Here is a 57671-nt window from a genome sequence, read left to right on the forward strand (position 1 = left end):
TTTCGTTGCTCTTTTTTTGTCTCTGTTTTAAAGGTCATCCTCTCTGTATGGAGCTCATACTTAGACCTTTCAATATACAATGTCGGATAACACTTATCCTTTCCATCTCTACCGTAAGAGTACATTCTCAGGTTACGGGATGGTACAGTAAGGGAGATAAGTTCATAAAAAAAGAGCTGCTTTATGAAAGCAGCTCTTCATATACTTAGTAAAGTGTTCTGATTAAATCAGTCCTTTCTTGTTTAATAACTCTGCAATCTGAACAGCATTCGTTGCAGCTCCTTTTCTAAGGTTATCTGCCACAACCCACATATTCAATGTCTTGTCCTGTGATTCATCACGACGTATACGGCCTACGAAGACTTCATCACGACCATGTGCATCCTTTGGCATCGGATATGCCAGATTAGCCGGGTCATCCACTACAATTACACCACTTTGTGCTTCCAGTACAGATCTGATATCTTTTAGATCAAACTCATTTTCAAATTCAATGTTAAGAGATTCAGAGTGTCCTCCCATTACCGGTATACGAACCGTAGTCGCTGTCACTTTGATAGAATCATCCTGCATGATCTTATTTGTCTCCTTGATCATCTTCATTTCCTCTTTTGTATATCCATTGTCCTGGAATACATCAATATGAGGAATTACATTCAAATCGATTTGATAAGGATACGCTTTTTCTCCCTCTATACCAGCACGCTCATCGTTAAGCTGCTGAACCGCCTTAACTCCCGTACCCGTCACAGACTGATAAGTAGATACCACTACACGTTTGATTTTGTACTTGTCATGTAAAGGCTTCAAGGCCACTACCATCTGGATAGTAGAACAATTAGGATTTGCTATAATTTTGTCCTCTGCAGTCAATACATCTCCGTTTACTTCCGGAACGACAAGTTTCTTTGTAGGATCCATGCGCCATGCGGATGAATTGTCAATAACAGTAATACCTGCCTCTGCAAACAAAGGAGCAAATTCTGTAGAAGTACTGCCTCCGGCTGAAAAAAGAGCAACATCAGGTTTCAGTGCAATAGCTTCTGTTGCGGTTACAACCGCGTACTTCTTACCCTTAAACTCAATTTCCTTACCCTTGCTCTTCTCTGAAGCAACTGGAATCAAGGTGGTCACCGGGAAATTACGCTCTGCCAAAACTGTCAACATCTCTGACCCAACAAGGCCTGTTGCGCCAACTACTGCAACTTTCATAATAATCTGTTGTTTTTTAAATTGTTATAAATTTTATTAATCTTTACTTAACTTGCATGTTAATGTAGAATGCCAAACATACAAATTAAAGAGACGTCAAACCAGAGATATTTTAAAATTTATAAATTTTATACACCAATATTGACAATTTATATAAATTATGAGCATATTAATAGAAAAAAGACAACTTTTAGGCTACTGGTTAGCAGGCCTGCTCTACCTTATCCATCTACAGACATCCTCCTATGCGCAGAGCCGACTTTCTCCCTCTGACACAACGGGAGCACTATTCCTGGATCAGTTTCAGGCCAGCCACCTCCGTCAATGGCAGCCTACCACAGATTATATCGTAGAAAGTAATATTTTACAAATCAGTCCGCAATCCTCTTCTCCTGCACATCTTTATAGCAGTACAATACCCAAGGCTGGCATGCAATATGAAATCGGATTTACCACTACAATGCCGCTTACTTCAGCGAATTATTTCCGCTTCTATCTTTCCGTTAATAAACCTTCAGCTTCTCTTGCGCATCAAGGTTACCACCTTCAGGTGGACGGCACAGCAGATCAGCATGTCTATAAACTTTATCGTCAAAACGGGACTTCAAGAATCATTATTTTCCAAAGCATTTCTCTTCCGAATGAAAAAGAACACTTATCTGCTCAGGTAATGATAACCCGGGATCAGAACGGGATTTGGCGTATTGCAGTGAAAGAGTATGAGCAAAAATCATTTCGTTCTCTCCTCAATACGACTGGCCAGCCTCAGGTAAAAGACATGGTCTACAACCTCCAGCCAGATTTTGGTCTCGCAGCTTATTTTACACCAATCCGTCGTTCTTCACTTCGCTTCCACTATATCCTGCTCAAAGCCTACGCATCAACCGATCAATTATCTGTTAAAAGATCAGCCATCCTTAATCCTAATACGATATCACTTCTGTTCTCCGCTCCTTTGGATACCATATTCATGTCCCAACATCCCAATTACTCCTTTAGTCCTTTGAAAGAAATCAGGGATGTGACTACTCAGGATTCAATTGTATATCTCCATCTCAAGAATTCTTTAGAAAAGGAAACTTTTCAGATTAATATTAACAAAGGTGCTCTCTTCACAGGACGGCAAATAACATTGGATACTACGATACTACTTTCACATATTCCTGCTTATCAGGTAAAGCAACACGATATTATCATTAATGAAATACTCTTTAATCCGAAACCTGGCGGGGTTGATTTTGTTGAGATCTATAACAACAGTAAAGAAGACATCAATCTTCAAGGCTGGAAGATAGGAAAATATACCATTTCAGACTCTGCCCATTCCTTTCCATCCGGCCATTATAGGTTGCTAACTACAAATAGCATAATTGTAAAACAACATTATCCTGCTGCAGACCTGAATAATTTCATGCAGTTACGCGCACTACCGGCATATAATAATATATCAGGAGTAGTTATACTCCGGAAGAACGATCTGACGGTAGATAGTCTGTATTATACCGAAAATATGCACAGCCCGTTTATAACAGATAAAAAAGGAATTTCATTGGAACGGCAACACTACAAAGAAGACACAAATACTCCCGGAAACTTCCGTTCTGCCGCAACATCAGCAGAAGGAGCAACTCCCGGATATCAAAACAGCAGATACAGTGATAAAATTTTCAAAAAAAATAATTTTTTTTTGAGCTCCCGTACCTTTTCTCCTGATGGAGATTCATTTGAAGATTTACTCCTCATCAACTATGAAATACAAGTCGAAAATGCCATGATCAGCCTTAGTATAGTAAACGACAGAGGCCACATGATCAATCGATTGATTCGGAATAAAAGTATAGGTTCATCGGGACAGATTACCTGGGATGGCCGGACAGAAAACGGTTCCCCGGCACCTCCGGGAATTTACTTGTATATAGTTGAATTATATGACAATCAGGGCTTCAACAGGACATTCAGAGGGAGTTTTGTCTTAGCCTCGCCTGCATCCCACTATTGACAAAGGTTACAAAATGAGTATCTTTGTTTCGATGAAAGAGCGCGTAATTATTATAGGTGCAAACGGTCAGATCGGAACCGAATTAGCATTTGCCTTAAGACAAAAATTTGGATATGAAAATGTCATCACATCAGACATTCGTGAACCAAAATCCTTAGCCGAAAATGAGATTTTTGAAATCATTAACGTATTAGACAAAGAAGCTTTAAAAGCGCTTTTTGATAAATATAAACCTACTCAGATTTATCACCTTGCAGCCATGTTATCTGCTACCGGTGAACAATACCCGCAAAAAGCATGGGACCTCAACATGAATGGTTTACTTCATGTACTGGACTTATCGCTGGAGTTTAAAGTAAAACGCGTATTCTGGCCGAGTTCAATCGCTGTATTCGGGCCCCATTCTCCAAAGCAGGATACTCCGCAATACTGCACAATGGATCCAAACAGTATCTATGGCATCAGTAAACTGGCAGGAGAGCGCCTGTGTGAATATTACCACGCAAAATATGGTTTGGACGTAAGAAGTATACGTTATCCGGGTATTATTTCCTGGAAAACAGAACCGGGAGGAGGAACTACAGATTATGCCGTACACATCTTTTTTGAAGCACTCAGGAATGGTACATACGAATGCTTTCTTTCCGAAAACACAGCGTTGCCAATGCTCTATATGGATGACGCAATAAGGGGCACGCTCGAATTGATGGAAGCTCCGGAAGAACAGTTAACGATCCGGTCAAGCTATAATCTTGCAGGTATCAGCTTCACACCGAAGATGATTGCTGAAGAAATTAAAAAAATTCTTCCTAATTTTACCATCACTTATTCGGACAATGATCCCCGTCAGGCTATTGCAGACTCCTGGCCTGCAAGTATTGATGACTCATATGCCCAAAAAGATTGGGAATGGAAACCGAAATTCGATTTAACCGAAATGACGGCGGACATGATCCAAAACCTTAAAAACAAATAACAGACAAAATGGGAAGAGCTTTTGAATTCAGAAAAGAGCGCAAATTTAAACGCTGGGCAAAAATGGCTGTCCAATTTACACGTTTAGGAAAAGAAATCGCTATCGCAGTAAAAGAAGGTGGACCTCACCCCGAAACCAACTCTCGCCTGCGTACAGCAATCCAGAACGGTAAAGCCGTAAACATGCCTAAAGACCGTATCGAAGCGGCAATAAAACGTGCCTCAGAGAAGGATGCGAAAGGTTATGAAGAATATGTATACGAAGGATATGGCCCACACGGTGTGCCTATTCTTATCGAAACAGCAACTGATAACACCAACAGAACGGTAGCTAATATCCGCAGTTATTTTACAAAAGCGGGAGGAACATTAGGCAAGACAGGTTCTTTAGATTTTATTTTCAACAGAAAATCAATCTTCAGATTTGATGCTCAGGAAAATCTGGATGTAGAAGAATTAGAACTGGAACTTATCGACGGAGGTCTGGAAGAGCTATATGTAGAAGCTGATGAAGAAGGAAACGATGTTGTCGTAGTACAAACTTCATTTGAAGATTTTGGAAATATGCAACGTCTTTTAGAAGAAAAAGGCATAGAAGTGAAATCAGCAAAATTAGAACGCATTGCGCTATCCCATTCCAGCATTTCTGAGGAAGAAGCAGCTGATGTTCTTAAACTTATCGATAAAATTGAAGAAGATGACGATGTACAGGCTGTATATCACAATATGGACTAATACAATACGTGTTATTTCTTATAAAATGAAAAAAGAGAGCTTCCGCTCTCTTTTTTCATTTTGGTAAATTCGGTACATTTGTAAAAACGGGAACATATGACCTTTGAAGAATTTTTTGTAAAAAAGAACATTGATTTGAGTGCATTACAGCATTCAAACTCGGCTCTTTATGATGAATTCAAAAAGCATTATATGTTAATGGGAGAGAAGAGCTTTGATCATACAAAGAAATTCTGGTTTAATCGTCTTCGTAAGGATTATAAACTTGCAGAACAGGAGATAAGTCCTGCAGTCGTCAAAAAGACAGAAACACAGGTCGCCTCTTCGGCATCTGCGGGCATTGCATCTAAACCAGCAGGGTTCAGACCAAAATTCAAGTCTGCAGCTCCACCAGTTGCTGATAATAACCCTACTGCAGAATCAACATCAGCAGAAGCCCGTCCGGCAACAGGATTTACACCTCGATTTAAAAGTAATAGCACTCCGGCGGATGCAGAGCAAAAAGAAAGCTCAGCTCCTCAACCAGCACCTTCGAACGCACCTGCAGGATTTAAACCTCGTTTTAAACCGGGAGTTACGAACAGTAAAACAGATCCGGAAGAATCCCCTTCTTCCGAAAACGACAACACACAAGAGACTGCTAATAAACCTGCAGGATTTAAGCCTCGGTTTAAGGCCGGAATTACAGCCTCTAAAAAAGAGGACGAAATTACACTGACAGAATCCACAGCTATAGAAAACAAGGAAACTACAGAAACACCTGCTGTTACCGCAAAAGACACGAAAGAAGCTCCTCAGACTCCCGCTAAACCTTTGGGATTCAGACCCAAATTCAAAGCTGGGGTGAAAACTGTCAAAAAAGAACAAGAGGAACAAACTTCACAAGAAGAATCCGCAGCTATAAACAAGGAAACTATAGAAATATCTTCTGCTGCAACTGCAGAAGACAACAAAGAAGCTCCCCAGACTCCCGCTAAACCTTTGGGATTCAGACCCAAATTCAAAGCTGGGGTGACAACTGTCAAAAAAGAACAAGAGGAACAAACTTCACAAGAAGAATCCGCAACTATAAACAAGGAAACTATAGAAATACCTTCTTCTGCAACTGCAGAAGACAACAAAGAAGCTCCTCAGACTCCCGTTAAACCTTTGGGATTCAGACCCAAATTCAAAGCTGGGGTGACAACTGTCAAAAAAGAACAAGAGGAACAAAATCCACAGACAGAATCCACAGCTATAGAAAACAAGGAAACTATAGAAATACCTTCTTCTGCAACTGCAGAAGACAACAAAGAAGCTCCCCAGACTCCCGCTAAACCTTTGGGATTCAGACCCAAATTCAAAGCTGGGGTGACAACTGTCAAAAAAGAACAAGAGGAACAAACTTCACAAGAAGAATCCGCAACTATAAACAAGGAAACTATAGAAATACCTTCTTCTGCAACTGCAGAAGACAACAAAGAAGCTCCTCAGACTCCCGTTAAACCTTTGGGATTCAGACCCAAATTCAAAGCTGGGGTGACAACTGTCAAAAAAGAACAAGAGGAACAAAATCCACAGACAGAATCCACAGCTATAGAAATACCTTCTTCTGCAACTGCAGAAGACAACAAAGAAGCTCCTCAGGCTCCCGCTAAACCTTTGGGATTCAGACCCAAATTCAAAGCTGGGGTAACAAAGATTCAGAAAAATGATGACAACCAAAGATCTGAAGACTAAATTTTTAGCGAAAAAATTTAGAATGCGAAGAAAAGCCTTAACTTTATAACAATAATCAGCTATAAATATGTTAAAAGAAGAAAGACAAGCCTACATTATACACCAAATCAATCTTCACAATAAAGTTCTATCTTCGGATCTCAGTGTCCAGCTTAATGTTTCGGAAGATACTATCCGCCGGGATCTTAATGAGCTTGCTGAAAACGGACAGGTATTAAAGGTGTATGGTGGAGCACTCTCCAAGTCATTTCAATTCCCGTTTCAGGATGGAAATGTATATGCTAAAGAGTCTAAAAAAGAAATTGCCAGAAAATCAATATCACTCATCCAAAACGGTATGACGGTATTGGTCGGCGGTGGTACGACAGTTATAGAACTGGCACGGATCATCCCTGAAGACATACAATGTACCTTTTTCACTATCAGTCCTCTTGTCGCACTGGAACTGGCCGAAAAGGAAAATATAGAGGTAATTTCTATAGGAGGTAAACTTTCCCGTAATACGAACATTGTAACCGGAGCGCAGGTAATTAATGAACTTTCTGAAATCAAAGTAGACCTTTGCATATTGGGGACAAACAGTCTTTCTATTGATGACGGGATTACAGATTCAGACTGGGAAGTTGTACAGATCAAACGCGCGATGATCAAATGCTCGCATAAAGTAGCTATATTAAGTATTGCGGAAAAACTGAACTCTAACCAGAAAATGAAGGTGGCTCCATTAAGAGACGTTTCATTCTTAGTAACAGATTTGACACCTGACCACCCATCTTTAAAGGAGTTCGCTAAAACGATAAAAGTAATTTAAAATAGCGTATCAAAGAGTTAGATGGAATCGCTGCGGGAGGAAAATAACAATACCAGAGAAGAACCTTCTTTAAAACAAAAAACTGCTAAAGGTCTCCTTTGGGGAGGGATGAGCAATCTTATCCAACAGCTTCTGGGTGCATTTTTTGGTGTTTATGTAAGTCGCATCCTTACTCCGGAGGATTATGGCGCTGTAGCTGTACTCCTCATTTTCCCGGTTTTGGCTTCCACATTACAAGAGAGTGGTTTTGTAAGTGCTATTACAAATCAAAAGCAGGTAGAACATAAAGATTACAATGCAGTCTTTTGGTTTAGCGGATTTATCGGATTATCCTTATATATTATCCTTTTCTTTTGTGCTCCGCTTATCGCTTATTTCTATGATATGCCGGAATTAACACCGCTTGCACGCTATTTATTCCTCAGTTTTTTAATATCCAGTATGGGTACGGCACACAATGCTTACCTTTTCAGAAATCTGAAAGTCAAACAGCGTGCAATCGGAACAACTATTGCCCTCATTATTTCCGGAATCACAGGAGTCGTGATGGCTTACAACGGCAAGGCATATTGGGGAATTGCCACCCAAACCGTACTTTATGTATTGGTCAATACGACTTTTCTATGGATATTCTCTTCTTTCAGACCAACTTTTCATTTTGATTTCAGCCCCATAAAGAAGATGTTCGCATTCAGCAGCAAAGTGCTGATTACCAACCTTTTTTTACAATTCAACACCAATATTATTACCACCATTTTAGGGAAATTCTATACCAAAAGTGACGCCGGAGCTTTTAATCAGGCAAATAAATGGAATATTATGGGCCAATCTGTCCTGTTGGGTATGTCACGTAGTGTCGCTCAACCCATTCTGACAAGTGTGCACGAAGAAGAAGAGAGGCAGCTAAGAGTTTTCCGGAAGATTCTGAGCTTTACAGCTTTTATGACCTTCCCGCTTATATTTGGTCTGTCCTCTGTGGCAAAAGAATTTATTGAGATCTTTCTTACAAACAAATGGCAGAATAGTGCCTACTTTTTAGAATTGCTGTGTATAGGCGGAGCTTTTGTTCCCCTGGCTGACATTTATGCTAATCTGGCTCTAAGTAAAGGAAAATCAAACATTTACATGTGGAATGTTATTGCATTAAGTCTGACACAGCTCGTACTGTTCTTATTGGTATATCCATACGGTATTTCCAGCATGATCCTGGTGTATGTCATTACAAATATCCTTTGGCTATTTGTATGGCATTATTTTGTTTCTAACCAGATCGGGCTCAAATGGAAGTATCTGTTTTCTGATGTATTTTTATTTGCAGCGATTGCATCGGTCGCAATAGCCGGGACCTATCTTATCACTATGGATCTGACACTCCACCTGTACATTCATTTTATCCTGAAAATAGTCCTTACAGCTCTATTATATACAACACTTGTCTGGTTTATTCGTCCGCAACTGGTTAAAGAATGTATTACATTTCTTAAACTTGATAAATTTTTCAAAAGCAAAACAGCATGAAAATTTTAGCAATCATTGTTACTTATAATTTTGAAAAATGGATAGACAAATGCCTGCCAAGTCTGATCCGTTCGGATGAGCCTGTTGACATACTGGTGATAGATAATCTTTCCCAGGATCAGACCATAAATCGCATCCGTCAGGAATATCCAAGTGTACGTCTTATCGCCAATGATCAGAATCTGGGATTTGGAAAAGCAAATAATATCGGACTCACTATTGCCATTGAAGAACATTATGATTATGTCTTTTTGATCAATCAGGATGCCTGGATCACTCCGCCTTCCATCGGTAATATGATACAACATATTGAGCAGGATCTCCCGGAAGGTATTATTTCTCCTGTTCACCTGACTGGTGAGGGAAATGAACTCGACTATGGATTTGCAACTTATATCGGGAATAGAGATTTGGAAAAGGTAAAGCAGGATGAAACAACCCGGATTGTCGAATTTATAAATGCAGCTTTCTGGTTTATTCCGGTTTCCATTCTCCGTAAAGTAGGCGGCATCTCTCCTCTTTTCTATCATTATGGAGAAGATAAGGACTATGCAAACAGACTTAAATTCCACCATTGTAAATTCGGATATACCTCATCTGCCATCGGCTTTCATGACAGAGCCTTTCGCAAGCCTTCATTTGCTGCAACAGAACGTGCAGAATACGTATATTTTCTTTCTGAATATGCTAATATCAATTATACGTTTGGCAAAGCCTTCGGAAAAAGCATTCTGGCAGCAAAACTCAAAAGTATTAAAGCCTTTTTCAAAGGAGATCTGAAATTATGCTGGGCTTATTATAAAATGATTTTTAAGCTTTTGGCAAAAACATCAGAAGTAACTCAGGTACGCAAGCAAACAAAGAATCCGGGAAGAAATTTTATTTAATCTTTTATCTTTGTTGAACCTTTGGCAATCTTTATGGAAAAAAAACTGGCTCCTGTTGTTCTTTTTGTTTACAATCGTCCTCTCCATACGGAACAGACATTAGCTGCTCTGGAAAAAAATCTTCTGGCATCTGAGTCTGATCTTTTCATCTATGCAGATGGCGCCAGGAATAAGGAAGCTGAAACTCAGGTGGCTGCAGTCAGTAAAATCATACACAGAGTCTGGCCATTCCGTTCTGTCACTATTATACAACGGAATAGAAACTGGGGATTAGCGCCAAATGTTATTGACGGTGTAACCACTATTATTCGTAAATACGGTAAAGTCATCGTTCTGGAAGATGATCTCAAAACCGCTCCAAATGCACTTCAATATTTTAATGATGCCCTGAATCAGTATGAGTCCGAACCACAGGTAATGTCTGTGAGCGGATACAACTATCCGTTGAAAGAAGCTGATACACTCCCCGAAACCTTCTTTTTCAGAGTTACGAACAGTTGGGGATGGGCAACCTGGGACAGAGCCTGGAAACATTTTAATCCGGATATAGAAAGCATGGTTCAACAACTGAACCAGGAACAGATTTATCAATTCAGTATAGAAGGAAAAGAAAATTTCTGGAGACAGGTACAGCAGTTCAGAAAAGGTAAAATAAATTCCTGGGCTATCCGCTGGTATCTCTCTGTTTTTCTGCAAAAGGGCTTAACTTTGTATCCCCGTCATTCCTACATTCAGAATATAGGTACAGATGGTTCCGGAACGCATTCCGATGCAGAACAGACGTATAAGGTTCGGCTCAATGAGGAAAAAACAACATCTTTCCCGGAAAAAATTGAAGAAAATGCAGTTGCTTATGAACACATCAAAGATTTCTACGCACATCGGAAAGGATCGCTGTTCCAGCGCGGAATTCGCTTTGCAAAAAAAAGAATCAACAAATTAAACAAATAATCACGTGGCGCATCCTAAAATATCAATCATAACTATTGTGTATAACAATGTCCGGGACATCCGATATACATTAGATTCTGTGGCCACTCAAAGCTATAATAATATTGAGTATATTGTTATTGACGGTTTGTCAACGGACGGAACTTTAGCTGTTATCGATCAATACAAGTCTCATATACATGTCTTGAAATCTGAAAAAGATAAAGGGATATATGATGCCATGAACAAAGGGCTGGCTCTTGCGACCGGAGATTATGTTCTTTTCCTAAATTCGGGAGATGAACTCTTCTCGCCCTCTACATTGAGCGATATTTTTGAAAATTGCGAAATGGCCGATATCTATTATGGTGAAACAAAACTCGTAGATGAGGATCGCCGTATCCTGGGCGATCGCAGACATCGCATTCCGGAGCATTTTGACTGGAAAAGTTTCAGATATGGTATGAATGTATGCCACCAGGCGATCTATATAAAAAGAGAGCTTACAGAGCCTTATGATACCTCCTACCAGCTCAGTGCAGATATAGACTGGGTAATCCGCGCAGCAAAGAAAGCCAGGACAACAGTCAACACGCATCATTATGTTGCTAAATATCTTGTGGGTGGTATGTCGCAAAAAAGGCATAAACAAAGTCTGAAAGAACGTTATGCTATCTTCAAAAAACATTACGGCACTATACCCAATATATTTCATCATGCAGTTATCGCTGCCCGTCTTCTACTATACCGTATAAAAAACGGAAAAACTCAAGATTAATGTTCAATCCCGAAATTTTAACTGAACTGGCCAATACACCCATGCCTTATGGTAAATATAAAGGTGTGCTTCTGTGCAGGCTTCCCGAATCTTATATCGTCTGGTACCGGCAAAAAGGTTTTCCCAAAGGAAAACTGGGCAATCAACTTGCTACCCTCTATGAGATCAAACTCAATGGTCTGGAATATCTGCTGGCTCCCCTGATAAAAAAGTGATGAGAATCAAAATGGAGGATATTTTATTTTCCTTATCTTTGTCCCATTAATTTAATTAGCATTAAACGCCGTTTGCAGCGGTATCAATGAATAGTATGACATATCAAACATTGCTGTATTATTGCTACAGCCCTATCGAGAACGCAGAACAATTTGCTGCAGATCACTTAGAATTTTGTAATTCCCTTGGCCTTGTCGGCCGTATTATTGTTGCAGACGAAGGTCTGAACGGTACAATTTCCGGAACAGAAGAAGCCTGTAAAGCCTATATGGAAGCCATCTATGCAGATGGACGGTTCAATAAGACGGAGTTTAAGATCGATGTGGTCGATGAGCCTTCTTTTATCAAAATGCACTGCCGTTATAAAGAAGAGATCGTACACTCGGGACTACGTGATCCAAAAGAAATAGATCCCAATCGTCAGACAGGAATTCATCTGGAACCTAAGGATTTCTTGGAAATGAAAGATCAGGAGGACGTCATCATATTAGATGTACGCTCTAATTACGAACACAGTGTAGGACGTTTCAAAAATGCCATTACATTGGATATCGAAAACTTCCGTGAATTTCCCGAAAAAATCAAGGAATTAGAGAAATACAAAGACAAAAAGATCCTTACATACTGTACAGGTGGTATCAAATGTGAAAAAGCATCTGCACTACTTCTGAAAGAAGGATTTGAAGATGTATATCAACTTCACGGAGGAATTATCAAATACGGAAAAGAAGCCGGAGGAAAGGATTTTGAAGGAAAGTGCTATGTATTTGACAACCGTCTTACTGTAGATGTCAATGAAGTAAATCCGACAATCGTCTCGACCTGTAAAAACTGTGGCAAGACGACTCCAAAAATGATCAACTGCGCTAATCCCGAATGTAATGAACATTTCACACAATGTGATGAATGTGGTTGGGAACTGGAAGGATGTTGCTCAGCGGAATGTAAGGAGCACCCAAGGAAACGCCCTTATGACGGAACAGGATATTATGTAAAAGTACCGCAACCTGTCAATCTGGAAAAAATCAGCAAACGGAAACACAAAAACTTTCCACCGAAGACAACGGAAGCATAAGATAATCAGTATATACCAAAAAGGGTCATTTCGTAATGAAATGACCCTTTTTTAATATTCCGGATGGACGGGTTCTACCTCCAGGCCTTATACTGATTGATCAACCCGTTTGTAGAAGAATCGTGAGAACTGATTTCTTCATTACCCTTCAGTTCAGGTAAGATCTGATTTGCTAATTGTTTACCCAATTCTACTCCCCACTGATCAAATGAAAAGATATTCCAGATAATCCCCTGAACAAATATCTTGTGTTCATAGAGAGCGATCAGCGTTCCAAGAGAACGGGGTGTAATCTCTTTCAGCAGAATAGAATTGCTTGGACGATTACCTTCAAATACTTTAAAGCTCTTTAAACGCTCAATATCTTCCGGAGATCTTCCCGCCTTTTCAAACTCAGCAACGACTACTTCCTCAGACTTGCCGTTCATCAATGCTTCCGTTTGCGCGAAGAAGTTGGATAAGAGCAGTTGATGATGGTTGCCGATCTTATTGTGACTAACTGCCGGAGCAATAAAATCACAAGGAATCAGTTTAGTTCCCTGATGAATCAACTGATAGAATGCATGCTGACCATTCGTTCCCGGTTCTCCCCAGATAATAGGCCCCGTCTGATAATCTATACGATTGCCGTTTCTATCTACATATTTACCGTTGCTCTCCATATCTCCCTGTTGAAAATAGGCCGCAAAGCGGTGCAGATATTGATCATACGGAAGAATTGCATGGCTTTCAGCATCAAAAAAATTATTGTACCATATTCCTAACACAGCCAGCAACACCGGAATATTTTCCTCAAACGGAGCTGTTTGAAAATGCTCATCAGCGATATAAGCACCTTTCAGTAATTCCTTAAAATTGTTAAAGCCAAGAGCCAGAGAAATAGACAGTCCGATTGCCGACCATAAAGAATAACGTCCGCCGACCCAATCCCAGAATTCAAACATATTACGTGTATCAATTCCAAAGGCAGATACAGCTTCAGCATTGGTGCTCAAAGCCGCAAAATGCTTGGCAATATCCGATTCTTTGGCTCCGCTGTTCAGGAACCATTCCCGTGCAGACCCGGCATTTGCCATAGTCTCCTGTGTCGTAAATGTTTTGGAAGCAATCAGAAACAAAGTCGTTTCGGGGTTAAGGCCCTTCAGAGTTTCAACAATATGCGTACCGTCTACATTAGATACAAAATGTACATTGAGATGTGTTTTATAGGCTTTCAGTGCCTCTGTTACCATTACCGGTCCGAGATCCGATCCACCGATACCTATATTCACGACATCTGTGATCACTTTGCCCGTAAATCCTTTCCACGATCCGGAAAGAATTTCATTTGTAAAGGATTCCATATGATCCAATACAGCATTTATCTGAGGCATCACGTCTTTGCCGTCAACCATTACAGGCTTACCGCTCTGATTTCTCAATGCTGTATGTAATACCTCACGCCCTTCCGTTTCATTTATCTTTTCTCCGGAAAACATGGCCTTGATAGCCACATCCAACTGACATTCTTTAGCCATTTGAATCAATAAAGCTATTGTTTCTTCATTGATCCTGTTTTTAGAATAATCAACTAAGATATCTTCCAGCTGAACAGAAAATTTCTCAAATCGCTGAGGGTCTTTCTGAAAAAGTTCTTTAAGGCTCTCCTGATTAATAGTGATATAATGATCTGTCAGATATTTATATGCATTTGTCTGCGTAAAATCTATTCTTGGTAACATAACTTTTGTATTTATTCAAAGATAATAAATTCCCTCTCCCGATCAGGTGAAATACAAACATATTTCCCTTTCTCAAAGCCCGCTGAAAAACGAAAAAGACAAGGTTTAGGAAAGTTAAAAGGCCAGAAAGATGAGAAAGTACTTTTAAATCTTTACTTTTGATACATGACCAAAGAACATATTCAAGACTTGAGGGATCGTGTAACATCCCTGAGGAGGCATCTTTGACATTGATGTCAAGAAAGAAGAGATCAATCAGGAACAGGAACTGACACTTGCACCCACTTTTTGGGATGATTCCAAAGCTGCCGAAAAAATACTTCACGCTATCAAAACAAAAAAAGTATGGACTGAACATTTTGATCAGGTCGCATCAGCGGTAGAAGATACAGTAGTTATGTACGAGTTTTTCCAAAGCGGCGACGCAACGGAACAGGAACTCGAAAGTCAATATCAAACGGCTTTACAGGACATTGAGGAGCTTGAATTTAAAAACATGCTCAGTGCTGAAGAAGATCAGCTTGATGCGATCTTACAGATCACAGCAGGAGCCGGCGGAACAGAGAGTTGTGACTGGGCCGCAATGCTTATGCGGATGTATATTATGTGGGGAGAAAAGCATGGTTGTAAAGTGACGGAGCAGGACTCTCAGGAAGGGGATGTCGCAGGGATTAAGACTGTTACACTACAGTTTTCTGGAAACTTCGCCTATGGTTATCTGAAAGGCGAAAATGGAGTACATCGTCTGGTACGTATCTCTCCCTTTGACTCCAATGCCAAACGACATACCTCATTTGCATCGGTGTATGTATACCCGCTGATCGATGATAATATCGAAATCGATGTTAAAGATTCCGAAATCGAATGGGATACATTCCGCTCCGGGGGAGCAGGTGGACAGAACGTAAATAAAGTGGAGACCGCTGTACGTTTGCACCATAAACCGACCGGTATTATTATCAAGAACCAGGAAACCCGCTCGCAGCTACAAAATAAAGAGAATGCACTACGCCTTTTAAAGTCACAGCTATACGAGATAGAGATGCGTAAGCGTCAGGAAGCTACTGCAGTTATTGAAGGATCAAAGAAAAAGATTGAATGGGGTTCGCAGATCCGAAATTACGTCCTGCACCCTTACAAACTTGTTAAAGACCTGAGAACGAGCGTAGAAACATCAAATACACAAGCCGTATTGGATGGGGATATTGATATGTTCCTGAAAGCTTATCTGATGGAATTCGGAGGGTAAGTATAAAGCATATAAAACAAAAGAACAGGGATAATTCCCTGTTCTTTTGTTTTATATAGTCTTCTCTCTCTAAAAAGAGTTCTTCCACATCATACTCTCTACAGGACGTACCGTTTTACTATTATACTTGGCATTACCTTTAGTATTATATAAGGTCTCAATATCACCCTCAACTGCAAAATAGATCAGCTGTCCGATAGGCATACCCGGATACACCCGAACGGGCTGTGCTACAGAGATCTCAAGTGTCCATGTATTACAGAAACCCACATCGCCCTTTCCTGCCGTTGCATGGATATCAATTCCCAGACGTCCTGTACTGGATTTTCCTTCCAAAAAAGGAACATGCTTATGTGTCTCCGTATATTCCAGTGTTACACCCAGATACAAGGTATTAGGCTCTAACACATATCCTTCAGCCGGGATCTCAAAATGTGTGATCTGGTTATGTTGCTTTGCGTCCAGCACACGATCCTTATATGTTGCCAGATATTTGCCCAGATGCACATCATATGAATTGGTCCCCAGGCAAGTGCGGTCAAATGGTTCGATGACGATCGTTCCGGCATCAATTTCTTCCAGTATTCTTTTGTCCGATAAAATCATGTTTTGTAAAAATAGACTGACCGGGATAACCCCCACATTGTCAGCCTCCAAAAATACAGTTTTGCCTCAAAATTATGACCATATATTCCGAATTTTATTTAGCCCGTATACTTTATACTGTCTGTAGCCCTAAACATTGTGACAGATCTGTTTGATTTTAGTCAGGGTCTGCGTAACTTGCAGTATAATCAACGATCATACTGTACTGAGATGGCTTTAGCATACCTCCGCGAATTAGATGAACATACTAAACTTGCTATCTGGAAGATAGAAGAGTCTGCTGAAGAATTGTTAGCAAAACTTCAACTGGATACCCGTGAGAGAGCGCTTCTGGATTCTTTCGGTAAAGGCAAACGAAGTCTTCACTGGATGACAACACGTGTTCTGCTACGCTATCTCCTGCAAACAGATCAGTATATTGACTGTCCGTCAGATGAAAACGGAAAACCATATCTGACAAATTTCCCCTACAAAATATCCCTTACCCATTCCTATGATTATGCTGCAGTGCTGATAAGTGCTAAAGGAGAAGTAGGAATTGATCTGGAAATTGTAAAAGATAAAGTCATCAGAATCAAACACAAGTTTCTGAAACCGGAAGAACTTGCTTTCATACAGGGAGAACAAAGCACAGAGCAGTTGTACGCCTGCTGGTGTGCAAAGGAAGCCATATATAAATTACAGGGTAATAAGGGCGTTTCTTTCTTGAATAACATGACTATACTCCCTTTCGAATATCAGGCACAAGGCGTTTTAAAACTACAATTAGAAGTCAATCAGATCCGCAAGACATATAACGTGTATTATGAAAAATTCGGGGAGTATATGCTCGGATATGCTATTGAATAAATTAAGACAGTATACGATACTAAAATTTTGGCTTGCGTTTTTCTACAAAAGCAGATACCCCCTCAGTGAAATCAGGTTGGCCAAAACATTTTCCAAACTCAGCCACTTCCACTTCATAACCATTCTCCTCTTTAGAAATACTGGCATTGATGGCTCTTATAGCGGCTTTGACAGATGTCTTGGATCTTGAAAAAATATGCCCCAATATCTCTTCCGCCTTAGAAAGAAGATCCTCCACTTCCGTAACGTGATTGATCATGCCCCATGATAAAGCCTCTTCTGAGGTAATCATATTGCCAGACAATATCATTTCCATAGCTTTCCCCCGTCCTACAAGATCAGTTAAACGTTGTGTCCCCCCATATCCCGGTATTAACCCCAGAGAAACCTCCGGAAGGCCCAATTTGGCTGATACAGCAGCGACACGCATATGGCAGGCTAGTGCCAGTTCCAGTCCTCCGCCCAATGCGAAACCGTTAATAGCTGCTATGACCGGTTTGTCAAAATTATAAATCCGATCCATCACCCCATGTCCTGAAGTCGCTAATAGCCGGCCTTCTTTTTCATCTAACGATTGAAACTCTTTAATATCTGCTCCTGCAATGAAAGCCTTTGATCCTGCTCCTGTGACAATCACACCCCAGATATCCTGATCCGCAGCAATATCATCTAATACGGTACTCAACTCCTCAAATGTTTTTGTATTGAGTGCATTCAACTGCTGCTCACGGCTGAAAGTAATGTAGCAGATATGACTTTGTTTTTTTACTAAAAGATTTTCAAGTGTATTCATCTCATTAAAAATTAAAGTGTACTGTTAAACGAACTTTTTCTCTCCGGACATTATCATACTCCCGGTAAGAAAGTCTTTTGACATATTCAACGGTAAAAAATCTAAGAACATTCTCTACCCCGACTGTTGCTTCCATATATGGTGTCTGATCAATCGTGCGCGTTACGATTCTTCCGTCATCATCTTTATCAAAATAAACAACTTCATTACTGATGTACGGGTTATTGCGCGGAGAAAGGTCACCATAAAACATTCGTAGCCGCCACAACTCTCTCCACCTCAATTTTTTTATAAGTGGGATCTTATTCAGTAAAAATCCCTGCAAACGATGGTCTATTGCAAACTTCACATACCGGTCTGCTGCAAACTCCATACTATTCATCATAAAATAGTCCACTGTGTGCCTGTCCTGTTCAATCTGGACATTCGGTATCTCTAATAAAGGATAAGGTAATGCTCCCCAGATTTTACCTACGCCTAGTGTAAGATCTGCAGTGCCCAGTTGATTCAGAAAAAGTCGTTTGGATGCTGCCAGCCGCAATGCACTATAATTGTACTCTCCGCCGAGAAAACCTTTTATCCCTTGATTATACTGAAGGGTAAATACAGGATATTTATCAATAATAGGAGTTCGGGTAAGATTTCTATAATAAAAGTTTTCATTAGGTGCCCATCTCAGCTGCAGATCCACATCATTCGTCACTATACGTGGCAGTGTCTCACCTGCATGAATGCCTGTTTTGTTAAACACAAGTGTACCTGCAGTTTCCCGTTTGAAATAAGTAAATCCGGTACTTATACTGATATGGTTTCCGAATTCCCAGACATGATTTAGTTTGTAGGCATCATTGAATAAGAATTTCTCCGGTTTAGTCCCGCTAAAGGAAGCAAAGAAACTGTCTCCTTTCTTAAAACCAATCCCACGTCCTGGTTCCATGACATCATGCTGTACAGTTCCCTCAAGGTAGTGAGCCGGGAAAGTCGTCACAGACTTATTATTGAGCGAGAATGCGGATCTCAGGTAATACTTCATTTGCTGGTCTTTGACACCATACGCCAGATAACCTTCCATATACACTTTTTCTGAAAGTTGTCCGGTAGTCCTTCCCCCAAACCGTATACGGTTTCCTTCCACTTCGTTAAAACTATAGGTATATTCAAGAGGTCCGAATTCTACAGGACCTGCATTATGAAAACCCTGCGCCAGTAAATAGCCTATAGCCATCAGGCGCTTGAAGCTTTTCATATTATTGAGGGAGTCAGTATTAGAATACACCGTCTGCTCGATCTTATTGAGCGGAATAGGCCGCTGTCGCTCCAAAATAGCTGTATCCTGACTGGCTGAAGCTAACATTTCGGTAGGAGCTCCCTCAAATACTTTAGCCGGGATCTGGGTTTTAAAATCCCATTTCGAATTAAAAGCAACTCTGCGACCAAATAAAGCGTCATCTTTCCGGCCTCCGAAAAGAATCAGCAGGTCTGACTTCCGAAGGAACATAAATCCATCTGCATTAGGATCATAATGCAAGCTGATCAGAATATCGTTTATCCAGTTGAGATTCGCTTCCTTGCCCACTGTGAGTTCAGCCTGTCTTACAGCATAGCGGCCATCTGTCGTGACCTGTAATGTACCACTGAACAGCAGGTCCTGTTTGTTCTTGGGTTCAAATGCCAGCTCCACAAATGTCCCGTCAACAGTCTGTATAGTATCCTGTATATAAAACCTGTAAAACAACTTTGCTTCGTCTGCAATCGGACTCAGAAACAGTTTATTGATAATAAAAATACTGGGATCATAGATATCAACCGGACGGAACTGATAATTGAGATATTGTTGAATATTGGCATTATTGATATACCGGGGATCAAATTCTGTCTTCTTGTGAGACTTGATAAGCTTTTTATATTTTGAAGGATCTGTCTGTGAGTAGACATCCGAAAGATTCTCTTCCATATACATCGGCAAAAGCGCTTTCCCCTTTATAGATGCAGTATCCAGGTTCTTAAAAATAAATTTTAACTTACCCATCCGCTTCTCCATCGCTTTTCGCGGATCTACAAGTCCGAACTGAACTTTTTCGTACTCTTCAAACTGCACCTGATTCAGCGAACGAAGCCGGTTATCTTTTTTATGCTTTATGACGAGATCAATTAACTCCAAAGCCGGGTCATCCTTTTTTGATTTAGATCTTTTCGAGATGGTCACCATCTCCAACATATTATCGGCGTAATCTAACTCGACACTAAGCTGCTGCAAAGAATCCTGAGTAAGAGGCAAATTAACAGCTGTATAACCCATTGCCCTGAATTGGATAGAAGTCTGATTTTTGTTGGCAAGAATAGCAAAATTACCCGAAGTATCGGTAGAAGTACCCAGATTTCCCGGAGCTAATACGATAGTCGCACGAGGAATTCCATGTCCTGTGTTCCTGTCCACAACCCTTCCTTTGATCGTCAGTTGACCAAGAGCAGGACAAGTCATCAGTAGTAGGAATCCAACAAGTAAAATATAATCGAGTTTCTTATTGTATATCATTCTTAAATCCTGCACCCGTATAAATATACAATTTGTAAACTGAGAATAAAACTTATAACAAAAAAATGCATGGTAAATCTACCATGCATTTCATTTTTTTCTATTTATAACAATCAGATAAGCTTTATCAAACAATCAGGATAAATACCGATCAGGACTGTTATCAAAACTGCGATAAGGAAGACAAAAGAATAATTAACAGGAATATTCACTTTTGAAGAATCCTGCTCACTCTCTCTGAAATACATAGCCACCACCACTCGCAGATAATAAAATACACCTATCACCGCATTTACTGCTGCAAGAATCAACAATACAATATGGTAATTGTTCATCGCTATAGTGAACATCATAAATTTACCGATAAAACCTGCTGTCAATGGAATACCCGCCAGTGAAAGCATGGCCACTGTCACGACCAGCGCAAGCCAGGGATTACGCTTTGCAAGACCGTTGAATGCGGAGAAGTTATCCGAACCAACCTCTCGTTTTACAAGGATCAATGCACCGAAAGCAATAACGGATGCTAATGAGTAAGCTGTTGCATATGCCAAAATCGCGCTCGCTGATTGATTTCCAATCGAGATAACAGCAAATAACATATAACCTGCATGCGCTATACTGGAATACGCAAGCATACGTTTAAAAGAGTGCTGCATCAAAGCTGAAATATTACCAATAAACAGTGTTATAATCGCAATCGTAAGTAAAATTGGTGTCCAGTACTCATTTAGCGGAACGAAAGCCGAACTGAAAAGACGTAACATACCGGCAAAAGAAGCTGCCTTGACGACAGTACTCATATAGCTGGTAATCAAAATAGGTGCTCCGTCATAGACATCAGGTGTCCAGAAATGGAATGGAGCAGCCCCTACCTTAAAACATAATCCTACAATCAGAAATAGAATTCCGGCATAGAATAACGGAGAAATATCATGCGGATGAGCAATCACATATCCTTTAATTACTTCCAGATCAAAAGATCCTGACGCTCCATAAATCAGGGCAATACCAAACAGCAAAAATCCGGTTGAGAATGCACCCATAAGGAAATATTTCAAAGAAGCTTCATTCGAAGCAAAATCCTGCTTTCTGATACCGACAAGAATATATAATGCGACCGACATAATCTCTATACCGATAAAAAGCATAGCAAAATTATGATAGGAATTGACTAATATAGCTCCAGTCAGTGAGAACAGAATTAAAGCATAATATTCTGCAACATGCTCACTGATAGACCAAAAATATTCTTTGGAAAGTAACAGTACTAATGCCGTAATGAGAATAGAAAGTACAGAAAAACCTATAGCGAAGTGATCGAATATGATCATACCGCTGTAAAGCGGTTCGGCAACTTTGTTCCAATCCAGTATTAGAAAAACCAATGCACCGGCCAATCCCAGCAGTGTAACAGGCAATAAGGCATTTTTAGCCTTATACAGTCCCATGTATAACACTAATATTCCTAATAAAGACAGCGTAATAATCGCACCCATAAATAAATCGTTCTAATATTTTGTCGCTATAATTCTAAAATTTCACTTGCTGAAGCAATTGTTGTACAGAAGCTTCTGACAAGCCCAATAAACCATTTGGAGTCACACCGATATAAATAATGGCTATCACAACAATACTCAACAATACTATTTCATGCCCGTTGATATCCGTAACATGACTATTTTGTTCCTTCAAGGGGCCCAACATAGATTTTTGATAAAGACGCAGCATGTATACCGCCCCTAAAATCAGTGTCAGACCGGCAAATACAGCATACCAGAACCCGTATTTATAGACCCCCATCAACAATAAAAATTCTCCTACAAAACCATTTGTTAATGGCAGCCCTACAGCCCCCATTACAATGATCAGGAAGAATATGGCCAGATTCGGCATACGCTTGGCTAATCCCCCAAGATCAGCCAGAGATCTGGTTCCGGTCTTACTGGCTATAATATCCAACACATAGAATAGCCCGATAACAGATATACCGTGATTGATCATCTGTATCATCGCTCCCTGTAATCCTTGCAGATTCCATGCAAACACCCCTGCACTGATCAGCCCCACGTGTGCGATAGAAGAATACGCAATCAGGCGTTTTATATCTTTTTGCTGAATAGCAATAATAGAAGCATATACAATTCCGATAACCGCTAATATCATAGCAATATGGCCATATTCGGCGACACCCTCCGGTGCAATCGGAATCAACCAGCGGATCAAACCATAAATACCCATTTTTAACATAATACCCGCCAGTAACATCGTACCTGCAGTCGGTGCATTGGTATAAGTATTAGGTTGCCATGTATGAAACGGAAACAAAGGAATCTTAATGGCAAAAGCGAGAAAGAATGCCCAGAAAATCCAGCGCTGTACAGATCCGGTCAGATCAAGTGCAGCAAAAGAACTCCATTCAAAATCCTTATTGACAGTCTGTTGTTGCAAATAGATGATCGCAACCAACATAAAAATACTTCCGAGGAAAGTATAAACAAAAAACTTAAGATTGACACGTATACGGTCACCTTCGCCCCAAAGTGCACAGATAAAGTAAATCGGAATCAATGCAATCTCCCATCCTACATAAAATGTAAAAGCATCTAATGCAGTGAATACCAATACCAGACCGGCTTGCATAAAAGCGACCAAAGCATAAAGATTACCCTTGTACGTTTTAGAGAACGTTGATAATACGATCAAAGGCATAAGTGCATTTGTCAGTAAAACCAGAGGCAAACTAATTCCATCCAGTCCGATATGAAAATGTATCCCTAAACTCTCAATCCAGCTATAGTTTTGTTCAAACTGAACACTGGCATCAGGGACAAACTGACACAAAAAAGGAATCGTGAAAGCTAATTGCAGTAAAGACAAAGTCAATGCAATGATCTTAGCAGGTTGCGAATTCTTCACAAATGCCAGAACACCAGCACTAATCAGTGGTAATAAAAGTAGTATAAAAAGGTTAGTCATCTATACAATTATTTTCATTAAACGCTTAAAATTCCATATACAAACAATACAACCACAGCAACGACCATCATGAAGATATAGAATCCAACATGACCATTCTGCAGTTGACGGATTCCTTTTCCTGAAGAGACAAACAAATTGCCGATACCGTTAACGATACCATCTATACCCGAACGATCTATTACTTTATATAAGAATCTTGAAAATGCATTAAGAGGTTTTACAATAACACTATCGTAAAGCTCATCTACATACAGCTTGTGATAAGATAATTTATGCAGTCCGCTATCTTCCAAAGCATCAGATTTTGGTACATATCCTCTTTTTACATATCGTCCGTATGCCACTACAGCCATAATCACTGCCGCTAAAGCAGATACAGCCATTAAAATATATTCCGTCTGATGATCAATATGGAAAGTTCCTTTGATGGATTGGCTGTCTGCAAATACAGGAGCCAGGAAGTTAGCAAGCTTATGTCCTCCACCCAAAGCCTCAGGAATATTCATCAGTCCACCCACTGCTGCCAGAACTGCCAATATAATTAAGGGGAGAGTCATGGAAACAGGCGACTCGTGAAGATGATGCTTTTGCTCTTCTGTTCCACGGAATGTACCAAAGAATGTAAGATACAACAGTCTGAACATATAAAAGGCAGTACAAAGGGCGGCAATAAATCCTATTGTCCACAACAGTTTATTCTCGGCAAAGGCAAAGGCCAGTATCTCATCCTTAGAGAAGAATCCTGATAAAGGAGGAATACCTGCTATCGCAATCGTACCAATGAGCATGGTAAAATAAGTCACAGGTAACTTCTTACGAAGTCCTCCCATCTTACGCATATCCTGCTCATCACTCATCGCATGAATGACAGATCCTGCTCCGAGAAATAATAGTGCTTTAAAAAATGCATGCGTCAGAACATGGAAGAAAGCACCTGTAAAAGCACCTACACCCAAACCTAAAAACATATAACCCAGCTGGGAAACAGTTGAATAGGCCAGTACTTTCTTAATATCATTCTGAGTCAGTGCAATAAACGCCGCCAATAAAGCCGTTGCCACACCAATGATGGCAATAATCTGCATCGTTACCGGTGAAAGCGTAAACATAATGTTAGATCTTGCTATCATATAAATACCCGCAGTAACCATAGTTGCGGCATGGATAAGTGCCGATACAGGAGTTGGTCCTGCCATGGCATCAGGCAGCCACGTAAACAATGGGATTTGTGCAGATTTACCGGTGGCAGCTATAAATAATAAGATCGTGATGACAAGCAAAGAGGTGTCACCCATAGCCAGTTCTTTTGCTTTAGGAAATACGGAAGCAAACTCTAATGACCCGAAGGCATAAAAGATAAAGAAAACAGCTAAAAGAAAACCAAGATCCCCTATCCGGTTCATTACAAATGCTTTTTTTGCTGCTGATGCATAGGAGTCATTAGTATACCAGAATCCGATCAGCAAATAGGAGCATAGACCTACACCTTCCCAGCCAATAAACATGACTAAATAGTTAGAGCCTAAGACCAATAGCAACATAAAGAAGATAAACAGATTGAGATAAGCGAAAAACTTACCAAAGCCCTTATCCTTATGCATATATCCGATAGAATATACATGTATCAGAAAGCCTATTCCTGTAACGATCAGCAACATAATAGAACTCAGAGGATCCACTAAGAAAGATAGGGAAATACTTAAATTGCCAACTTTAATCCAATTGAAGATTTCTTGTGTAAATACGGCTGCGTCTCCGGCAACTCTGGCCTCATATACGGTCGAGAATATTCCGCAACTGATCAGGAAAGACGCCAGCACTACTCCGCTTCCAATAACTCCGATAAGAGACTTGGGAAGGATATGCTGACCGATTCCATTGATTAAAAAACCAATTAACGGTAAGAGAGGGATCAACCAAATTAATTCAATCATACTTATAATACCTTAATCTTCTAAATGTTACCAACGCAATCGACTTAACGATTCAATATCAACTGATTTGGTATTTCGATATACCATAATAATAATCGCAAGACCGACAGCCACTTCTGCCGCAGCCAGTGCCATAATGAAAAATACAAATACCTGTCCGCTGGGGTCTCCGTGATGAGAAGAAAATGCGGCCAGCAACAGATTGACAGCATTCAGCATCAGCTCAATAGACATCATGATAATGATGACATTGCGTCTGATCAAAACACCAATCACTCCGATTGCAAAAATGATACTGCAAAAAATCAGATAATGATTTAATGGTACCCCTTGTATATGTTGAACAATATTATCCATTTACTTTCTTAGTATCTTTTTTAGCCAGTAAAACTGCTCCTACCATTGCCGTTAGCAACAGAATAGAAGAAATTTCAAAAGGCAGTAAAAATTTATCAAACAGAACCTCTCCTAATTGCTTCACCAGTCCGATAGACGGTTGGGCGACTACATCACCATTGTCAATTTCAATGATCCGTAAAGATCCGAGAACCACGACCAGTAGACACATTCCTGCTACTGCGCCCATAACCTTCACCACTCCGGACCGCATGGGTTCGGATTCCTTATTGAGATTGAGGAGCATCAGGACAAACAGAAAGAGTACCATGATCGCCCCCATATAGACAATGAAATTGACTACAGCCAGAAACTGGGCATTCAACAGAATGTAATGTACTGTAAAGGTGAAAAACGTAATAACCAAATACAGAACACTATGTACAGGATTCTTTGTGAAAATGGTCATTAACGCAAAGAAAATAGACAAAAAAGCTACAAAATAAAATATCGTCATCTGCTAATTAGGTTATACTCTTTTGCTGAAGCTGAGTTATATCAAACTTAGGTTCTACCAATTTATCTTTTCCATATATAAAATCCTTGCGCAGGTAGGAAGCCGTTACGTGAGGACCATCCAGATAGATGGCCTCTTTAGGGCAGGCTTCTTCACACAATCCGCAAAAGATACAGCGCAACATATTGATCTCATATACTGCTGCATATTTTTCTTCCCGGTACAGATTCTCTTCACCTTTTTGACGCTCGGCGGCAGTCATTGTAATCGCTTCCGCAGGACATGAAAGTGCACAAAGTCCGCATGCTGTACAGCGCTCTCTTCCCTGCTCGTCACGTTTCAGTGAGTGCTGTCCCCTAAAATTCTTAGAATAAGGCCGGATTTGTTCCGGATACTTAACCGTCGGAATTTTTTTGAAAAAATGTCGTAAAGTAATGGCAAGTCCCTTGGCGATGGCAGGCAAATACATGCGCTCCCAAATGTTCATGGGCTTTTGCTCCAGTACTTTCTTTCTATTTGATAATGATTGCATCCTGATTCTAGTTTAAATAATCCCTACACACTCCTAAAAATACGTGTCCTTGACTATCGTAATAATACCGGTCAACACAATATTGGCAATAGCTAACGGAATCAAAATTTTCCAGCCCAGTTTCATCAACTGATCATAGCGGAAGCGCGGAAGTGTCCAGCGAATCCACATAAAGAAAAAGATAAAGCCAAATATTTTAAGAAAAAATACGATAACTCCAATAATAGTAATCCAGTTTTGGGATAATCCCAGATCATTCATAAATGGAAAGTTATACCCTCCGAAGTACAGAGCTGCCATCAATGCAGACGACACAAACATATTGATATACTCCGAGAACATATACAGCCCAAGTTTCATAGAGGAGTATTCTGTATGATATCCACCCACAAGTTCTGTTTCACACTCAGGTAAATCAAACGGCACACGATTACATTCTGCAAAAGCACAAACCATAAACAGTAAGAATCCCAGAGGTTGTACCCAGATATTCCAATTTACAAAACCTGTTTGCTGCGCAACAATAGTACCGATAGACAGCGTTTGTGTCACCATCAGTAAAGCGATCAGGGATAATCCCATAGCAATCTCATAGCTGATACTCTGCGATGCTGCGCGTATAGCTCCCATCAGGGAAAATTTATTATTTGAGGCCCATCCTCCCAGCATAATACCGTATACTCCTAAGGCAACAACTCCGAAAATATAAAGCACACCGACATTGATATCTGCAACCTGAAGAGAGATGGTACGTTCTCCTATTGTGAGCGTCTGTCCCCAGGGAATAATAGCCGAACTTATACAAGCGGTAATAATAGCAATAGTAGGCCCCAGAATAAAAAGAGCTTTATGTGCACCTGCCGGAATTATTTCTTCTTTGAAAAAGAACTTCCCACCATCACACAAAGGCTGCAATAGTCCGAATATACCTGCACGATCCGGCCCGTACCGATCCTGCATAAATCCCGCAATCTTCCGCTCTGCCAGCGTAGAATACATCGCAATGACAAGTGTCACTACGAAAATAATGACGACTAAAACGGACTTCTCTATAATGAAAGCTGTTTCCATGCTTATATTTTATACTATTTTAGTTTTTCAGTTCTTGCTAATTGTTCTTCATTTGCCTCCTGCAGTTCCAGATCCGGCTTAATAACCGGTGGCGGATTAAACTCAGGATAATGATTTGCACCGATTACCGAATCTTTATCAACCGGTGTTGGTTCTTCCAGTATCCAGTCATCCGTATGCTTTTTATCAAAACGGCAGGTGTTACAGATAAACTCTTCCACTTCACCAAACTCATCTTTACGAGCCGTTACACGCAGTACTTCCGTACCTCTGTTCCATAAGGTCACCTTACCTGAACAGGTCGGGCAGTCACGATGTGCATCTACCGGTTTTGTAAACCACACACGGTTTTTAAAACGGAAAGTCTTATCTGTCAATGCTCCCACCGGGCATACATCTATGACATTTCCCGAAAAGTCATTGTCTACAGCTTTAGCAATATAGGTGGAAATCTCAGCATGATCTCCTCTGTTAAGAATACCATGCACACGATTATTCGTAATCTGATCTGCTGTAAATACACATCTGTAGCACAGAATGCAACGATTCATGTGTAGTTGGATCTTATCTCCGATATCTATACGTTCAAAAGTCCGGCGATCAAATTCATAACGGGTTCCTTCGCTGCCATGTTCATAGCCCAGATCCTGAAGTTTACATTCTCCCGCCTGATCACATACAGGACAATCCAAAGGATGATTGATCAACAACATTTCGACCACACCTTTTCTTGCTTCCACTACTTCAGGAGAAGTGATATTCAGCACTTCCATTCCATCCATAACTGTTGTACGACAAGAAGCCACCAGTTTAGGCATAGGACGAGGATCTTTCTCGGATCCTTTACTTACTTTTACCAAACATGTACGGCATTTACCGCCACTTCCTTCTAACTTGGAATAATAGCACATTGCCGGAGGAACAATATCGCCTCCTATCTGACGGGCAGCATTCAAAATAGTTGTTCCAGGAGCTACTTCTACAGGAATTCCATCTATGCTAACCTTGAATTTAACGTCTTCTGCCATTTTCTACTTTCCTTTAATATTTTAAACAACCGGTGTTAACGGATCTGCATAATGTGCTAAGCCGTAATTTCGGCTTGTCGCTTCACCGGCGCTGGTAATATGCCACTCAAATTCATCCCTGAAATGTCTGATCGCTGCTGCCACAGGCCATGCAGCGGCATCTCCTAACGGACAGATTGTATTTCCTTCAATCTTCCGCTGTACATCCCATAACAGATCAATATCTGCCATAGATCCCTTACCTATTTCTATTTTATGAAGGATCTTTTCCATCCAGCCGGTTCCTTCACGACATGGCGAACACTGTCCGCAACTTTCGTGATGATAAAAACGGGTAAAGTTCCAGGTATTGCGTACAATACATTGATCTTCATCAAAAGCAATAAAACCTCCTGACCCCAACATCGTACCTGTTGCAAAACCTCCGTCAGCCAATGATTCATAGCTCATCAGCCGGCTTTCTCCATTAATAGTTTTAGTAATAAGGTTTGCCGGTAAAATCGGAACAGAAGAACCTCCTGCCACCACGGCCTTCAATCGTTTACCGTTGGCGATACCACCACAATATTCATCGGAATAAATAAATTCCTCAACAGGCAATCCCAATTCGATCTCATATACTCCCGGTTTGGCTACATTACCTCCCGCAGAGATCAGTTTTGTTCCGGTACTGCGGTCTATTCCGATTTTTGCATACTCCTCTCCGCCATCATTGATGATAGGAACAGTCGCTGCAATAGACTCGACATTATTAACTACAGTAGGGCATCCGTATAAACCTGCTACCGCCGGAAACGGAGGTTTAATACGTGGATTTCCCCTTTTACCCTCAAGGGATTCCAAAAGAGCAGTCTCTTCTCCACAGATATAAGCACCACCACCCGGTTGTACATAAATCTCCAGATCATATCCCGTACCCAAAATATTCTTTCCCAGAAATCCCGCATGCTTTGCTTCAGCAATAGCCTTTTCCAGAATGCGGATCTGAGGCATCATTTCTCCTCTGACATAGATATAAGAAGTATTGGCTCCCAATGCATAGCTGGATACGATCATGCCTTCAACAAGTGCGTGAGGTATATGTGTCATCAGGAAACGATCTTTAAATGTTCCTGGTTCAGATTCGTCACCATTGCAGACCAGATAGCGGGGTACGCCTTCCGGTTTTGCCAGAAAACTCCATTTCATACCCGTAGGGAATCCTGCTCCGCCACGACCACGAAGTCCGGATTTCTTGACCTCTTCTACTACATCATCCGGAGACATCGATTTCAATGCCTTTTCAACAGCACGATATCCGCCCTGCTGCCGGTATACTTCGAATGTATGGATACCGGGAACATTTATATGTGTTAGTAATAACTTACGAGCCATCTCCTAGGTAATTAATTTTTTTCTTTCAATTCGTTTATGAGCTTATCCACGCTTTCCTCGGTCAGATTCTCATAGAATGTATAATCCGGACCAATCTGTAACACAGGACCAAACCCGCAGGCAGCAACACATTCCACTCCTCTCCATGAAAAAAGTCCGTCAGGAGTGACCTCTCCTTCTTTTACCCCTAAGCGGTTTTCAATATGCGTCATGATTTTCTCCGCTCCCACAAGACAACAAGGTCCTGTACGACATACCTCAAGAACATATTTTCCTTTAGGCTCCAGAAAATACATAGTATAGAACGTGGCCACTTCGTATACTTCAATAGGTTGTATATCCAGATAATGTGCTACCTTATCCATTGCATCCACACTCAGCCAGCCAAATTCAGCCTGAACCAAATGTAAAACAGGTAATAATGCAGATTTCTGTTTACCTTCCGGATAACGGGACACCACTTCTCCGAACTTTTGCAAAAGTTCAGCAGAAAATTCTACGGGCTGACTTTCTTTAACACTAAGCATCTAACTCTCCTGCGATTACGTTTAAACTACTCATATTAATAATAGCGTCCGAAATTAACATACCGCTACTCATAGGAGCAAACATCTGATAATTTACAAACGACGGTCTTCTGAAATGTAAACGATATGGTGTACGGCCTCCGTCATGAATCAGATAAAATCCTAATTCACCGTTCGCACCTTCTACAGCGTGATAAACTTCTGCTTTCGGAGTCTCCCATTCACCCATCACTATTTTAAAGTGATAGATCAAAGCTTCCATATTCGTATATACCTGTTCTTTTGGAGGAAGATAGAATTCCGGAACATCGGCATGGAACACATCAGCAGGTTCTCTTGCTATTTTCTCCAGAGCCTGTTCGATGATACGCATAGATTGCCGCATTTCAGCATTACGCACCATAAAACGGTCGTACACATCCCCCGTAGTTCCTACAGGCACTTCAAAATCAAACTCTTCATAAGAGCAATATGGCTCCTGGGCACGCACATCATAATCGATACCTGTAGCCCGAAGAATCGGACCCGACCAACTATAACTCAAAGCCTGCTCTGGTGTGACAGCCGCCACTCCGGAAGTACGCTCTATAAATATTCTGTTGCGAACAAACATTTCCTCAAACTCTGTCAGAACCGGAGGAAAGCGTTCTAAAAATTCTCTTATCTTTAAAAAGGCGACATCATTAAAATCTCTTTCAAAACCGCCGATACGCCCGATATTGGTCGTCAGTCTCGCCCCGCAAATCTCTTCGAAGATCTCATATATAAACTCACGCTCCTGCATCACATACAAAAAGCCGGAAAAAGCTCCTGTATCAACACCAAGGATACCGTTACATATAATATGATCTGCAATCCGCGCCAGTTCCATGACGATGACACGCATATACTGCACACGTTTGGGAATCTCTATATTCAGCAGTTTTTCAACTGTCATGTGCCATCCCATATTATTAATAGGAGATGAACAATAATTCAACCGGTCAGTGAGAGGTGTAATTTGGTAGAATGGACGATGCTCTGCAATTTTTTCAAAAGCTCTGTGTATATAACCGATAGTAGAGACACCACTAACGATGCGTTCACCATCTATCTGCACTACATTCTGGAACACACCGTGTGTCGCCGGGTGAGTAGGGCCTATATTCAGGGTTATCAGTTCATCTTGCGGATCGTTATCGGAATAAACGGGGCTATTGGGGGTTATCTTGGTTATAAAATCGCTCATCTCAAATATTTAGTTATCGGCCAAAATAAAAATCCTTCTTATCTACTCTGTTCGGATCTTCCAGTGGATACTCTTTTCGCATCGGAAAGACCGTCATTTCATCCACATTCAAAATTCTTCTGAGATCAGGATGTCCTTCAAACTGGATTCCGAAGAAATCATATGTCTCACGCTCCATCCAGTTAGCTCCGTTCCAGAGTACAGTTGCGGACGGAATAGCAGGGTGCTGTCCGTCAATAAAGACTTTGATACGGATACGTACATTATGAACCAGACTATGCACATGGTAAACTACGGCAAAAGCTTCTTCCTGATTAGGATAATGTACCGCCGTAATATCCGTCAGATAAATAAACTGCAGGATAGTATCATCTTTTATAAAAGCCAGCACATCTATGATATCTGCTTTTGAGGTCTCAATGGTCAAAAGACCGTAAGACTCGGACGCATTTTTGACTTTAGCTCCGAAATGCTCTTGCAGACGCTCCCACAGTTGTATATTAGTAAGTTTATCCATTATCAGTTGCTATTCCGTACTTTTCTAACAATGCTTTATATTCAGGTGTATTTCTTCTGTTGAGAGATTCATTCTTCACAATCTCCTGAAGGCGTAGTACGCCATCTAAAATAGCTTCGGGTCTTGGAGGACAGCCGGGAACATACACATCTACCGGGATGATCTCATCGATTCCCTGCAATACGGAATATGTATCGAAGATTCCGCCACTGGAAGCACATGCTCCGACAGCGATCACCCAACGCGGCTCAGCCATTTGTACATATACCTGCTTAAGCACAGGAGCCATCTTTTTAGCAATGGTCCCCATTACTAATAACATATCGGCCTGTCTGGGTGAAAAACTCGGTCTTTCTGCCCCGAAACGTGCCAGATCATAAGTAGATCCCATAGTCGCCATAAACTCAATACCACAGCAAGAAGTAGCAAAAGGTAATGGCCATAACGAATTAGCACGTGCCAAACCGATGGCTTTATCTAAAGTTGTCGCAAAGAATCCTGACCCTTCTACTCCCGGAGGAGCTTCAGCCAACTTGACATTACTCATAATAGTAGTTCTTATTGTTTATATTGACTCGCTTATAAAAATGATTACTTCCTAAAGGTACTGTAAAATATAATTTATTGTAAATCAAAAAATTATTTAGAATTATTCTAATCCCAGTCCAATGCCTTCTTTTTAATAATGTAAATAAAGCCTAAAAGTAATAGTCCCATAAAGACAAACATCTCTATCAAACCTTGCATACCAAACGATCTGAAATTAACCGCCCATGGGTACATAAAGATCACTTCTATATCAAAAATGACAAATAGAATAGCCACCAGAAAGTATTTAATGGAAAAAGGCTGACGGGCATTTCCCTTTACTTCGACTCCGGATTCGAAGGAAGAAAGTTTATTCTCGGTCCTGACTTTGGGACCTATCATATGGGTAATGATGATCGTTCCTACACCAAAACTCACTGCCACAAGCAGTTGTATCAATATAGGTAAATAGTCGACGGGTGCACTGGCTAGGTTTACTGTTTCCATGTGTACATTTTTTGGTTATTTATGTTTTAAAATTAGCATTTTATAAGCTAAAATCCAAGATAATAAAAAAGGTGGCCGAAAAATCGACCACCTTTTATGTATTGTTCAGAAGCTGAATTACAGCGCTTCCATATACGATTTAGCAAACTCATCCGTAGGATTAATAGCTAAAGTAGCCTGGAAGAATTCTTTTGCTTTAGGATTGTTACCTTTTGCGTAATTGAATACTCCTAAGTAGTTGTTTGCATCAACCAAATAATCATTGTTTTTAGGATCTGCCGGTTTTGATTTGATCACTTCAATCAATTTTGTGAATGAAGGAACAAACAATCCTTGCATTTTCTCTGGTTCTTCCAGATTATCCAGACCTAACTGAGCAAAGCCTCTGTAGTATAAAGCAGGAATTAGGTATTTATCAACAACTTCTTGTTTGGTAGCTCCAATAACGATACCGAAAGCCTTATCTGCTTTATCAAAGAATGGCTTACCATCTTGCTCAGCAGATACTTTTTTCTGACCTAAGTTGTAGTTGATCTCTCCGATGTAGTAGTTAGCATCATAGTAGTATTCTGACTCAGGCATAGAACCCGGGATTTCGAAAATCTTAGCAGCTGCTACCATGTCGCGATCCTGATACCTTGCAAATGCAGTTTCAGCAATTTCAGGCAATAATTCTTCTTTATCTAATTCAACTGCTTTTTTCAGGAATTCCAATCCTTTATCTGCAGCAGCAGATGAAGCTCCGGTTGTATCTGCAGAAGCAACTCCGATATTAGCCAAACCAGCGAACAAGTAGTCACGGGAGATTACACGTTCAGGTTTCATTTTAGTAAACAATGAATTAAGGTACTCTGCTGATTTAGCGTAGTTTTTATCCTGATTGTAAGCGATATAACCTAAGTAACGGTAAATTTTAGGATCGATATCCGGATTTTTAGCCAATTCTTCAGAAACAGCTTTCAATTCTGCATACTCACGAGCGTATACAAGGAAATCTGCATATCTGATTTTTGCCTCTAAAGACTTATCACCAGTTAGTTCGATATATTTTTTATATGCATCAACACCTTGTTTATTGATCTCTTTGTATTTTGCCTCATCATCAATTTTCAGGGAAGAAAGGTGATAAGTCTCTGCCAATTCACGGTAAGTAGGGGCATAGTTAGGGAATTCCTGACTTAATGCAGTCAAAGATTCAATAGCTACATCATATGCCTGTGCTCTACGTGTAATCACAGCCTGACCGATTTTCGCACGGATCAATGCCTCATCAAGAGAAATCGCATCACGATACTGAACATAAGCCAAACTGGATTCGTTCATTCCTGCATAAGCATCACCCAGCGCCAAAGGTACCAATGCATCTTTTGCATTTTTAGCTTTTGCCTGAGTCAGATACTCCAATGCTTTTGCGAAATCCGGCTTAGGGGCATCGATCAAAGCACGACCTGAAAAATATAATGGTAAGTAATCTTTCTTACCTAAGTTTGAAGTTGCTGTTGTAAACTTCTGTTCAGCAGCAGAGTTATTGTTGTTTTTTAAATCAACAATACCCAGACCAACATTGTTTAACTGCGACTTAGGGTCGTTAGTCAAACCATTGTTAAAGATAATAGCAGCTGAATCCACTTTATCATTTACCAGGTAAATCTGACCTAAGTAAAAGTAATTGTCTCCATCCTTTGGTTTTTTCTGAACCAAGTTCTCCAAAATACCTTTCGCCTTATCATATTGCTCGGCCTCCATTGCAGCTTGAGCATCCTTCAAGCTCTGCGCACTCGCTGTTCCTACAGCTCCTGCAAATAATAGACTTAAAAATAATTTGCTTTTTGTCATAATCTATTTGTGTTCTATTTATATTTTCTAAATAACGAATTATTCTACTTTATCCCTAATAATTATTTCTCTGCCCGGCATTGTTGCAGGCACCAAATCGGCTTTTAACATAATTCGCTGACCTCTGTCTCCTGTCAGGAAAGCAGAAAAGCCTACCCCAAGTCCCATATCCGGTTGATAGTTTAAAATATACACCGGACGACTTAATACATACAAACCCTCTGCCAAAGTTGACTGATTTGGTAGATAAAATTTATTATCCCCTTCTTTTGTTAACGAATTTTGCACGCTTAAGGTACGAATTTTATCTTTATTCTGAAAAGAACGTTTTGCATTTAGCCATTGATCATAGCTAATAATCCCTATTCCATCTGTATGTTCGGCCACATAAGAAAGGACTTCTTCTCCATTTTCCATGGCTTTCAATCCTTTTCCCGAAATTTTTTCAATTTTGCCAATATCCTTTAATTGACGTAGTGTGCTCGAATTGACATTATCCAGTATTAACGAATAATTCTGTCCGATATTTTCACCCTTTAATATTTTTACCACATTTTCAACGGTAATACTTGTATCTGCACGGCCCGTATTACTAATAAAAACGACCGCATCAGTAGCTATCTGAAAGACTTTGGGAGAAATAGATTTCTTTTTAAAATACTCTTCCTCACTTGCCGACAGCTTTCTTGTCATGATTGCAGTCTTAGCCCGATCCTGCAACAACAGATTAATTCCTTTCACTTCCGGAGCTGAAACTAATTCAATTTTAGAGTCCTTATAAGAATTCTGAAAAACATCTACCTGCTCTTCTATAATAGGCAAAAGAGTTTCATCTACTATTACAGATAGTCTTCCATTTAAAATATCGCCATGCTTTGCCTTTTCCTCATCGGATCCATCTTTAGAACTACGACTGCTGCAAGATGTAAACACAGCCAGGCTTGTGGCAACTGCCAACATAAAAATCCGAAAGCTTACCTTTTTGTTCATACAGCTATAGATTAGATAAATACTAAAAAGATTAATGATATGTTTTAATCCCTGAAATTATTTTGCCAAAGTCTCGCAAATCTCATGAAAGAGTAGACAATAAGCAAAATCCCGAAAAAAGTACGATAGGTAGGATTAATTTCTAACGGAAAGTTATTCCAGAAGATGATAAGAAGCCCCAGTACAAAGTAAAGGCCAAACATAAATAGTCCTAAAATGGACAGAAATCGCTTTAAAGGCGATTTCTGTCTGTAACTATTCGTACTATTGTTAAATTTGTTACTTGTCACAAATTACTGATTAATAGTGTTTAATCGAATTGGCAATGTATATGCTACACGTACCGGACGTCCGTTTTGTATACCTGGAGACCATTTTTTAGCCTTTTTCAGTAACGTTACGGCAGCCTGACCTGTACCATATTGTAAGTCACGTTGTACTTTGATGTCAGTAAGACTACCATCTTTCTCTACAACGAATGACACCTGAACCACACCATTTACGCCTTGCTCCAATGCAGCAGAAGGGTATTGGTAGTTATCACCGATCCATTTCATGAAAGTTTTCATACCGCCCGGTGGCTCTGGATTCACCTCTACCGCAGTAAAGATTTCATTTGAACCGGTACCATCAGGAGAACCTTTTTCTGTACCCGTTACAGCACCATCGACTTTTTTAGGACCAAACTCTCCTGTCGGAACACCAGATGCACCTTTAGTACCTTTAAGTGTAATACGAGCCGGAGTTTTCTTGTCGTCTTTAAAGTCTTCCTGAGCAGCCACTTCTTCTTTCACTTGATTTTTAGGAACTACTTTAGGCTCCGGAAAACGGATAAGGTCTTCAGCAGGTGGTTCCTGAGCGATACGCTGTGGTTGTTCTTCCGCCGGAAGAGGCTCTTCTTCCTCTTTAGGCGGCTCCGGGATCTCCAAATCTTCCAGAGTCACTTCTGTGATTACTGGAGGTGGTTCTACCGGCTTATCTGGAATCAACTTGATGTTGAAAATCTTTGGAATACTCAAAAGGATAACCAACCCTATAACAGCTGCTAAACCAACGTTAGTCGCTCTTGGTGCCAGTTTACGAAGCTGGTAAGCTCCATATTCCTTATTTCTATTCGCAAAAACAACGTCTAGCCATTCCTTTTTGAATAAATCTAATTTTGAACCAAACATAATTTCTTATTTTTTTGCGTTTAAAATTTTATAAAACTAGTCGTTATACAAATTCTCACGCTTTAACACATCTATTTCTTCAGGAGTGATTTTTGAAATCATATAGCGTTTGATATCTACAATTTTCATCTCGTCTAATACATCGACAAGATTACGTTGAACAGATTTCTCACTAGGTCTGATTACTACGATCAAATCCTTTCCTCCAGCAGCAGCCGGAACTCTTGCTTTCATTTCAGTAATGACTTTACGAAGACCGTCCTTACCATAATCTATGGCTGTAGGAGGCGTAATCGGACTTTTTAATTGTCCGTAGTACCATAAAATCTTATTGTCAGAACCTAATAATAATGTGATAGAGCGGTTATCTGCAATCTCCAGATTGTCAGTAGCGTCCATTTTATTCTTATCAGGCATTGCAACGTCCATCGCTTGAGGCTTGTTTAAAGACGTAGTTAACATGAAGAAAGTAATCAATAAGAACGCAAGATCAACCATGGCTGTCAAATCGACTTTACCACCATTTTTCTTACTTCTTACTTTGCCACCTTTCCCCTGTTTACCGGAGTCTTGATTTAATTCTGCCATTTTCTTCTATTTAATTAAAATGAGACGTTAATTATTCGTTACCTTTTAGACCTGTTACAAAACTGAATTTGTTCTGCTTTTGGTTACGAAGAGTCTCAATTACTAAATTAATTGATGGATACTTCTCGTTAGCATCTGCTTTGATTGCAATTTTCATCGGTCCCGGATCAACAAAATCCTTCTCGCTTTCTTTTTCTTTTGTAATCTCAGCTGTTGCTAATCTTGCTGACTGAACCCAATGATACAATTCGTTTGTAGTATTCTCTGTACTATCAACAGGAATACCTGTCTGCACTCCCGGCTGCACACGTTGACTCACGTCAAGTGTCAAAAGCTGGCGCAGATTTTTAATCGGAACACCAAAATCTTCAGCTAATTCGAATTTTTGGTAATCCTCTTGAGAGAATTGAATATTGTACTTCGCCGACATTCTTTCTAACATTCTTTTACGAACTTCACGTTCTTTCACTCCGAAGAACACTTTTCCTTCTCCCCCGATTGTGATAATACCAAGATTAGTATCCGGCAATTTATCTTTCGTGGTAGAAGCGGGTGTATCTACAGGGAATGCTTCCGGTTGACGTGCTGTAGATGTCAATACGAAGAATGTAAGAAGCAAGAAGGATACGTCACACATGGCTGTCATGTCGATGGACGTACTCGTTCTTTTTACTTTAGCTTTTCCCATTTTTCTTTACTTCTAAAATTAATTACTCAATATACTTTGACTATATGATGCTTTTAGTTTTATGATTCCATAAAAGAATCATAAAAAACATCAGATTCTTATTTGTGGTTAGCCGCGTACGTTTGTACGATTGAGAAACCAGCCTCGTCAATTGAGTAAGTTAATTTATCGATTTTTGCAGTAAGGATGTTGTACATTACGATAGCGAATGTAGAAGTCGCGATACCTGTTGCTGTATTGATAAGGGCCTCAGAGATACCGTTTGCTAATTTTGCTGAATCCGGAGCACCACCTGTTGCTAATGCAGAGAAGGCCTTGATCATACCTGTTACTGTACCTAATAGACCTGTCAGCGTACCGATAGAAACTAATGTTGCTATAACGTTTAAGTTTTTCTCCAACATAGGCATTTCCAATGCTGTTGTCTCTTCGATTTCTTTTTGGATAGCTAATGCTGATTTTTCTGAATCAAGACCTGGGTTAGCAGAAACGTCTTTGTATTTCAATAAACCTGCTTTGATTACGTTTGCAACAGAACCTTTTTGTTTGTCACACTCAGCGATAGCTGTGTCAATGTTACCACCGTTGATTAACGTTTGTACTTTTCTTACGAAGTTACCAACATTACCAGTACCTGAAGCTTTGTTGATTACGATTAAGCGCTCAATAGAGAAGACCCACACCATCAAGAATAAACCGATAAGGATAGGTACGATAGCACCTGCGTGGTATACCATTCCTAAGTAGTTTCCTGGAAGAGGTTGGTTTTCCGGATTATTTTCCTGGAAGTTAGAAGGAGATCCCATTACATATTTCCATACTACGAAACCAACAATGAAACAAATGATGATTGCTAAACTTGCAAATAGGGAACCTGAATTTCCGCTCTCTTGTTTTGCAGGACTAGTTGTTTTTGGTGCGTTTGCCATTTTTACTAAATTTTAGATTTTTTACTGTTGTTTAATATAATGTTTAATTCAATTATGTGCAATCTAGATCTATATCTGTTACTCATGTGAGAAACAAATATAGCATTTTGTAATAAAAATAAAATTAATGTTGCATTAAAATACGATTTTCTAAATTTTCATTTTGATTTTCACGTTTTAAAACGAACAATACATCAGCAGAATCATTGCCCGTCATTCTTATCATGTCAAAATCATGCTTAATGCTGTAATTTTTTACAATGAAAACCATTTTTTTTTTGATATGCAAATTAATAAATCATTAAGTGTTAAAAATAAGTAAGTGATTACTCACACGGGTACTCTTGTAACTAAGTGTTTTTTAAACGTCAAATTATCAGAGTTATTGCATCAGTTCTGTTACAAAAAGTTACTGTCCAGGTTATAATCGATGCGTAAACAACTATCCGCCAACGACTTTGACTTTATAGCCATCCTGGTTCAACAAGTCAACTATTTTTTGTTTAAAATCACCTTGAATCATAATTTCACCATTTTTAGATGTGCCGCCCACTCCACATTTTTGTTTCAATTTTTTCGCTAAGATTTCAAGGTCAGTATCTGAACCTATGAAACCGGTTACAATTGTAACAACTTTTCCCTTTCTCATCTTGCGGTCAAGCATTACTTTCAGCAACTGCTTATTAGCCGGCAAAGTCTCCGCTTCTTCTGTAATATCGCTCTCCTGATAATCAAAATCGTCAGAAGTGGAATATACGATTCCTTCAAAACGTTGTTTTTTATGCTTATTCATAGAACTAAGTTAACAAATTATCCGAAGTGATTTTGGTAAGATTCGTATATCTAATTTTTTGCCCAATTCAAACGGTTCTCCATCCACATGTGCAGCACCATCTTTTTCACGTTCAATAGTGATTTCCTTACCCGGAATGATTTCTACATATTCGGACTGATCAGCAGATTTATTAAACAAATGAAATACCATCATTGGTAATGTGTAAAGCGGAAATTTGTGCACTATACAAACATCCAGCACGCCATCATTAACTGAGGCCTGTGGAGCGATATACGCATTATTTCCGTATTGGGGTGAATTGGCCACACTGATCATGAAAGCCTCCCGCTCATACTGCACACCGTCAATGGTCAGCTTATACGTGCAGGGTTTATAATTGCTGAGTACATTAATGGCTGATTTGAGATAGCCGATAGGGCCTCTTATATTTTCATTGGCAAAGCGGTCACTCACTGATGCATCAAACCCAATACCTGCTATATTGAAAAAATTACGGTCATTGATCAGACCGGAATCTACTTCTACAGCTTCAAATCGGTTTAGCCTGCGTAGCGCAGCAGCTTCATTCATCGGAATACCCAGATATAAGGCCAGCCCGTTTCCCGAACCTTCGGGAATAATTCCCAAAGGAATATCCGAGCCCACCAATGCCGAGCCCAATTCGTTGATGGTCCCGTCTCCTCCAACCGCCACCACTGCATCATATTTTTCTTCAATTGCCAGCTTTCCAAGTTCATAAGCATGATTAGGATGGTTCGTCTGTTGAAAAGTAGGATTAAATTTCTGAAGATCTAATACCTCAAGAACCTGCTTATTGAACGCAGTCTTTCGTTTGCCTCCTGAAATAGGATTGACGACAAATAATATTCGCTTTCTCTCGGCCATAAAGGTCTTTACTTGTATTTTTTCCGGATAAAGATAGACAAAAGCCCGTATACATAATGAATGTTAATTTTAATATCATTGAATTTTCATTTTTAATTGTAGAGTATAAAATTGAATTTTATATTTCGTCAAAGAGTTGTAGCTTTGCCGAACAATTTGTGGACTGATTTGCGTTACGGGCAGAAGCTCAGTAACAGGAGATTGCAACCACAGTAAAAAAGTGCTAAAACTATTTCATTCGGTGTTTTTCCACTTGCCTGTGTTTCTACCTTCTTATAAGCGAGTATGTCCGCATTAATTAGTAATACTTATGGCTTATTTATTTACTTCAGAATCGGTTTCGGAAGGACATCCTGACAAAGTTGCCGATCAAATTTCAGATGCATTAATAGATAATTTCCTTGCTTGGGATCAGGATGCACGTGTAGCAATCGAAACTTTAGTCACTACAGGTCAGGTCGTACTTGCCGGCGAGGTGAAATCCAAGATATATCTGGACGTACAGAAAATTGCACGTTCCGTCATTGAAAAGATCGGCTATACCAAATCGGCATATATGTTTGAAGCCAATTCCTGTGGCATATTATCTGCGATCCACGAGCAGTCTGCAGACATCAACCAGGGGGTAGACCGCAAAACAAAACAAGAACAAGGTGCCGGTGATCAGGGTATCATGTTTGGTTATGCGACCAATGAGACCGAAAATTACATGCCTTTAGCGCTTGATCTTTCGCACCGTCTGCTTTACGAACTGGCAGATTTGCGCAGAGAAAATAAAGAAATCACGTATCTGCGTCCGGATGCCAAGTCTCAGGTGACCTTAGAATATGACAGCAACCACAAGCCTGTACGCATTGATACGATTGTAATCTCGACACAACATGATGATTTTGATGAAGAATCAACAATGTTGAATAAGATTACGGAAGATATTAAAGCAATCCTGATCCCTCGCGTAAAAGCTCAGTTAAAGCCAGAATTGCAATCCTTATTTGATGATAAGATCAAATTTCACATTAATCCGACCGGAAAATTTGTAATCGGAGGTCCTCACGGAGATACAGGATTGACAGGACGTAAAATAATTGTGGATACCTACGGAGGCAAGGGTGCTCACGGAGGTGGTGCTTTCTCAGGAAAAGATCCTTCAAAAGTAGACCGCTCTGCAGCGTATGCAACACGTCATATTGCAAAAAATCTGGTAGCAGCCGGAGTTGCAGAAGAAATATTAGTACAGGTATCTTATGCTATCGGGGTTAAAGATCCTATGGGTGTATATGTAAATACTTACGGCACCAGCAAGGTAAACTTAACAGACGGGCAGATTGCACAAAAGATATCGGAGTTATTTGATATGACTCCTTACGGAATCGAAACCCGTCTTGGTTTAAGAAACCCGATCTACTCGGAGACTGCGGCCTATGGTCACATGGGACGTACTCCAAGATCTGTAACCAAAACTTTTGAAAACAGCAATGGTGAACAAAAAACGGTAGAAGTAGATCTGTTTACCTGGGAAAAATTAGATTTTGTAGATCAAATCAAAGCCGCATTTAATATCTAACTGGCTTTGACTTTATAAAAAATTTGAAAGGGCTTATCAAGATGTGATAAGCCCTTTCTGTTTTATCCGTCTGTAATTATTACTATCTTTAAAACGATCAAGACAAACATACTATGAAAAGAAGAAAATTTCTCCAGTCTTCAGCTGCGACTATCGGAACTTCAGCATTAGCTGTATCAGCTTTTGCACAGTCAAAATCCTCGTTTGCGGTTGTAGAAAACGGACAGATAATACACTCGGTATATTTTTGGCTGAAAGAAGAACTAACAGCCCAGCAGGTTAAAGACTTTACTAAGTTTTTCGAAGCCTTGAGGAAAGTACCTAATATCAAAAGTCTTCGCTATGGACGTCCTGCTGAAACAAGTAAACGACCTGTGGTAGACAATAGCTGGACATATAATCTGATTGTTGTATTTGAAAAGATGGAATATATCAATACTTATGAGACTCATCCCATTCATCTGAAGGCAATAGAAGATTTCAGCAGTAACTGGACAAAAGTACTCGTGCATGATACGCAGTTAGATTAATCCACGTGCTTTTATTTCAAGATATTTGTTTATTGAATTGATAGTCAACTGTTCCGGCGCAGTATAAATGGTCTGAATTCCCTGACGGTTAAGCTCCTGAATAATAAGACTCTTTTCATAAACAAATTTCTCTGCTATGATCTGATTATATATATCTATTGTAGAATGTGTACTCTCCTTTGCCATTTGGATCAGTTCGGTATTCTTAAAGACGACGACGACAACGATATGAGTCTTATTGATCATTTTGAGATAAGGCATCTGCCTGTTCAGGCTATCCATTGTCTCAAAATTGGTATACACAAAAATCAGAGATCTCTTATTAATATGCTTATTGGCAAATGCATATAACTTTCCAAATTCAGATTCTTCAAATAGCGTAGTAATACTATATAATGCCTCCGATACTTTCTGCATCTGATTATTTCTCTTTTCAGCAGGAATATGATTTGCTATTCCGTTTGAGAATGTCAGCATTCCGGCTCTGTCCTGCTTCAGTATTGCGGCATTGGACAAAACAAGTACGGAATTGATCGAATAATCCAGTAAAGTCATCTCGTTAAACGGCATACGCATAGCACGACCGGTATCAATAAAGGAGTATATCGGCTGAGATTTTTCTTCCTGATACTGATTGACCATAAGCTTTTTATGTTTGGCAGAAGCTTTCCAGTTCATAAAACGGTATTCATCTCCTCTTACATATTCCCGCACGTGATCAAATTCCAGTGTCGAGCCGATTTTACGGATCCGCTTGATTCCCATTTCTTTCAGTCTGTCTGTTGTCGCCATAAGCTGATATTTTCGCAGTTGAATAAATGACGGGTAACATGGTATCTTTAAGGGTTCTTCCAAAAGAAACTTCCGTTCGAAGAACCCGAAATTCCGGACCAGTACATGGCATCTTCCGAATTCATATATACCTCTTTTAGTCGGTCTCAATTCATATTCAACATGTTTTGGAATTAAAGGCGCCAGCTCTATTTCAAATTCCTTTTCACGAATCTGTAACTGCATCGGAAATTCTTCAAGGACTCTGGCTTTTATTTTCTTCGGATAGTGACTTATAAAAGCAAGCTTAAAATGATTGTCATCTCCGTTGGATAATTTTCCGGATAATGTCGCTCAATCTCAACCCTATTCTTACCAAAATGCAAAAACATAAGATCCCATACCCAACAGATCAACAGCAGCCAGAAGACAATACCTGATACCAGAAACATTCCCTTCACAAAAAAGGAAACCGTAAACAAAAGAGCCATTCCTAATAAGGAATAGAAAAATTGATTGGTAAAATAAAGTCTTCTTATATGCCTGATCATCTTGGAATCTCTACGCCGTCTACAATTTGTTTGATAATAAATTCTGTAGTGAATCCTTCCATTTCCTTTTCAGGAGTCAGGGTCACTCTGTGACCAAGAATGGCAGGAGCTACATATTTGACATCGTCCGGAGTAATAAAATCTCGTCCAAGAAGTGCTGCAGATGCTTTTGACGCTTCAAGAATCGCGATTGAAGCTCTCGGCGAAGCTCCTAAAGTCAGGTTCGGGTTAGTTCGGGTCTGTACAATAATCTGCGCTATATAATTCAGGACATCTTCATGTGCAAAGACCAGCTTGACCTGCGACTGGAAGAGTACTATCTCTTCACTCGAAACGACCTGCTGAACCAACGACTCTTTGTTCCCGGCCTTCTGTGCATGGTGTTCCTTTAATATGGTTAACTCCTGACTGAATTCGGGATAGTTAACGACTATTTTGAACAGGAAGCGATCCAGCTGTGCCTCCGGCAAGCGATACGTCCCCTCGTGCTCTATTGGATTCTGGGTCGCCAGAACAATAAAAGGTGTATCCATAGGATAGGTATTTCCGTCTACTGTCACCTGACGCTCGGACATACACTCAAAAAGAGATGCCTGAGTCTTAGCAGGGGCACGGTTGATCTCATCGATGAGAATGATATTTCCAAAAATGGGCCCTTTTCTAAACTCAAATTCATTAGATTTCAGATCCAGAATAGACGATCCGGTTACATCTGAAGGCATCAAATCGGGGGTGAACTGGATACGTCGAAAAGTACTGTTGATTGTTTTGGCAATCAACTTTGCTGTCAACGTCTTGGCGACTCCGGGCAGACCTTCAATCAGGGAATGTCCGGATGACAGAATAGACATTAACAGCATATTGATGACCTGGTCCTGCCCTACGATTACTTTTTTCACTTCCCTTTTCACCGATTCCATCTTATCCTGTAATTCTGTCAGATCGAGACGGCTTTCAAAGTTGGGCATATATTTTTCTAACTCGTTCATATCATATTAGATTTAGTCTTGAATTCTTCTATTTTACTATTTATAAATTTGAGATCATGAGTAGACAGATCTTTTCTATTCCTGTACCTCGTTATCAAATTCATCAATTCTTCAGTTTCAGCAAGTGGAATTGCTGCTTTCAGAGACAGATTGTTGAGAAATTTTTCATCACTCAACTGGAGTGTGTCCAGTTGAAAATGATTTCTGATATCGAAAAGGAAATAATCTATTTTCTTGTCTATCATATTTCCGGGTTCGCCATTTTCATAATATAGCGTTCCAATGGTTTTAGCAAATTCTTTAGACAGGTTTGGCTCAGGAGTCACCACCTCTACAGCACGTTGTTCACGTTTGCTTCGGAACAAAAGAAATAACAGAAGACCAAATAATAACAGATACCATGCTTCACGAAGTCCTTCATAGGAAAGAATCATACGCAACGGTGTACTTGGCTGTCCTTCCCTGTAATAATTGTCACACCATATGATATGTTTCGCTTTTATTAATTTCAATGCCGAAGCTGCATAATCATATTTTTGGTGCTGCAGCATGTAATAATTGGTAAACATTTCCGGCGTATGATGTAAATAGAGCTTGCCTTTGCCCCAGGATACCTCCACAAAATTGGGTACGGCATGCTTCCCGGCATACGCATTACCGGCAATGGAAATATTGGTGCTATCGATAAGATCAAAGATTGATGTCTGTTCTATCTTATCGTATTTTATTGTCTTGCGACTGTTGACAAGGGAATAGTTTATATCACCTAATAACGAAAATCCCGAAAACTTATTCACATCCAGATAGGCCGATGACAGATTAAGTGTGTCTAAGAGATTGGCGGAATAATAATTTGTTGATATGAAAACTTCTCCTCCCTCCTTTGCAAATTGCAGCAATTTTTCTGTGGCGGTGGCTCCCATAATGTCTATATAGTCACCTATAAACACAAAAGCAGTATTTTTTGCGTGCAAGGAATCCTCTTCTAAAGTCTCATAAACAGATTTTTTGGTACTTTCGATTTTGCGGTCATTTCCAAGGATGTTTCCCAGCTCCTGATGCAGCACATATAATCCGTAGGGTATCTTGTCCCGCTGATCAAAAGATTTGCGCCAGTCTATAGGCTTACGACTGGTTGCATCAATTATTGCAATCAATACCAGCGCGATCAGCAACACTATAATTCCAAACTTACCCGTGCTTTTCATGACCATTTAGTTTGAAATTCACGGAATAGTGTAGCATACTGTTCATAATTATCCTTCGTTACCGGAAAATTACCGAACCACACATAGTTAAATACATTGGAACAAGCCTCAAACTCTTTTCGCAGCTCTGTGTTGTCCATTTCATTCATCAGTTCAATATTGGTTTTGGTATAATTCCACTTTACCAATTCTTTTTTTGCCAGCGTCTGAATATTCAACAGATTGAGATAACGAATGGCCAGGGAATAATTCTCTTCTTTTAGCGCCTGCTCTACAAATGTATGCACATCTACCTGCAGAAGATTGCGTTCGACAAATGCCACATTCGCATCTTCGTCGTCTTCCTTTTCCTGTACGGTATAGAGTTTTTTGCCTGTAAATATTAATCGGTAAAGGACATATACCAGAAGTACGACGAATACAGCACCGATAAGTTTATACATCCATTCCGGATTTTCAAAATAGAAATCCGGCAAAATAGAGGAGAGCAGGTCATTAATCCTGTTTTTTAACCGCTTCAAAAAATTTATGTTCTCCAATACCTTTTCATTGTAAAGAAACTCTTCACTCTGATACTTTTTGAACATTTTATTGAATTCTGCGGTATCTACTGCCGGGATATCATGTATTCTCGGCACCTTATTATAATATCCTTCTTCCCAATAGGGATGTTGTTTCTTCTTGGTAATAAGTTCTTCTGCTGCATCTATCGGCTCATCGTAAGTAGCTGTATCAGGATCTGTATAGAGCGTGTCCTGTTCCTGAGCATAACTGAGATAAGATATTGTAATAAAGAAAATGGAAAGAATAATGGTACGAAAATTAGTGGCCATTTGCCTCCTTTCCAATATTGTTTATTGTCTCGTAAATATTCTCTCCGAACCGTAACTCTTTAGCGGATTCATATATCAATCCGGATATGAGTACAGAGAACATATAGCTGGTTATCGTTACCAGTGAGAAAATAGTTCCACCCAGCGAAACAATCAGTTTTCCGGAAAAGGTATCAAAAAAATTATCGTTGAACCCGACCGTATTATAAGCAATCAGTCCCAGGATCAATGCAGGGATCAGGGTCATCATCATCAGCATAACCTGAAAGATGGCGCTGACAATATAAGAGGATACACCATAATCATATACTTTTTTCTTCAGCAAATGATAGGCCTCACTAAAACAGCTGCCAAGAGAATAATAACCTTCTCTATATAACATAAAAGCACAGAACAACCACACTCCAATCAGGGACATCAGGACTCCTGCCACGATGTTACCGACAAAAGGAATAAAAGAAGCAATAATCAAGACAAAGAAAAACGGGATGATCATGATTAACATCACCAGAATAGATGCGCCGAAAAACCTAAAATACTTCGCAAAGTTTGATTTAAAATTGTTCCATACTTCCGTTGATCCGAAATCCAGATTGTTCTGATTTTTCAACAGGATAAAATATTCTATAGCTATGCCAAAAAACAGAGTAGAAAGGAGTAAAAGTGCACAGACTATACCAATAAAGAGACCCCATATCTGCATCATATCTCCGGCACTGAAGTCTGCATTAAAATCTACTTTAGTCGTCAGATAAAAGACCAGTAGCAACAGAATAGCAAGAGGAATAACCGCCAGCCGAAACAACGTTGCACAGAAATGCCGGATAACGATCTTCAGCAAATCCACAAAATCCTGTACAAACTCTCCTAATTTACGTTCCTTTTTGAACTCAAAGTTTAACTCCATTCAAATTTTCTGGCTAATTGATACGGTCTCCAAATATAAAAATATACAATCGCGAATAAGGACGCAAAAATAATAGCTAAGCACATGGCTAAAGATGACTGATAAAAACGGGTCACAAACCCTTCTAATGTACCTGCAATGATGAAAAACGGAACAGTACTGATGAGTACTTTGCTGGCTAGCTTGGCTCCCCGTTTAAAAGATTCCATCCGGGTATATGATTTTGGAAACAGCATACTGTTTCCTAATGTGAGTCCGCAGCCTCCTGCAATGATAATCACCGAAATCTCTATAGTTCCATGGATCCAGATGGCAGACATCGCCTCCTGCATGACTCCGTACTTGAAAAACATGTAATGAAATGCCCCCAGCATAATTCCGTTAGAAAACAGAATATAACCGGAGCCGATACTATAGAATATGCCAAAAATAAAGGCGTAAAATGCTACCCTTACATTATTGATCGTGATCGCTAAGGCAGATCCGAACATCCCTCCTTCATCATAGATGGCAGCAGGATCTCCTTCTTTTATTTTTTCTGTTGTAAAGTCCACATATCCGTCTCCTAATATCAGGCGTACAAATTGTTCGTCATAGTGTGCCGACAGAAAACCAATGCCTACAGCAAGACAGAAAATCAACAGGGAGTAGAACAGTTGTTTTCTGATTTTCCAGATAGCCTCAGGAATCTCATAATTTACAAAATGCAGAAACTGATTGTTTGAGGCTCGCTGATCTTTATAAATCTTCTGATGTGCAATAAGAGACAATTCATTCAGATATTGCTTTGTTTTACTTTGCGGGTAAAAAGTTTGCGCATATGCCAAATCATTCGTAAGTTCGATATAGTTAGAGGCTAATTCATCCGGATCAATATCAGCTTTATTTGCTAAATTGCTTTCAATAGTTGCCCATTTTTCTTTATTTCGGTCTATGAATGAAGGTTCTCGCATAATTAAAATAATCGACGCATGTACTCAAATATATGAATAAGCTCTTAATAAATACCCCTCAAAACGTAAAATTTGAATATAATTTGGCCACTTTAGGTGCCCGGATTATTGCCTTTGGGATAGATCAGCTTATTGTTATAGCTTATGTTATTCTTGCCGTTCTTATTTTGAAGTATTCCGGAGCAGCCTTTTTATCAGATTCATGGACGACAATGGGGCTCTATAGTTTGTTTATGCTTCCGGCTTTCTTTTATCCGTTTGTCATGGAAACCGTCCTTTCAGGGCAGACACTAGGAAAAAAGATAATGAAAATCAAGGTTGTCAAAATTGACGGCACAAGAGCTACTGCTTATCAGTATTTTATTCGTTGGGTATGTTCCATTGTCGATATTTTCCTTTGCATGGGAGCATTGGGAATGAGCAGTATTATTCTATCTAAAAAGGGACAGCGTATCGGAGATCTGGCAGCAGATACCACAGTGATCAGCACGCAGACGAATACGCAGCTCAGCCATACTTTGTTTGCAGAAATAACAGCAGAGAGAGCTGTTACGTATCCACAGGTCGTCAAATTAAGCGATCAGGATGCCAACACTATAAAAGATGTTTTTAATAAGGGATTTAAGCGTAAGGACTACAATATTATCTGGGCTTTATCCGCCAGACTTGAACAGATATTAGGTATTCAGCGGGACAGAAATCCGGAAGAGTTTATCGATATTATAATAAAAGATCATTATACGATATTCCGCGACAAATAGAAAAATCCCATTCGGTTGAATGGGATTTTTCGTTTTATGTTATATCAATTATACTGTTGCAGCTGAAGTTGGAATCTGACGATCTACCTTCTTCACCAGTCCTTGCAACACATTGCCCGGACCTACTTCTACAAATGCTTCTGCTCCGTCACTAAGAATATGCTGTACTGTCTGAGTCCAGCGAACAGCTCCTGTCAATTGTGCAATAAGATTTTCTTTAATTACAGCAGGATCAGTCTGCGGTTTTGCATCTACATTCTGATAGATCGGACAAACAGGGCTTTTGATGTCTACCGCCTCGATAGCCGCCTGCAGCTCTACACGTGCAGGTTCCATCAAAGGAGAGTGGAACGCGCCACCAACGTTAAGTTTCAAAGCTCGTTTAGCACCAGCAGCCAACAACAACTCACAAGCTTTATCCACTCCTGCTACTGTACCCGAGATAACCACCTGTCCGGGACAGTTAAAATTCGCAGCGACAACCGTCTCCTCTACTTTAGCACATGTTTCTTCGACTATGGCATCTTCAAGACCCAAAATCGCAGCCATTGCTGAGGGCTCGATTTCAGTCGCCTTTTGCATAGCATTCGCACGTTTGGCTACCAATTGTAAACCGTCTTCAAAAGTAAGTGCTCCTGCAGCGACCAATGCTGAAAATTCACCTAATGAGTGTCCTGCAACCATATCCGGCTTGAAGTTTTCGCCCAAAGCTTTCGCAAGGATTACAGAATGCAGGAAAATAGCAGGTTGTGTTACTTTGGTTTGTTTCAACTCTTCATCCGTACCATTGAACATTATGTCGGTGATACGAAATCCTAAAATATCATTAGCCTGTTCGAACAGAGCCTTTGTTTCATCATTCAAATTATACAAATCCTGGCCCATTCCTACAAATTGAGCGCCCTGACCCGGAAACACGTAAGCTGTTTTCATATTTTATCTTGATTGTTAATGGAACAAATATACTTAAATATCCCTAATCCTCTTCCGAAGGCACAAAACTTAGAGAGGTCATCTTATCCGTATCAAAGATATCTTCTAATATTTCTTTGGCAGCATCTGCAGACACCTCATCAATTTTTTGAAAGACTTCATCCAGCGTTATTACCCGATCATAGTCCATGATATTTTTTGCCACAGCAATGATCATACTCATTCTGTTTTCCTCTGCCAGCGCAATCTGCCCCTTAAATTTATTCTTTGCTTTTTGAAGTTGTGCCGCTGTAAGACCATGCGCTTTCAGTCTATTCAATTCTTTGAAAACAAGGGATACCGCCTTTTTTGCTTTCTCCTCATCGGTTCCCAGATAAATGGAAAAAATCCCTGTATCCGAAAACATGGAATAATTTGATTCAATCGTATAAGCGATACCGTACTTTTCACGGATAGATAAGTTCAGAATAGAACTCATACCCAATCCTCCCAGCATATTATTCAATAATAACAGACCGGTTTTTCGTTCATCCCGTATACCATAAGCCTGCGTACCCAGCATATAATGTACCTGATTTATGGGTTTCTCCACCCGAATATGTTGCGGAGCATGCACCGGAACAAGCGTTCTGTCTCTCTGAATAACAGCTGTCTCGATCTGCCCGAAAATACGATTGACCAGTTTTTCTATCTGCATTTTTTTATAATCTCCGGTAATACCGATAACAATATCATTGGTATTATAATTCCCCTGCATAAAACGAAGTATATCGCTTTTTTGCAAGCCGATCAACTGATCTTCTATTCCCAGAATATTATGCCCTAAGCCGGAATCTGCGAATAAAATATCTTCAAAATCATCAATAATAGCATCTTCAGGGCTGTCCAGATAGGATGCCATTTCATCTACAATGACGCTTTTTTCCTTTTCCATCTCAATATCAGGAAAAGTGGAGTGAAATATAATATCTTCAAACAGGTCCAGTGCCCGGTCCAGATACGGATTCAAGACAGAAGCGTGAATACAGGTATACTCTTTCGTAGTATAGGCATTCAAATCTCCTCCTACCGTCTCCAACCGGTTTAAGATCTGATTTGTATTTCTTCGTTCCGTTTGTTTAAATAGCAGATGCTCTATAAAGTGTGCTACGCCAAATTTTCCGTTTTCTTCATCACGGGAACCGGCATTGATAAGAAGACAGGTATGTGTGATCGGAGTTTGCTGGGGATATAAAACTATCCTAATGCCATTCGATAATCGAATAATCTCATATTCCATTGTAGTCATCTAAAAATATTATGGGTGTTCAATATACTTCGTATTCCAATACCTACGATGTATAGGATTGTGCAAAACTACATAATTATAAAACAAAAACGGCTGCAGTCTTACAGAACTACAACCGTTTGTCGATTTCAAAGGTATAAAATTACATTCTGGGTGGACGTCCTCCTCCTGGAAATCTATTATCTTCCTGCGGACCTACACCTCCTGCAAACTTGGAGAACTTGTAAGTAAACATCAGCATGAAGTAACGGCCGAGTCTGTTGGTCCGGCTGTCAGAGATCTGAATATCTGAAAATGTTCTTGAAATATTCGTCTGCTCATTCAGCAGGTCAAATGCCTGTAAACGGAGCGTACCTCTGTTTTGCTTCATAAATTTTTTCTCCACATATGTGTTTATAACAAACGGGTTTTCGTTATACGCATTACCCTGATAGAATGTCTTGGACAGATCTGCGCCAAAAATAACCGATGGTGAAATATTAACAGATCCGATCAAAGTCGGTGCATAAGACTGCATCACGACTGTTGTATTATTAAGGGTATTGTTGGTATGATTCCACGAGTATCTGAAACCCGGATTTATCTCCAGATTTTCGGAAGGGTTATATCTGAACATCACCCCTTGGTTTAAGGCCCAGTTTTTAGCAAGATTCAGCTTTCCGTCCGTATATGACGGATTATTATTATAGGTCAGACCTCCCATAAAGTTTATACTATAAGTCTTACTCTTGAATGACCGTCCGTAATGATAGAAACCATTCAGACTAAATGCTCCGTCCTCATTCAGGTAATTAACTTCCTGTATTATACCCAATCCCGGATCAGTTCTTCTGAAATTATTGGACACAATTTTATCCTGCGTCAATGTTCCGTTCAGCATCACAAAGAATGTTTTTCCTTTTTGAAAATCGGAGGAATTAAACCGGAATCTCAGATTATGCCGAAATTCAGCTGCCAGATCCGGATTACCCGTAACCACGTTTGTCGGATTAGAGTTATCTGTGAATGGCTGTATCTGTGTGATAGATGGCTCATTGGAATTTCCGGAATAGTTGATCTGCAAATTCTTCTGACGATTGAATTTGTACTCGAATCTGGCAATCGGGATAAAATTAAACCCATTGCGGTGAATATTGATTTTATTCCCGTCCACTATCGCATCTCCATCTAATATGGAAGGCTGTACCGAAGCCCCGATAGCATATTTGATTTTATCATTATTGTAGCTGTAGTTGGCTCCTACACGATGTGTACTAAAGGAATAATCATACATACGCTCAAAATTAAAGTCATCGTCATCCAGAACTGATCCGTCAAGGTTATATGCTTTCTGATTGCGGTTATTGTCATAGGTATTGACATTATAATCATACGAGACTTCCAATTTGCCAAACTGGCTCAACGGTTCTATATAGGATACACTTGCACCTCCGTTCCAGCTTTTATTGTCAAGCTCAGCCAGCGTTCTTCTGTAAATACTATCCATGGTAATGGTGCTGTTGTTGGGATCGCCGACTAAGGTCTCAATAATACGGTCCTGATCTTGTTTGGTTCCCGAAGAATTGATGTTCATATTGAAAAAAATATTTCTACCCTTATCATTCAGACGTCTGTTATACAAAGCACTGATGCCCACATTCGGACTCCTTGAAGAACTGTACGAGTTGTTGGATTCAGTATTATACAGCACTCCGTTTAAGAGATTTTCATTGTGACTGTATGTGTCAGTCGTTGTTTTTCCATAGCCTAGCTGAGGTGAAATTTTAATAAAATCCTTTGCTGAAGGTTTCCACTCCAGATTTGCTTCAAATCTGTGGGTATTCCCGATTGTATTTGTGGTAGACTCGGTATTCTTGTCTAATGTAGAATCGGGATATAAAAATTTGTTGAGACTGGAGGAAATGACATCATTGTCATCGTGACCATAGCTATAGCTACCATATACAGTCACCTTATCATTATAATCCTGCCTGTAGTTTAATCCGAATGATCCTGTATTAGTAATTCCGTTAGCACCGCCGAACATACCGCCGCCACCTCTGGCACCACCGCCACCCTGGCGTCTTCTGGCTCCGCCACCTTGTGTATTAAAGTCAAATAGCGGGGCATTGATATTGTTCAGGTTTCCTAACGCGGAAATTTGCATACCTTCTTTCATCGCCAGGATCATCCCTGTAGCCTGATAACGGTCTTCAGTTCCGTAACCAAGTCGTAATGTAGTCGTATATCCTTTATTTTTTGCCGGGTCGATCTGTATATTCAGGATTTTTTCGGCATCCCCAGTTTTATTACCTGTCAGATTAGCCACATCTCCATAATCATCAATAATCTGAATCTTCTCAATAATATCTGCAGGCAGATTTTGTGTTGCAGTCTTCACATCTCCTCCAAAAAAGTCTTTGCCATTGATACGGATACGCTTTATCTGCTCTCCCTGTGCTGTCACTGTTCCATTTTTATCTACTTCTACACCTTCCAGTTTTTTTAAGGCATCTTCTACCAGTGCTCCGTCCCGTAATTTCAGATCGCGTGTAGTATATTCCAGTGTATCACTTTTCACCACCACCGTCGGAACACCGTCGACTACGACTTCCTCCAGCATGGTACTGGTAGGCATCAGCTCAAAACTCGGAATGGACAGACTGTTCTGTCCCGCCTGGAAGGCAAATTCTTTCTCAAAAGTTTCATAACCTATACTGCTTACCTTGATTTTAAACTTTTCTCCCTTTACATTGCTGAAAGAATACATACCACTCATTGACGAGCTGGTACCCACCGAATCTTTATCTGAAATCAGTGTGACTGATGCTCCTGCCACCACACGGGATTTGCTGTCCCTTAGAAAACCCTGTACGCTTTTACCTGTTTGCGCTAATGCACTGGTAGCCGCTATACAGAAGACGATAAAAAAAGCAGCATACTTTTGAAGTATTTTCATATGTATATAATTATTAATTCTGTTCCAGTATGGTCAATATCCACACCTCTGTTTGTACTTTACTTTGATTTTTAGGCATTTGTGGTGTAGCGTATGATCTTCCGCCGGCAACGGCCCTTCCCTTGTTAGCCCTGGCCGATCTGGCCATAACTGACCACATTGTATTTAACTGTAACTGAATTCCGACAGGACCTTTATCCTTATCTATGGCTAGTCTTGAAACCGGCAATACAGCCTCATAGCACAGATTATCGTGTTCGTCGATCCGTATTTGCGCCTGAATTCCATAATTATTTGAGAAAGAAAGATTTCCATTTACTAATGACTGAAACCCTGAAATCTGATATCCTCTTGCTGTGTTAAGCAACACTTGTCTGATATCCTGGCCTTTATATTCATCAGATTGTGCCAGTTCCCGTATATCTTCGCGGTCAGCAACAGGATATATCAACTCGGCTCCATCCTTTTTCTTTACATTACCATGTACTCCCAACGTTATACCCCAGCGCACGACATCTCTCTGTAGTTCTTTATCTTTGATTTTGACCGCTGCATACAAGTATTCTCCGTTTCGGGCAACAGAATAGCTCCAGGAAGAATCCTGATTAACAGCAGTAAGTTTCCCTGACCATTCCTTCAGCTGTCCGTCTATCACTACATTATCAATTGCAGGAAGACTTACAACAGGTTGTTTTGATTTCTTCTGCCCATAGCCGGACGTTGAAATCAGGAAACATATACATATGATGAGAATTTTCTTCATAAACCGGTAATCGTGATGAACAAGGGATTGGACGTAAAGAATTGCCAAAGGTTTGTTCACTATTCGTTTTCGTTACAAAAGAACTGATAAGAAGTGTTAATTACTGTAAAAGCGGGTTAATCACAGAGAAGTTACATTTTCATCCCGGCTTAAGAAATATTACTTTTGAAGTTTAATTGAATACCATGCTATTATCCACATTTCAGATAGAACGTATAGAAGCCGGTTGTGATGAAGCAGGAAGAGGCTGTCTTGCGGGACCCGTCTTTGCCGCTGCAGTTATTTTTCCAAAAGACTATCATCATGATCTTCTTAATGATTCCAAAAAATTAAGTGAGAAGAAACGAATGGCTTTACGTCCCATTATTGAGCAGGAAGCTCTTGCTTTTGCAGTAGCCAGTGTTTCTGCTGAAGAAATTGACAAAATCAATATACACAATGCATCCTATCTGGCCATGCATCGTGCATTGGATCAGCTACAAGTAAAGGCTGAATACATTATTGTAGACGGAAACCGCTTTATTCCTTATCCGGAAGTTTCACATACCTGTATTATCAAAGGGGACGGGAAATATCTTTCCATTGCAGCTGCGTCTATATTGGCGAAGACCTACCGGGACGAGTATATGGAAAGTATAGCCTGCGATTTTCCTGCCTATGACTGGTTGCAGAATAAGGGCTACCCTACTGTCAAACACAGAAATGCGGTACTTGCATACGGACTAACGCCACATCACAGAAAAACCTTCAGAATAACCGATCCGCAGCTCAAATTATTCTAAAGGTTTTTAAATCTTATTTAATAAATATTTAGTTGGTCCGTTTCGGTTTTTCCGGTTCCGGACCTTTTTTCTTATCTTGACGTACGCCATACCAGACCGCACCTGCTAACCCAAGCACCAGAATAACTGACGCTATTCCAGAAAGAAGATTCGTAGTTTTGACCGATTCCGGAGCAAAGATAAATTCAATCTTGTGGTTTCCTCCAGGTACCTGCAATGCTCTCAAAATATAGTCTGCACGGATAATCGGTGTCTCTTTACCATCGATATAGGCTTTCCATCCCTTATCATAGAATACTTCAGAAAATACAGCGAATGCATCATTT

The 57671-nt window shown here is 40.0% G+C and carries 55 protein-coding genes (1 of these 55 only partly in view); 17 read left to right on the forward strand and 38 right to left on the reverse strand.

Translation table 11 applies throughout. From position 1 onward, the window contains the following. Positions 1 to 222: 222 nt before the first annotated feature. Positions 223 to 1212 carry an aspartate-semialdehyde dehydrogenase gene (locus tag HMPREF0766_RS17415; protein WP_003000149.1) on the reverse strand — a complete coding sequence of 330 codons (990 nt, stop codon included), beginning with the start codon at positions 1210 to 1212 and terminating at the stop codon, positions 223 to 225. 160 nt (positions 1213 to 1372) lie between these two features. Between HMPREF0766_RS17415 and HMPREF0766_RS17420 the strand changes: the two genes are divergently transcribed. The 11 genes from HMPREF0766_RS17420 (at position 1373) to trhO (ending at position 12855) form a co-directional block, all read left to right on the forward strand. Further along, positions 1373 to 3211, forward strand: a complete 1839-nt coding sequence (locus HMPREF0766_RS17420; protein ID WP_003000152.1) for a lamin tail domain-containing protein — start codon at positions 1373 to 1375, stop codon at positions 3209 to 3211. A gap of 13 nt (positions 3212 to 3224) precedes the next feature. Next, entirely contained in the window at positions 3225 to 4187 is a 963-nt protein-coding gene (locus HMPREF0766_RS17425) for an NAD-dependent epimerase/dehydratase family protein (RefSeq protein WP_003000154.1), read from the forward strand. An 8-nt stretch (positions 4188 to 4195) separates the two neighbouring features. Next, positions 4196 to 4921, forward strand: coding sequence for a YebC/PmpR family DNA-binding transcriptional regulator (locus tag HMPREF0766_RS17430; RefSeq protein ID WP_003000156.1), 726 nt, complete (start codon positions 4196 to 4198; stop codon positions 4919 to 4921). Positions 4922 to 5017: 96 nt separating this feature from the next. After that, positions 5018 to 6640 carry a hypothetical protein gene (locus HMPREF0766_RS17435; RefSeq protein ID WP_003000157.1) on the forward strand — a complete coding sequence of 541 codons (1623 nt, stop codon included), beginning with the start codon at positions 5018 to 5020 and terminating at the stop codon, positions 6638 to 6640. 67 nt (positions 6641 to 6707) lie between these two features. After that, entirely contained in the window at positions 6708 to 7451 is a 744-nt protein-coding gene (locus HMPREF0766_RS17440; protein ID WP_003000159.1) for a DeoR/GlpR family DNA-binding transcription regulator, read from the forward strand. Between the two features lie 21 nt (positions 7452 to 7472). Beyond that, positions 7473 to 8969, forward strand: a complete 1497-nt coding sequence (locus HMPREF0766_RS17445) for a lipopolysaccharide biosynthesis protein (RefSeq protein WP_003000161.1) — start codon at positions 7473 to 7475, stop codon at positions 8967 to 8969. Then, the gene (locus tag HMPREF0766_RS17450) at positions 8966 to 9856 is read left to right on the forward strand and encodes a glycosyltransferase family 2 protein (RefSeq protein ID WP_003000163.1); all 891 of its coding nucleotides are present in this window, start codon (positions 8966 to 8968) and stop codon (positions 9854 to 9856) included. Before HMPREF0766_RS17445 ends, HMPREF0766_RS17450 begins: the two co-directional genes overlap by 4 nt. Before the next feature lie 33 nt (positions 9857 to 9889). After that, a complete protein-coding gene (locus HMPREF0766_RS17455; RefSeq protein ID WP_003000165.1) occupies positions 9890 to 10807 on the forward strand; it encodes a glycosyltransferase family protein in 918 nt (305 codons plus the stop codon). Positions 10808 to 10811: 4 nt separating this feature from the next. Beyond that, a complete protein-coding gene (locus HMPREF0766_RS17460; protein WP_003000167.1) occupies positions 10812 to 11564 on the forward strand; it encodes a glycosyltransferase family 2 protein in 753 nt (250 codons plus the stop codon). Further along, positions 11564 to 11779: a DUF3820 family protein gene (locus HMPREF0766_RS17465; RefSeq protein ID WP_003000169.1), complete on the forward strand. Its 216-nt coding sequence runs from the start codon at positions 11564 to 11566 to the stop codon at positions 11777 to 11779. The genes HMPREF0766_RS17460 and HMPREF0766_RS17465 overlap by 1 nt, the downstream gene beginning before the upstream one ends. Positions 11780 to 11865: 86 nt before the next feature. Continuing rightward, positions 11866 to 12855 (forward strand): oxygen-dependent tRNA uridine(34) hydroxylase TrhO, encoded by a 990-nt coding sequence (trhO, locus tag HMPREF0766_RS17470; protein WP_003000171.1) that lies wholly within the window; start codon positions 11866 to 11868, stop codon positions 12853 to 12855. Between the two features lie 74 nt (positions 12856 to 12929). Here the strand turns inward: trhO and pgi are convergent, their stop codons facing one another. Further along, a complete protein-coding gene (gene pgi, locus HMPREF0766_RS17475; RefSeq protein WP_003000173.1) occupies positions 12930 to 14576 on the reverse strand; it encodes a glucose-6-phosphate isomerase in 1647 nt (548 codons plus the stop codon). A 165-nt stretch (positions 14577 to 14741) separates the two neighbouring features. Here pgi and prfB point away from each other — a divergent pair. Beyond that, positions 14742 to 15825, forward strand: a protein-coding gene (gene prfB, locus HMPREF0766_RS17480; RefSeq protein WP_115388654.1) for a peptide chain release factor 2 whose coding sequence is annotated in 2 segments (ribosomal slippage) — positions 14742 to 14801 and positions 14803 to 15825 — 1083 coding nt in all. Because the reading frame shifts where the segments join, the coding sequence is not laid out codon by codon here. Between the two features lie 69 nt (positions 15826 to 15894). Here the strand turns inward: prfB and dcd are convergent. Further along, the gene (gene dcd / locus HMPREF0766_RS17485) at positions 15895 to 16431 is read right to left on the reverse strand and encodes a dCTP deaminase (RefSeq protein ID WP_037460748.1); all 537 of its coding nucleotides are present in this window, start codon (positions 16429 to 16431) and stop codon (positions 15895 to 15897) included. 210 nt (positions 16432 to 16641) lie between these two features. Here dcd and HMPREF0766_RS17490 point away from each other — a divergent pair, with 210 nt between their 5' ends. Next, on the forward strand, positions 16642 to 17280 hold the full coding sequence (locus HMPREF0766_RS17490; RefSeq protein ID WP_003000180.1) for a 4'-phosphopantetheinyl transferase family protein: 639 nt from the start codon (positions 16642 to 16644) through the stop codon (positions 17278 to 17280). A gap of 19 nt (positions 17281 to 17299) precedes the next feature. Here HMPREF0766_RS17490 and HMPREF0766_RS17495 read toward each other — a convergent pair whose 3' ends face one another. From HMPREF0766_RS17495 to HMPREF0766_RS17615, 24 genes are all read right to left on the reverse strand, one after another. Next, entirely contained in the window at positions 17300 to 18073 is a 774-nt protein-coding gene (locus tag HMPREF0766_RS17495) for an enoyl-CoA hydratase/isomerase family protein (protein WP_003000182.1), read from the reverse strand. 4 nt (positions 18074 to 18077) lie between these two features. Beyond that, a complete protein-coding gene (locus tag HMPREF0766_RS17500) occupies positions 18078 to 20609 on the reverse strand; it encodes a DUF5686 and carboxypeptidase-like regulatory domain-containing protein (protein ID WP_003000184.1) in 2532 nt (843 codons plus the stop codon). A 113-nt stretch (positions 20610 to 20722) separates the two neighbouring features. Continuing rightward, a complete protein-coding gene (locus HMPREF0766_RS17505) occupies positions 20723 to 22108 on the reverse strand; it encodes an NADH-quinone oxidoreductase subunit N (protein ID WP_003000185.1) in 1386 nt (461 codons plus the stop codon). A 34-nt stretch (positions 22109 to 22142) separates the two neighbouring features. Further along, a complete protein-coding gene (locus HMPREF0766_RS17510) occupies positions 22143 to 23588 on the reverse strand; it encodes a complex I subunit 4 family protein (protein WP_003000187.1) in 1446 nt (481 codons plus the stop codon). Between the two features lie 17 nt (positions 23589 to 23605). Continuing rightward, the gene (nuoL, locus tag HMPREF0766_RS17515; protein ID WP_003000189.1) at positions 23606 to 25525 is read right to left on the reverse strand and encodes an NADH-quinone oxidoreductase subunit L; all 1920 of its coding nucleotides are present in this window, start codon (positions 25523 to 25525) and stop codon (positions 23606 to 23608) included. Positions 25526 to 25552: 27 nt separating this feature from the next. After that, positions 25553 to 25882: an NADH-quinone oxidoreductase subunit NuoK gene (gene nuoK / locus HMPREF0766_RS17520; protein WP_003000191.1), complete on the reverse strand. Its 330-nt coding sequence runs from the start codon at positions 25880 to 25882 to the stop codon at positions 25553 to 25555. After that, positions 25875 to 26378 (reverse strand): NADH-quinone oxidoreductase subunit J family protein, encoded by a 504-nt coding sequence (locus HMPREF0766_RS17525; protein WP_003000194.1) that lies wholly within the window; start codon positions 26376 to 26378, stop codon positions 25875 to 25877. Before HMPREF0766_RS17525 ends, nuoK begins: the two co-directional genes overlap by 8 nt. 7 nt (positions 26379 to 26385) lie before the next feature. Beyond that, positions 26386 to 26910 (reverse strand): NuoI/complex I 23 kDa subunit family protein, encoded by a 525-nt coding sequence (locus tag HMPREF0766_RS17530; protein ID WP_003000196.1) that lies wholly within the window; start codon positions 26908 to 26910, stop codon positions 26386 to 26388. A 33-nt stretch (positions 26911 to 26943) separates the two neighbouring features. Further along, the gene (gene nuoH / locus HMPREF0766_RS17535; RefSeq protein ID WP_003000197.1) at positions 26944 to 27981 is read right to left on the reverse strand and encodes an NADH-quinone oxidoreductase subunit NuoH; all 1038 of its coding nucleotides are present in this window, start codon (positions 27979 to 27981) and stop codon (positions 26944 to 26946) included. 14 nt (positions 27982 to 27995) lie between these two features. Further along, entirely contained in the window at positions 27996 to 29009 is a 1014-nt protein-coding gene (locus tag HMPREF0766_RS17540; RefSeq protein ID WP_003000199.1) for an NADH-quinone oxidoreductase subunit G, read from the reverse strand. A gap of 21 nt (positions 29010 to 29030) precedes the next feature. Then, complete coding sequence (nuoF, locus tag HMPREF0766_RS17545; RefSeq protein WP_003000201.1) at positions 29031 to 30383, reverse strand: NADH-quinone oxidoreductase subunit NuoF; 1353 nt, start codon at positions 30381 to 30383, stop codon at positions 29031 to 29033. Positions 30384 to 30394: 11 nt separating this feature from the next. Next, the gene (locus HMPREF0766_RS17550) at positions 30395 to 30910 is read right to left on the reverse strand and encodes an NADH-quinone oxidoreductase subunit NuoE family protein (RefSeq protein WP_003000203.1); all 516 of its coding nucleotides are present in this window, start codon (positions 30908 to 30910) and stop codon (positions 30395 to 30397) included. Continuing rightward, the gene (locus HMPREF0766_RS17555) at positions 30903 to 32138 is read right to left on the reverse strand and encodes an NADH-quinone oxidoreductase subunit D (protein WP_003000205.1); all 1236 of its coding nucleotides are present in this window, start codon (positions 32136 to 32138) and stop codon (positions 30903 to 30905) included. Before HMPREF0766_RS17555 ends, HMPREF0766_RS17550 begins: the two co-directional genes overlap by 8 nt. Before the next feature lie 13 nt (positions 32139 to 32151). Beyond that, a complete protein-coding gene (locus HMPREF0766_RS17560; RefSeq protein ID WP_003000207.1) occupies positions 32152 to 32655 on the reverse strand; it encodes an NADH-quinone oxidoreductase subunit C in 504 nt (167 codons plus the stop codon). Beyond that, positions 32648 to 33202 (reverse strand): NADH-quinone oxidoreductase subunit B, encoded by a 555-nt coding sequence (locus HMPREF0766_RS17565; RefSeq protein ID WP_003000210.1) that lies wholly within the window; start codon positions 33200 to 33202, stop codon positions 32648 to 32650. The genes HMPREF0766_RS17560 and HMPREF0766_RS17565 overlap by 8 nt, the downstream gene beginning before the upstream one ends. A 107-nt stretch (positions 33203 to 33309) precedes the next feature. Then, positions 33310 to 33690, reverse strand: coding sequence for an NADH-quinone oxidoreductase subunit A (locus HMPREF0766_RS17570; protein WP_003000211.1), 381 nt, complete (start codon positions 33688 to 33690; stop codon positions 33310 to 33312). Positions 33691 to 33807: 117 nt separating this feature from the next. Continuing rightward, entirely contained in the window at positions 33808 to 35526 is a 1719-nt protein-coding gene (locus HMPREF0766_RS17575) for a tetratricopeptide repeat protein (protein ID WP_003000213.1), read from the reverse strand. 39 nt (positions 35527 to 35565) lie between these two features. Then, the gene (locus HMPREF0766_RS17580) at positions 35566 to 36516 is read right to left on the reverse strand and encodes a PstS family phosphate ABC transporter substrate-binding protein (RefSeq protein WP_003000215.1); all 951 of its coding nucleotides are present in this window, start codon (positions 36514 to 36516) and stop codon (positions 35566 to 35568) included. 293 nt (positions 36517 to 36809) lie between these two features. Next, complete coding sequence (locus tag HMPREF0766_RS17585) at positions 36810 to 37688, reverse strand: energy transducer TonB (protein ID WP_003000219.1); 879 nt, start codon at positions 37686 to 37688, stop codon at positions 36810 to 36812. Positions 37689 to 37724: 36 nt separating this feature from the next. Beyond that, the gene (locus tag HMPREF0766_RS17590) at positions 37725 to 38276 is read right to left on the reverse strand and encodes an ExbD/TolR family protein (RefSeq protein WP_003000221.1); all 552 of its coding nucleotides are present in this window, start codon (positions 38274 to 38276) and stop codon (positions 37725 to 37727) included. A 31-nt stretch (positions 38277 to 38307) separates the two neighbouring features. Continuing rightward, positions 38308 to 38964, reverse strand: a complete 657-nt coding sequence (locus tag HMPREF0766_RS17595; RefSeq protein ID WP_003000223.1) for an ExbD/TolR family protein — start codon at positions 38962 to 38964, stop codon at positions 38308 to 38310. Between the two features lie 98 nt (positions 38965 to 39062). Continuing rightward, positions 39063 to 39893, reverse strand: coding sequence for a MotA/TolQ/ExbB proton channel family protein (locus HMPREF0766_RS17600; RefSeq protein ID WP_003000225.1), 831 nt, complete (start codon positions 39891 to 39893; stop codon positions 39063 to 39065). 442 nt (positions 39894 to 40335) lie between these two features. Further along, on the reverse strand, positions 40336 to 40686 hold the full coding sequence (locus tag HMPREF0766_RS17610; protein ID WP_003000232.1) for a translation initiation factor: 351 nt from the start codon (positions 40684 to 40686) through the stop codon (positions 40336 to 40338). 9 nt (positions 40687 to 40695) lie between these two features. Then, complete coding sequence (locus HMPREF0766_RS17615) at positions 40696 to 41574, reverse strand: diacylglycerol/lipid kinase family protein (protein ID WP_003000234.1); 879 nt, start codon at positions 41572 to 41574, stop codon at positions 40696 to 40698. 310 nt (positions 41575 to 41884) lie between these two features. Between HMPREF0766_RS17615 and metK the strand changes: the two genes are divergently transcribed. Continuing rightward, entirely contained in the window at positions 41885 to 43138 is a 1254-nt protein-coding gene (gene metK / locus HMPREF0766_RS17620; RefSeq protein WP_003000237.1) for a methionine adenosyltransferase, read from the forward strand. Positions 43139 to 43251: 113 nt separating this feature from the next. Beyond that, positions 43252 to 43668, forward strand: coding sequence for a Dabb family protein (locus HMPREF0766_RS17625; RefSeq protein WP_003000242.1), 417 nt, complete (start codon positions 43252 to 43254; stop codon positions 43666 to 43668). Here HMPREF0766_RS17625 and HMPREF0766_RS17630 read toward each other — a convergent pair. The 6 genes from HMPREF0766_RS17630 to HMPREF0766_RS17655 form a co-directional block, all read right to left on the reverse strand. Continuing rightward, positions 43660 to 44685 carry a DUF58 domain-containing protein gene (locus tag HMPREF0766_RS17630; RefSeq protein ID WP_003000245.1) on the reverse strand — a complete coding sequence of 342 codons (1026 nt, stop codon included), beginning with the start codon at positions 44683 to 44685 and terminating at the stop codon, positions 43660 to 43662. The genes HMPREF0766_RS17625 and HMPREF0766_RS17630 overlap by 9 nt on opposite strands. 301 nt (positions 44686 to 44986) lie before the next feature. Then, a complete protein-coding gene (locus HMPREF0766_RS17635; protein WP_037460755.1) occupies positions 44987 to 45979 on the reverse strand; it encodes an AAA family ATPase in 993 nt (330 codons plus the stop codon). Next, positions 45976 to 47187: a DUF4350 domain-containing protein gene (locus tag HMPREF0766_RS17640; RefSeq protein WP_236590609.1), complete on the reverse strand. Its 1212-nt coding sequence runs from the start codon at positions 47185 to 47187 to the stop codon at positions 45976 to 45978. The genes HMPREF0766_RS17635 and HMPREF0766_RS17640 overlap by 4 nt, the downstream gene beginning before the upstream one ends. Beyond that, on the reverse strand, positions 47184 to 48020 hold the full coding sequence (locus HMPREF0766_RS17645; RefSeq protein ID WP_003000258.1) for a hypothetical protein: 837 nt from the start codon (positions 48018 to 48020) through the stop codon (positions 47184 to 47186). The genes HMPREF0766_RS17640 and HMPREF0766_RS17645 overlap by 4 nt, the downstream gene beginning before the upstream one ends. Beyond that, positions 48010 to 48927, reverse strand: coding sequence for a hypothetical protein (locus tag HMPREF0766_RS17650; RefSeq protein ID WP_003000260.1), 918 nt, complete (start codon positions 48925 to 48927; stop codon positions 48010 to 48012). Before HMPREF0766_RS17650 ends, HMPREF0766_RS17645 begins: the two co-directional genes overlap by 11 nt. Then, entirely contained in the window at positions 48918 to 49880 is a 963-nt protein-coding gene (locus HMPREF0766_RS17655; protein WP_003000262.1) for a stage II sporulation protein M, read from the reverse strand. The genes HMPREF0766_RS17650 and HMPREF0766_RS17655 overlap by 10 nt, the downstream gene beginning before the upstream one ends. A 32-nt stretch (positions 49881 to 49912) precedes the next feature. On the opposite strand from HMPREF0766_RS17655, the gene HMPREF0766_RS17660 reads away from it, so the two are divergent. Continuing rightward, on the forward strand, positions 49913 to 50641 hold the full coding sequence (locus HMPREF0766_RS17660; protein ID WP_003000264.1) for an RDD family protein: 729 nt from the start codon (positions 49913 to 49915) through the stop codon (positions 50639 to 50641). A gap of 48 nt (positions 50642 to 50689) precedes the next feature. Here the strand turns inward: HMPREF0766_RS17660 and fabD are convergent, their stop codons facing one another. From fabD to HMPREF0766_RS17680, 4 genes are all read right to left on the reverse strand, one after another. Continuing rightward, on the reverse strand, positions 50690 to 51574 hold the full coding sequence (gene fabD / locus HMPREF0766_RS17665) for an ACP S-malonyltransferase (RefSeq protein WP_003000266.1): 885 nt from the start codon (positions 51572 to 51574) through the stop codon (positions 50690 to 50692). Between the two features lie 43 nt (positions 51575 to 51617). Further along, positions 51618 to 52862, reverse strand: a complete 1245-nt coding sequence (locus HMPREF0766_RS17670) for a M16 family metallopeptidase (protein WP_003000268.1) — start codon at positions 52860 to 52862, stop codon at positions 51618 to 51620. Between the two features lie 142 nt (positions 52863 to 53004). Beyond that, positions 53005 to 55800 (reverse strand): outer membrane beta-barrel protein, encoded by a 2796-nt coding sequence (locus HMPREF0766_RS17675; protein ID WP_003000270.1) that lies wholly within the window; start codon positions 55798 to 55800, stop codon positions 53005 to 53007. A gap of 13 nt (positions 55801 to 55813) precedes the next feature. Continuing rightward, entirely contained in the window at positions 55814 to 56563 is a 750-nt protein-coding gene (locus HMPREF0766_RS17680) for a hypothetical protein (protein ID WP_003000272.1), read from the reverse strand. Positions 56564 to 56748: 185 nt separating this feature from the next. On the opposite strand from HMPREF0766_RS17680, the gene HMPREF0766_RS17685 reads away from it, so the two are divergent. After that, on the forward strand, positions 56749 to 57345 hold the full coding sequence (locus HMPREF0766_RS17685) for a ribonuclease HII (protein ID WP_003000274.1): 597 nt from the start codon (positions 56749 to 56751) through the stop codon (positions 57343 to 57345). Between the two features lie 28 nt (positions 57346 to 57373). On the opposite strand, the gene HMPREF0766_RS17690 is transcribed toward HMPREF0766_RS17685, so the two are convergent. Next, a protein-coding gene (locus tag HMPREF0766_RS17690) for a YfhO family protein (RefSeq protein ID WP_003000276.1) crosses the window boundary here: on the reverse strand, positions 57374 to 57671 show its final stretch. 2192 nt of this gene lie beyond the right edge of the window; the window shows 298 of its 2490 coding nt (coding positions 2193-2490); its start codon lies off the right edge, out of view — the gene reads right to left on this strand; its stop codon occupies positions 57374 to 57376.

This window comes from Sphingobacterium spiritivorum ATCC 33861 (genome assembly GCF_000143765.1).
Classification (GTDB): domain Bacteria; phylum Bacteroidota; class Bacteroidia; order Sphingobacteriales; family Sphingobacteriaceae; genus Sphingobacterium; species Sphingobacterium spiritivorum.

Bases quoted from the DNA above. Each gene is read 5' to 3' on its own strand.
- HMPREF0766_RS17435 (WP_003000157.1), top strand. From the start codon at position 5,018: ATGACCTTTGAAGAATTTTTTGTAAAAAAGAACATTGATTTGAGTGCA.
- HMPREF0766_RS17575 (WP_003000213.1), bottom strand. From the start codon at position 35,526: ATGACAAAAAGCAAATTATTTTTAAGTCTATTATTTGCAGGAGCTGTA.
- nuoK (WP_003000191.1), bottom strand. From the start codon at position 25,882: ATGGATAATATTGTTCAACATATACAAGGGGTACCATTAAATCATTAT.
- HMPREF0766_RS17425 (WP_003000154.1), top strand. From the start codon at position 3,225: ATGAGTATCTTTGTTTCGATGAAAGAGCGCGTAATTATTATAGGTGCA.
- HMPREF0766_RS17640 (WP_236590609.1), bottom strand. From the start codon at position 47,187: ATGAAAAGCACGGGTAAGTTTGGAATTATAGTGTTGCTGATCGCGCTG.
- metK (WP_003000237.1), top strand. From the start codon at position 41,885: ATGGCTTATTTATTTACTTCAGAATCGGTTTCGGAAGGACATCCTGAC.
- HMPREF0766_RS17590 (WP_003000221.1), bottom strand. From the start codon at position 38,276: ATGGCAGAATTAAATCAAGACTCCGGTAAACAGGGGAAAGGTGGCAAA.
- nuoF (WP_003000201.1), bottom strand. From the start codon at position 30,383: ATGGCTCGTAAGTTATTACTAACACATATAAATGTTCCCGGTATCCAT.
- HMPREF0766_RS17455 (WP_003000165.1), top strand. From the start codon at position 9,890: ATGGAAAAAAAACTGGCTCCTGTTGTTCTTTTTGTTTACAATCGTCCT.
- HMPREF0766_RS17415 (WP_003000149.1), bottom strand. From the start codon at position 1,212: ATGAAAGTTGCAGTAGTTGGCGCAACAGGCCTTGTTGGGTCAGAGATG.
- HMPREF0766_RS17560 (WP_003000207.1), bottom strand. From the start codon at position 32,655: ATGGATAAACTTACTAATATACAACTGTGGGAGCGTCTGCAAGAGCAT.
- HMPREF0766_RS17625 (WP_003000242.1), top strand. From the start codon at position 43,252: ATGAAAAGAAGAAAATTTCTCCAGTCTTCAGCTGCGACTATCGGAACT.
- HMPREF0766_RS17465 (WP_003000169.1), top strand. From the start codon at position 11,564: ATGTTCAATCCCGAAATTTTAACTGAACTGGCCAATACACCCATGCCT.
- HMPREF0766_RS17595 (WP_003000223.1), bottom strand. From the start codon at position 38,964: ATGGGAAAAGCTAAAGTAAAAAGAACGAGTACGTCCATCGACATGACA.
- dcd (WP_037460748.1), bottom strand. From the start codon at position 16,431: ATGATTTTATCGGACAAAAGAATACTGGAAGAAATTGATGCCGGAACG.
- nuoH (WP_003000197.1), bottom strand. From the start codon at position 27,981: ATGGAAACAGCTTTCATTATAGAGAAGTCCGTTTTAGTCGTCATTATT.
- HMPREF0766_RS17420 (WP_003000152.1), top strand. From the start codon at position 1,373: ATGAGCATATTAATAGAAAAAAGACAACTTTTAGGCTACTGGTTAGCA.
- HMPREF0766_RS17510 (WP_003000187.1), bottom strand. From the start codon at position 23,588: ATGACTAACCTTTTTATACTACTTTTATTACCACTGATTAGTGCTGGT.
- HMPREF0766_RS17650 (WP_003000260.1), bottom strand. From the start codon at position 48,927: ATGGAGTTAAACTTTGAGTTCAAAAAGGAACGTAAATTAGGAGAGTTT.
- HMPREF0766_RS17490 (WP_003000180.1), top strand. From the start codon at position 16,642: ATGGCTTTAGCATACCTCCGCGAATTAGATGAACATACTAAACTTGCT.
- HMPREF0766_RS17500 (WP_003000184.1), bottom strand. From the start codon at position 20,609: ATGATATACAATAAGAAACTCGATTATATTTTACTTGTTGGATTCCTA.
- HMPREF0766_RS17600 (WP_003000225.1), bottom strand. From the start codon at position 39,893: ATGGCAAACGCACCAAAAACAACTAGTCCTGCAAAACAAGAGAGCGGA.
- pgi (WP_003000173.1), bottom strand. From the start codon at position 14,576: ATGTTACCAAGAATAGATTTTACGCAGACAAATGCATATAAATATCTG.
- HMPREF0766_RS17530 (WP_003000196.1), bottom strand. From the start codon at position 26,910: ATGCAATCATTATCAAATAGAAAGAAAGTACTGGAGCAAAAGCCCATG.
- HMPREF0766_RS17615 (WP_003000234.1), bottom strand. From the start codon at position 41,574: ATGGCCGAGAGAAAGCGAATATTATTTGTCGTCAATCCTATTTCAGGA.
- HMPREF0766_RS17580 (WP_003000215.1), bottom strand. From the start codon at position 36,516: ATGAACAAAAAGGTAAGCTTTCGGATTTTTATGTTGGCAGTTGCCACA.
- fabD (WP_003000266.1), bottom strand. From the start codon at position 51,574: ATGAAAACAGCTTACGTGTTTCCGGGTCAGGGCGCTCAATTTGTAGGA.
- HMPREF0766_RS17555 (WP_003000205.1), bottom strand. From the start codon at position 32,138: ATGAGCGATTTTATAACCAAGATAACCCCCAATAGCCCCGTTTATTCC.
- HMPREF0766_RS17570 (WP_003000211.1), bottom strand. From the start codon at position 33,690: ATGGAAACAGTAAACCTAGCCAGTGCACCCGTCGACTATTTACCTATA.
- HMPREF0766_RS17565 (WP_003000210.1), bottom strand. From the start codon at position 33,202: ATGAGTAATGTCAAGTTGGCTGAAGCTCCTCCGGGAGTAGAAGGGTCA.
- HMPREF0766_RS17525 (WP_003000194.1), bottom strand. From the start codon at position 26,378: ATGACGATATTTTATTTTGTAGCTTTTTTGTCTATTTTCTTTGCGTTA.
- HMPREF0766_RS17655 (WP_003000262.1), bottom strand. From the start codon at position 49,880: ATGCGAGAACCTTCATTCATAGACCGAAATAAAGAAAAATGGGCAACT.
- HMPREF0766_RS17685 (WP_003000274.1), top strand. From the start codon at position 56,749: ATGCTATTATCCACATTTCAGATAGAACGTATAGAAGCCGGTTGTGAT.
- HMPREF0766_RS17585 (WP_003000219.1), bottom strand. From the start codon at position 37,688: ATGTTTGGTTCAAAATTAGATTTATTCAAAAAGGAATGGCTAGACGTT.
- HMPREF0766_RS17495 (WP_003000182.1), bottom strand. From the start codon at position 18,073: ATGAATACACTTGAAAATCTTTTAGTAAAAAAACAAAGTCATATCTGC.
- HMPREF0766_RS17680 (WP_003000272.1), bottom strand. From the start codon at position 56,563: ATGAAGAAAATTCTCATCATATGTATATGTTTCCTGATTTCAACGTCC.
- HMPREF0766_RS17660 (WP_003000264.1), top strand. From the start codon at position 49,913: ATGAATAAGCTCTTAATAAATACCCCTCAAAACGTAAAATTTGAATAT.
- HMPREF0766_RS17675 (WP_003000270.1), bottom strand. From the start codon at position 55,800: ATGAAAATACTTCAAAAGTATGCTGCTTTTTTTATCGTCTTCTGTATA.
- HMPREF0766_RS17645 (WP_003000258.1), bottom strand. From the start codon at position 48,020: ATGGCCACTAATTTTCGTACCATTATTCTTTCCATTTTCTTTATTACA.
- nuoL (WP_003000189.1), bottom strand. From the start codon at position 25,525: ATGATTGAATTAATTTGGTTGATCCCTCTCTTACCGTTAATTGGTTTT.
- HMPREF0766_RS17630 (WP_003000245.1), bottom strand. From the start codon at position 44,685: ATGCAGTTACAGATTCGTGAAAAGGAATTTGAAATAGAGCTGGCGCCT.
- HMPREF0766_RS17430 (WP_003000156.1), top strand. From the start codon at position 4,196: ATGGGAAGAGCTTTTGAATTCAGAAAAGAGCGCAAATTTAAACGCTGG.
- HMPREF0766_RS17610 (WP_003000232.1), bottom strand. From the start codon at position 40,686: ATGAATAAGCATAAAAAACAACGTTTTGAAGGAATCGTATATTCCACT.
- HMPREF0766_RS17450 (WP_003000163.1), top strand. From the start codon at position 8,966: ATGAAAATTTTAGCAATCATTGTTACTTATAATTTTGAAAAATGGATA.
- HMPREF0766_RS17505 (WP_003000185.1), bottom strand. From the start codon at position 22,108: ATGGGTGCGATTATTACGCTGTCTTTATTAGGAATATTAGTGTTATAC.
- HMPREF0766_RS17540 (WP_003000199.1), bottom strand. From the start codon at position 29,009: ATGGCAGAAGACGTTAAATTCAAGGTTAGCATAGATGGAATTCCTGTA.
- HMPREF0766_RS17440 (WP_003000159.1), top strand. From the start codon at position 6,708: ATGTTAAAAGAAGAAAGACAAGCCTACATTATACACCAAATCAATCTT.
- trhO (WP_003000171.1), top strand. From the start codon at position 11,866: ATGAATAGTATGACATATCAAACATTGCTGTATTATTGCTACAGCCCT.
- HMPREF0766_RS17670 (WP_003000268.1), bottom strand. From the start codon at position 52,862: ATGACTACAATGGAATATGAGATTATTCGATTATCGAATGGCATTAGG.
- HMPREF0766_RS17445 (WP_003000161.1), top strand. From the start codon at position 7,473: ATGGAATCGCTGCGGGAGGAAAATAACAATACCAGAGAAGAACCTTCT.
- HMPREF0766_RS17635 (WP_037460755.1), bottom strand. From the start codon at position 45,979: ATGAACGAGTTAGAAAAATATATGCCCAACTTTGAAAGCCGTCTCGAT.
- HMPREF0766_RS17550 (WP_003000203.1), bottom strand. From the start codon at position 30,910: ATGCTTAGTGTTAAAGAAAGTCAGCCCGTAGAATTTTCTGCTGAACTT.